We start from the raw sequence: 43,937 nt of genomic DNA, 5'->3' as shown, positions 1-43,937 counted from the left end.
CGTCAAGCTCACCACCCTGACCCAGGAGCAGGCCGACTACATCGGCGTCCCGGTCGAGGGCCCGTACAAGGCGGAGCAGTACCGCTACTGACGCATCGTCAACTCATCCATCGGCTAAGCGAGAAGGAAACCATGAGCCATGACCGCACATCGAGACCCGGACCGCCCCGGCAGGCTGCTGCGCATCGAACGTGAGACGCTGCTCCCACTGCTCCGCAGCCTGCCGGCCACCGAGTTCGAGCGCCGCACGGCCTGCCCGGCCTGGAACATCAGGGAGTTGATCGCACACTGCGGGGCCGCACTGGTCCGCATCATCGAAGGGCGACTGCCGGCCTTCACCCCCGAGCACAACGCGGCCGACGTGCACGAGCGCGCCGACTGGCCGCTGAGCGGCATCCTGGACGAACTCGACTACGGCATGGCCGAGGCCGGCCCCGCCATCGTGGCGGCCGGCGGCGAGTTGGACGTCATCGCACTGGGCGAATGGGTGCACGCCGGCGACGTCCGCGCGGCCCTCGGGATGCCCGGGGCATACCGGAGCGAGGGCCTGGCGGACGCGCTGGCACTGCTGGCCGCGGTGAGCCGGGACCGCGGCACCCCGAGGGTCTGCGCCTTCACCCCGCGCAGCTCCTGGCAGTTCGGCAACCTGGTCGCCGGCCGGGCACCGGCCCGACTGCACAGCGACGAGGACACGCTGATCCGGATGTACACCGGTCGGCCGGTCTCCGAGGAGCACTACGAACTGGTCGGTGCCGGCCGCGAGGAACTGGTCATCTACCACTGACCGGTGGCACGGCAGCTCAGAGCCGGACCACCTGGAAGGCCTCGGCCAGCCGGCCCGGGGCCAGCCGGCCGGCGACCGCGTGCTCGGTCTGCCAACGTCGCAGCAGGGCCTCCAGATCGGCCAGATTGGCAGTCTGCGAGGTGTGCAGCTTCAGCGCGGCGAACTTCTGGTCGAAGACATCGGTGACGTCCACGAAGTGGTTGGGGGAGGGGCCCATGATCAGCCAGATCTCCGGCACCTCCCACGCCGCCAGCCCCTCGTCCCGCAGCAACTCCGGGTGGGCGAACGGATTGCGGGCGTCCGGATAGACCGCCCGCAGGGCCGCCTCACCCGCCGCCCGGTGGTCCGGATGGACATCGGCGATCCGGTCCCAGTTGATCTCCGGACTGGGCAGCACCACCACCTCGGGCCGCACCTCGCGGATCACCCGGGTCAGATCGCGGCGCAGCTCCATGGTGGGCTCCAACCGCCCGTCCGGATAGGCGAGGAACCGCACCTCCCGCACCCCGGCGGCGGCCGCCGCCGCGCGCTGCTCGGCCCGGCGCAGCGGCGCGAGGCTCTGCCGGGGCAGAGCCTCGTCATAGCCGCCGTTGTCGCCGTCGGTCAGCACGCAGTAGGTCACCTCCGTCCCCTGTGCGGTCCACTGCAGCACCGTGCCGGCGGTGCAGAACTCGGTGTCATCGGGATGCGCGGTGACCACCAGCACCCTCTCCGGCGGCGAAACCTGGCGTTCCTGGGGCATGCGTCGCTCCTCTCGGCGGCTGGACGCCGCCAGGTTTACCCGAGGGCCCGGCGGCGGACAACGAGCCCGAAATGGCGCACCTCTGACATGGCGTCAATCCGTCACGGCCCGTCCGAGCAGCCCCATGGCGTCCACACGCCACGGCAGGTGGCCGCCGTGCCAACGGGCCCAGCGGCGGCATTCCGGCTGGCACGATGGAGCCCGCGCCCCGCCGATACCCCGAGCTGCCGACTGCCTCGGGGTGAGGACTCTCCCGGTCCGGCGCGCCCCGGTAACCCGCCCGGCCGTGACGGCAAGGAGGCACGTTCGTGTCAGCACCCGTATGGATCACCGCGACCCCGCCAGTGCCCGACGGCGAACTCCACGTCGGCCACCTGGCCGGGCCCTACGTCGCCGCCGACGTGCTGCGCCGCTACCTGAGCGCCGACGGCCGCCCGGTCCGCCTCACCAGCGGCATCGACCAGCACCACACCGCCGTCGAGCGCTGCGCACTGCTCCAGGGCCGCAAGGCCGACGAGGTCGCGGACGGCTACGCCGAGACCATCGCCGTCGACTGGGAGCGCGCGGGCGTCGAGTTCGACGACCTGCTGATCCCCAGCCGGCAGACCGGCTACCGCGGCCAGGTCCAGGACCTGCTCGCCCGACTGCACGCCGACGGTACCGTGGTCGCCCGCAGCCGGCTGCTGCCCTACTGCGAGCCCTGCGACCGCTGGCTGCACTCCGCCCTCGTCACCGGCGGCTGCCCGTACTGCGGCACCGCCACCACAGGCGGCGGCTGCCCGCAGTGCGCCCGGCCGAACGACTGCGGCGACCTGCTCGACCCGGTCTGCGCGCTGTGCGGCACCGCCACTGTGCTGCGCCAGTGCCGTCGCCTCTACCTGCCGCTGGAGGCGCACCGCGACCGGCTGCTGGAGTTCTGGCGCACCACGGCGATGCCGCCCCGGCTGGCCGTGCTGTGCGAGCAGTTGGCCCGGGACGGGCTGGTCGAGCTGGCGGTCAGCCACCCGGCGGACCGGGGCATCGAGGTGACCGTCGACGGGTTCGAGGACCAGCGGATCGACTCCCGGTTCGAGCTGGCGGCCGGCCACGTCCTGACCGCCCAGCGGCTCGCGCCCGAGACCGCGCCGCTGCAGTTCTTCGGCTTCGACCACGCGCATCACCAGGTGGCGGTGCTGCCCGCGCTGCTGCTGAGCCTCGGGCTGCCGGCGCCGGCCGGCTACCAGGTCAACGAGTTCGCCCGGTTCCAGGGGCGCAAGATGTCCACCTCGGCCCGCCACGCCGTCTGGGCACTGGACGCACTGACCGAGGCCGGCTCCGACGCGCTGCGCCGCCAGGTGCTCGCCGAGCGCCCGGTGGGGCGGGCCACCGACTTCAGCCTGGACGACCTGGACGGCGCCCGGGTGTTCCTGGAGGACACCTGGAACCCCTGGCTCGCCGGGCTGTTCGCCGCGGTGCGCGAGGAGTGCGCCGGACTCGTGCCGGAGGAGCAGCCGGACGGCACGGGCTGGCCGGTGCTGCACGACCGGCTGTGCGCCACCGTGGCCGAACTGCGCACCGCCTACGAGGCCGAGACTTTCGACCCGCGGCGCGCGGTCGCACTGCTGGACGAAGTGGTGCGGATGGCCACCGACTTCCAGCTGGTCAATGCCCATGAGCGGGAGCGCAGCAGCGGCCGCGCTCCCTACCGGGCCGCCCTGGCCGCCCAGTTGGCGGTGGCCCGGGCGCTTGCCGCCTGGGCCTGGCCGGTGATGCCGGAGGGAGCGGCCCGGCTGGCCCGCGCCCTCGGCGGCCGGCCAGGTGCCCCCGTGCGCTCCGACGCCCTCCAGGCACCCCGTCCGGGCACCCGCCTGGCGCCGCCCAGCGGGCCGGTGTTCGGGTTCTGACATCCGCTGGTCGGCACCCTGGCCCGGCGCCTGCTGCGGACGGTCGACGGTGCGACCGTCGGGTTCGCCGACGGCGAGTTGCGCACGCTCACCGACGACCCGGTGCGCGAAGGGGCTGCCCGTAACGGGCGAGCGCCACATGTACAAGATCCACCTCGGCTCGGGCAACATCCTGGTGTCGCCGAACGACCAGTACCTGTGCATCGTCCCGAAGGCCAACCCGGCCGCCCAACAGACCGGGTGCCTCCCCTTCGAAGGAGACCGCATGCTGGCTGTGGTCCTCAGCAAGGCAATGCTGCCGGCCGACGACACGAAGATCACGGACCCGACGATCCTGAGCCAGCTGTAGCGCCCCACGAGCCTGGACGTTCCGGAGGGCCGGCATCCGGGTGCCCGGCGGCACCGACAAACGAGCCCCACACCTGGCTGAACGGCGCCGCCGTCAGTGGGGGTTGGCGTTCAGCAGGTTGGTGCCGAGGGGCGTGAGGGTGTGGACGACGCGTTGTCCGTGGCGGGTTGAGGTGATGAGTCCGGCCGCTCGCAGGGTTGCGGTGTGTTGGGAGGCGGCTGGCGCGCTCACCTCGAGCAGGGCGGCAAGTTCTGTGGTGGTGCGGCCAGTGCCGATCGCCCGCAGTGCCGCGGCCTTGCCTTTGCCGATGAGGGCGACGAGACCGTCGACGGCAGGGGGTGGTGCCAGGACGGTCGGGGTGGCGGTGTAGGCGAACAGGGGCTGCTGCCACGGGCTGGTGAAGGCCGGGGAGAGCAGGCCGCAGAGGAACAGGTTGGGGGCGAGCACGATCTCTGTTCCGTCGGCTTCGTGCTTGGGGCGCGCCGGGATCGGGACCGGGGCCATGATGGTGAGTTCGAAGCGTGTGGGGTCACTGAACGCCGGGTCGAGGTCGGCCAGCATCCAGCTCGTTCCCCGCTCCCCGATGATGCCTTGACGCGCGCTGATGTCGGCGTTGAGCAGTTTGACCATGTCGGGCCAGTCGTCGACCAGGCAGGCGCGGTAGATGGCGTGGATGCCCTGCACGACGCGTTGCAGCTGCCGGTTGCCGCCGTCGAGCAGTCGGGCCACCGGCCTGGGGACGGGGCCCAGTTCGGCGTACCGGCCCAACTCGTCGTGCAGCCGCTCGGTGCTGACCGAGCTGATCACGTCGAGCTCGTCCGCCAGGCTGACGCCCGTCCGGGTCTGCGGCATCGGAGGTGTCAGGAAGTCCGGGAAGTAGAACGGATTGGCCGCTACCAGGTCGAGGAACGGGAGAGCACTGACCGGAACCCGGGAGCGGACCGTGCGCCACCAGCGACGGCGCGGTAGCGGAGTGCTGCTGTGCTGGTTGAGTCCGATCAGCAGATGCTGCATCGGTGAGACCGCGAACTGCACGGCAGCCGGTCCCTGTTCCCCGAGCTCCAAGGTCACTCGCACTGGTTCCCCCCAGGATCCTCGACGCCTTTAAGGCGCCGGCTTAAAGGCTGTCCGCGGGCGGGGCCAGTGAACCATCATCGGCCACGGGCGCTACGAGAAGCCGCAGGGCCCCGGACACGGAGTCGACCCTCAACAGCTCACGAGATGGGCCCTCGGCCGAATGGCATCGGGGATCGATCCACCAGTGCACGCACAGTGCTTCACCCTGCCCGAGAACAGGGATCGGGCAGCGGCCCGTCCCGGCACGCCCGGGGCGGGCCGCCGCCGGTCCGCAGCTCGACGTACCACCCGCCGCAGCGCTGCTGTCCGGCGGTGAGACGCGTCCCTACCCGCGGGTGGCGGCGCCCGACCGCGTGCTGGAGACGATGGTGCCGTTCGTATGGTCCCCTTTGCCCGATGACCTTCCGCCGGCCGCGCGGCGGCTCATTGTCGAACTGCGGGCCCTGAAGGACACCCACAACCTCTCCTTCCAGGACATCGGCCGGCTGACCCACTACAGCCGGGCCTCCTGGGAACGCTGGCTGAACGGGAAGCGGCCCGTCAACCGGTCGGCGCTGGAGAGCCTGCTGGTCGCGCTCGGCAACCAGAACACCTTGCTGCCGCGCCTCCTCGACGAGGCGGAGCGGGCCGCGGCGTCGACCGCCGCGGCGCCGCCAGCAGGGCCGTTGCCGATCGCGCCGGCCACGCCGCCCGCCGCCAGTGGCCTGGCGGTGACCAGGCCGCTGGCCCAACTGCCTGCGGCGGTGGCAGATTTCGTCGGACGGACCGAGCAGATCGACTGGCTGGCCGAGGTACTGCTGAGCAGCTGCGGCGCCCCCGGCCAGGTGCCCATCGCCGTGGTGACCGGAGGCGGCGGATTCGGCAAGACCGCGCTGGCGCTACAGATCGGGCATCTGCTCGCGCAGCACTTTCCCGACGGCCAGTTGCATGCAGACCTACGCGGTAGCGGCCCGGCGCCGCGCGACCCCGCCGACGTGCTGAACGGCTGGCTGCGTGACCTCGGGCAGCCACCCGAGTCGCTGCCCGCCGACCTCGATGCCAAGGCTGCCGGCTTCCGCAGCCTGGTGGCCGACAAGCGCTGCCTGGTGGTGTTGGACGACGCGGTGGACGTGGCCCAGATCCGCCCGCTGCTGCCGGGATCCTGCGGCAGCGCCGTCCTCGTCACCAGCCGCAGCCGGTTGGTGAGCCCGGCCGGTGCCGTGCTGGAGCACCTCGACGTCCTGCCCGCCACGGATGCGCGGTGCCTGTTCAGCCGCATCGTGGGGCCACCCCGGGTGCTGGCGGAGCCGGCGGCGGCCGAGGCCATCCTGGCGGCCTGCGGTGGCCTGCCACGCGCGGTGCGGCTCGCCGCCACCCGGCTGGCCAGCCGGCCCGAGTGGTCGCTCGACCATCTGGCCAAGACATTCGAAGGCGAGTCCGACCGCCTCGACATGCTGCAGGTCGCGGCGGTCGGCTTCACACCCCCCACCGGCATGACAGGGGAGTTCGGCCCCGCGCGGATCCTCAGCGTGCTCAGCCTGTTCCCCACCCCGGAGCTTCCGCTCCCCGCTGCCGCCGCGCTGCTGGGCCTCCCGGCGGGCCGGACCCGGCGACTGCTCGAGGAGGTGGTCGATGCCAGCCTGCTCGGCGCCGTCGCACCGGACCGGTACCGGATGCACGACCTGCTGCGGACCTACGCCCTTGAGCAGGCCGTGCGTGACCTGGCCCCCGCCGACCGGCTGGCCGCAACGCACCGCGTGGTCCGCTGGTACGTGCACACCGCCGAGCGGGCCTCGGCCCTGATCCGGTCGCAGTCCGGCTGCATCGTCCTCGAACCCGACCCCCCGCACGGACTCACGAGCGGCCTGGCCGACTCCGAGCAGGCAGTGGCCTGGTACACCGCCGAGCGGATCAACATCGCGGCGGTGAGTCGCCTCGCGACCTCCCTCGGCTGCCCGGCCGAGGCCCGGCTGCTCGCCACCGCGCTGCTCCCCTGACCGGCACCGGCCTGGCGGCAGCCGGCCTGGATGGGCGTGGGAACGTCACGGGTCGGGGAACGCGAGCGGCCGGCGCCGGTGACGGGGCCGGCCGCTCATCTCTCACGCCGCTTGCGGAGCCGCTCGTTCGCCGTGCGGAGCCATCGTGTTCGGCGTCAGCTGTGCAGCTCCCACAGGTGGTCGTCGTATCCGCCGTTGGCCCACGAGGAGTTGTAGCAGGGGTACACGGTCAGTGGCAGGTTGTTCGCCAGGTCGCTGCCGTTGCTGGCCCACCCGGACACGTCGAGGCAGAGGCCGTCGGAGTAGTTGACCACCTCGTAGTCGCCGTTGCCGCTGACGTCGTTCAGGTAGAACTCCTGGTTGTCCGCTGCGGGGTTGGAGTTGCAGTAGTAGGTGTACACGTGCGTGCCCGCCGGGTCGGAGCCGTAGTTCGGCAGGTCCATGCACAGGCCGCTCTTGTCGTTGACGAACTCGAAGAGCTGGGTGCCGTTCATCACGCGGGTCGGCTGGAAGTCCCACATCTGGTTGTCGCCGGATCCCAGGTTGCAGTTGTACTGCGTCACCGGGGTGTTGGGCGGGTTGGAGCCGTAGTTGGGCAGGTCCGCGCACTTGCCGGTGGCGTCGTTGTAGAAAGCCGCCTGGAGGGTGTAGTTGGAGGTGAACGTGGTGGCCTTGTGCGTGGTGCCGGCCGCGTGCGCGTTCATCGCTCCGGCGAACGGGACGAGGACGGCGAGGCCGCCGACGGCCAGGAGGCGGGTGGCGCGGTGCCGCATCGGCGAGGACAGGCTATTCATCGCTGAGGTGCCCTTCTTTCGATTGGTCTGGTGGGTCGTACTGGTCCGCCTGCGGGTCCGCGGTTCCCGGTGGCGGTGGTCCGTTCCGCTGTGAGGAAATCCTTGGCGGCAGCATGGGTGGCAGCCAAGAGTCCGAGGCATCCGGGCGACAGTCGCCACGGCGACCACTCGGCCGACTGCCCGATGGGATGCGTCTCCACCCGAGTGGCGACACCTCGGAGACCTGGCGGGTCTTCCAACATGCCTGCGTCATCCTTGAGATGGCGGCCAAGCGGTGAGGTGTCGGTGAGTCAGCCCGGTGCGGGGCCGGGCAGTTCGCGCCGCGTCAGCTGAACCCGATTCCTGCCGGGGTCGTCATCCGGCCGAACCGGCAGCGACGACACGGGAGGCAGCGGCAGGTCGAGGGGCGCAAGGTGGCCGATGATCCGGGACGGCATCACGGCCATGGGCCCCTGGTGGCGCTGAAAGGGGTCAACAAGCATTTCGGCGCGCTGCCCGTGCTGCAGGACATCGATTTCGAGCTCGCCCGGGGTGAGGTCGTGGTGCTGATCGGCCCGTCCGGTTCCGGCAGGTTGACGCTCTGCCGGACCATCAACCGGCTGGAGACCGTCGACTCGGGCACCATCACCCGAGGGCCTCGGCGAGGCTCTTGGTGAGGGTATTGACAAGGTTTGAGGCACCGCTCAGGGGACTGCTGTGGCAGAAGTGCGCCATGGCCTGGGTGCGACTTAGGAAGCCCTTTCCGTTGCCCGGGGGACGGACCACTATGGGTTCCGCGCCCACGGCGACCGGCCCGCGCCGACCGCCGGGAGCACCCGAGATCCCCTGAACTCCCGGAGGAAGAAGCCTTGTTCACCCACGCGCGCTCGCTGCGGACCGCCCTTCGCCTCGCCGTCCCGGCTGCTCTGATCGCGGTGCCGGCCGCAGTCGGCTTCGCCGTCGGGAGCCCCGCGCCCGCCGCCGCGCCGCACCCGGCCGTCGCCATCGTCTGGCCCCCGGCCGCGGCCGCAGCCCCGACCACCCAGGCCGGTGCGTCGGTGGCGCAGCCCGCCATCGTCTGGCCGCCCGCCGCTCCGCAGCCCGCGATCGTGTGGCCGCCAACGTCCTGACGGTCCGTCAGGCCGCCTCTGGCCGTTGCCTCATTGACGCAGCCCGCCATCGCATGGCACTAGCCTGACGATCCGTCAGATCGCTCACTCCGCCCCGCGCTTGCGGCAATCCGGGCACTCCCCGTGGTACACCACCTCGGTGTCGTCGACCCGCCAGCCGCGCAGCGCCGCCTTCGGTGCCGCGGGCGCCTCGACCTCGACGTTGGCCACCCGCCCGCAGCGGTGGCAGACCGCATGCTGATGCGGCGCCCCGGCGAGCTCGAAGACCGCCGTCCGGCCGGGGCGTTCGAACTTGCGGACCAGCCCGGTCTCCATGAAGTTGCGGAGCATCTCGTACACGGCCTGGCTGGTCAGCGTGCCCAGCCGGTCCCTGGCCGCCGCCGTGATGGACTCGACGTCCTGGTGCGGCTCGGCGGTCAGCAGCTGGAGCACCTCCAGGCGCGGGCTGGTGACCCGCAGACCGACGTCCCGGAGCAGCTGGATCGCCGCATCACGGTCTGTCGCCAGCGTGTTGAGTGCCATCAGCCCCACCATCAGGTCGACCAAAGATTTGGTTCAATCATACCTCTTGGTCGCCCTCAAGAGCAGGGCGCGACGGGGCGCACCAGCGCACCCGACAGGCGCACGCCCGTGCCTGCCCCTGCCCGCTAGTCCAGCCACCCCAGCTTCGCCGCCCGCACCCCCGCCTCGAAGCGGCTGGAGGCCCCGAGCTCCTGCATGACCTCCGACAGCAGCCGGCTGAGGGTGCGCAGCGAGATCCCCAGCGAGCGGGCGATCCGCTCGTCCTTCATCCCGGCCGCCAGCATCCGGATGGCCGCGTGCTGCTGATCGGTGAGCTTGTCGCTGCCGTGCTGGTACTCCTCGCTGCGGCCCAGCACGGCCGAGGTGTGCCAGCAGTAGTCGTAGAGCGCCAGGTAGGAGCGGACCAGCGCCGGGCCCCGGGCCAGGATCGCGCCGGCCTCCTGGTTGTCCGGGTCGACCGGCAGCAGTGCGGTGCGGCGGTCGCTGAGGATCATGTTCAGCGGCACCACGGCCGCCAGCCGGACCTCCACCCCGAGGTCGATCTGCTTCTGGAAGAACTCCGCCAGGGCGGGCACCGACTGGAACCGGTGCTGGTAGACCGCCCGGACCCGGACGCCCGCCTCGATCAGCCGGCGGTCGCGCTCCAGCCCCGCGGTGAGGAACTCGCCGGCCGGCAGCGCGCCCGGGTGCATCGAGGCGATCTCGGTGCGCGCCGTGTCCGAGAGGTCGTCCAGGGTCTGCTGGATCCGGTGATGACCGGTCAGCACCTCCACCTCGACCTCGGAGGGCACCACTGCGCCGCCGCGCAGGTAGCGCTGGGTGAGGTCCTGGACGGCGGCGTGGGTCCGCTGCGCGCGCCGCTGGCGGAGCTCCACCTCCTGGTTCTCGCGGGCGAGCATCCGCAGCAGCGCGACCTCGGGGTCGACGGTGGTCACCTGTCCGCTGTGGTCCTCGCAGCCGTCGGTGGTGATCAGGCCGAGGGCGTCAAGTTCCGCTCGGCACTCCGTGGCCTGCTGCGCGCTCAGGCCCAGGCCCGTCGCCAACTCGGCGTAGTCGCAGGTGCCACGGGCCCGGAGTTCCTGGTAGATCGAGAGCGCCTGTGTGGAGGACTTGCCGTTGGAAGACCTGCTGTTGTGCGAAGCCACCACGCCGCCCCCTCCCACGTCCAGTGTGTGGGCATATTACCTGACGGCGTGTTATCTGCTCGCAACCCAGCGAAACCCGGGTGAAACAACGGAAAGCGCGGTTGCGGGTCGTTATCGACCGCGCGGCGCGCACAACAGGAAGGTGCTCTCCAGGCCTTCGCAGAGCGGTCGGGTGTCCCGGCGGCGGATCCGCAGACCGGCCGCCCGCAGGTCGTCGACAATCGCCGCGGTTTCCAGGCCGGGCGCCATGATTCGCGGCCGACGTGCGCAGATGTAATCCAGCGCCAGGACGCCGCCGTCCCGCAGATGCGCGGCGACCTGCCGGAACAGGGCCGGCCGGACGGCCCGCGGCAGTTCCAGCACGGTGCCCGCGGCCAGCATCACCAGGCCGTAGCTGCGGCTCAGGCGCAGCTGCGCCAGATCGGCCTCTATGGTCGTGACGCGACCTTGGACAACGTCAAGTCGGCCGGCCCAGTCGCGCAGTCGGACGAGCGACGGGCCGTCGTGGTCCACCGCGTCGACGTCGAAGCCCTGCCGGGCGAGCGGCACGGCGAACCGCCCGTCTCCGGAGCCGAGATCCAGCACCGGCCCCTCGGTGGCGCGAGCCGCTCGCAGGTATTCCAGAATATCGGCGCCGTGCGCGCCGGCCAGCCAGTCGGCCTCGCTGTCCAGGGGCGGGAATACCGAGATTTCCGGCTGTCCGACGAGCAGGTCCATAAAGCTCCTCCGGGAGGGGAATGGCGTGGGAATTCCGGTCGGGGAAGGCCATTTCATTGTGGGGTCGACCGGGGGAGAAGACCAGGAATCCGCGCGGCGCAAGCACGCCGCGGCCGGTCCACGCCAAGGAGGAGGCCAGGGGGGAGGCCAGGGGAGAGGCCAAGGAGGAGCCGCTCGTCGGTCAGATCGCCCGCCGCAGCCGCAGGTCGCCGTCGCTCGGACCGTCGGCGGCGGCCTGGAAGCCCTGGCTGGTGAGGAACGGCAGCGCGGCGGTGTCGGAGCCGTCGCCGTGCAGGTTGACCCACTGCTGGTGGGCGCCGCGGGCCAACTGCTGCCCGGTGACGGCGTCCAGCAGCGAGCGGCCGATGCCCCGGCGGCGGTGCTCCGCGTCGACGCAGAGGTTGTAGACCTCGCCCGACCCGATGGTGGTGATGCCGCCCGCCGCCGCACCGACCACCGTGCCGTCGTGGTCGGCGACCTGCCAGCCCAGCCAGCCGTCCCCGGCGCCGGACGCCGAGATCTCCACGGCGATCCGGTCCACCCGGCAGTAGCAGGCGATCAGCCGCTCGGTGCGCTGGCCGCCGAGGTACTCCGCATAGTCGTCGCGCCAAGTGGTCGCGAGGAGGCGGGAGATGGCCGCGGCCTCCGCCGGACGGGCAGGACGCAGCTCCACCGTCGGGTCCATCGATCGGTCCTCTTTTCGGCGTGTGAGCGGTAGTGCAGGCCAGTAGAGCGGAGCGAATAGGCGAAATCAAGCCCGCTTCCCGGCACCGGAGTTCTGCGAATTTACTTAGGAATCCGGTGAGAACGGCGGCAAATGACGGTGGTACCGGCCGGCCGTGGGCCGAGCGGTACCACCGGGTGCGCGAGTCTCGGGTCAGTCGGCCGTGTTGAGCTGCGGCAGCGGCCGGAACCGGCGCAGCCGCAGGCTGTTGGAGACCACGAAGACCGAGGAGCAGGCCATCGCCGCGCCCGCGATCATGGGGTTCAGCAGTCCGGCCGCGGCCAGTGGCAGCGCCGCCACGTTGTAGGCGAAGGCCCAGAACAGGTTGGACTTGATGGTCGACAGGGTCTTGCGGGACAGCCGGATCGCGTCGGACGCCACCCGCAGGTCGCCGCGGACCAGGGTGAGGTCGGCGGCCTCGATCGCCACATCGGTGCCGGTCCCCATCGCCAGCCCGAGGTCGGCCTGGGCCAGCGCGGCGGCGTCGTTGACGCCGTCCCCGACCATGGCCACCCGCCGACCTTCCGACTGCAGGCGCTTGACCACGTCCGCCTTGTCGGCCGGCAGCACCTCGGCGATCACCTCGTCGATCCCGACCTCGGCCGCCACCGAGCGGGCCACGGTCGCGTTGTCACCGGTCAGCAGCACCGGAGTCAGGCCCAGCCGGCGCAACTGCCGCACCGCGTCCGCCGAAGTGGGCTTGACGGTGTCGGCCACCACCAGCACGCCCCGCGCCTTGCCGTCCCAGCCGACCGCGACGGCCGTCCGGCCGGCCGCCTCGGCCGCGCTCTTGGCCCGCTCCAACTCCACGCCCAGCGGCTGACTCCACTCCTGCAGCAGCTTGGTCCGGCCGACCAGCACCGCGTGTCCGTCCACCACGCCCTGCACGCCGAGGCCCTCGATGTTGGTGAAGTCCGCCACCGCCGGCAGCTCGCCGGCCCGCTGCACCGCGCCCTTGGCGATCGCCCGGGCGATCGGGTGCTCCGAGGCGTCCTCCAACGCACCGGCCAGCCGCAGCAGTTGCTCCTCGTCCTCACCCTCGGCGGTGATCACCTCGACCAGCGCCATCTGGCCGGTGGTGACGGTTCCGGTCTTGTCCAGCACCACGGTGTCGATCCGGTGGGTCGACTCCAGCACCTCAGGACCCTTGATCAGGATGCCCAGTTGGGCGCCGCGCCCGGTGCCGACCAGCAGCGCGGTCGGGGTGGCCAGGCCGAGGGCGCACGGGCAGGCGATGATCAGCACGGCGACCGCGGCGGTGAACGCCTCACCGGCACCGGACCCGGCACCCAGCCAGAACCCGAGGGTGGCCACGGCCAGCGCGATCACGATCGGCACGAAGATCCCGGACACCCGGTCGGCGAGCCGCTGCACCTCCGCCTTGCCGTTCTGCGCGTCCTCCACCAGTCGTGCCATCTGGGCGAGTTGGGTGTCCGAGCCGATCCGCTCGGCCCGCACCAGGAGCCGGCCGCCGGCATTGACGGTGGCACCGGTCACCGGGTCGCCGACCGACACCTCGACCGGCACCGACTCGCCGGTGAGCATGCCGGCGTCGATCGCCGAACTGCCCTCCACGATCACGCCGTCGGTGGCGACCTTCTCACCGGGACGCACCACGAACACGTCGCCGACGCCCAACTGCCCGATCGGGATCCGCTCCTCGCGCCCGTCCCGGACCACCGAGACGTCCTTGGCGCCGAGTTCCAGCAGCGCCCGAAGCGCGGACCCGGCCCGGCGCTTGGCCCGGGCCTCGAAGTACCGCCCGGCCAGGATGAAGGTGGTGACGCCGGCCGCGGCCTCCAGGTAGATGTTCCCGGCGCCGTCGCTGTGCCCGATGGTCAGGTCGAACGGGTGGTGCATGTGCGGCATGCCCGCGCTGCCCAGGAAGAGCGCGTACAGCGACCAGCCGAGCGCCGCCAGGGTGCCGACCGAGATCAGGGTGTCCATGGTGGCCGCGCCGTGCCGCAGGTTGGTCCAGGCGGCCTTGTGGAACGGCCAGGCGCCGTACGCGACCACCGGGGCGGCCAGCGTCAGCGACGCCCACTGCCAGTTGTTGAACTGCAGCGCGGGGACCATCGCCAGCAGGATCACCGGAACCGCCAGCGCGGCCGAGATCAGCAGCCGCAGCCGCAGCGTGGTGACATGGTCGTTCCCGTCCTCGGCGGCCTCGCTCCCGGCGCCGCCCTGCTCGCCCTCGGGCTTGGGCGGCAGCGGCAGGGTGGCGGTGTAGCCGGCCTTCTCCACCTGCGCGACCAGGTCCTCGGGCGTGATGCCGCTCGGGAAGCTGACCTTGGCCTTCTCGGTGGCGTAGTTGACGGTGGCGGTGACGCCCTCCATCTTGTTCAACCGCTTCTCGATCCGGGCCGCGCAGGAGGCGCAGGTCATCCCGCCGATCAGCAGCTCGACGCGGTCCTCCTCACCGGTCGGCAGGACCGGTCCCTGGACGGTGGAACTCATCGTCCCTCCTCGGTGCTCGCAGTGGCGTGGACGGTGAACGCGGCGGTGTGCACGACCCCGGCGCGCTGGAAGTCCAGGAACAGCCGGTAGTCGCCGGCGGTGGGCACGGTGACGTAGAACGCCACGTCGGGCCCGGCAGCGGTGTGCCCGTCGCCCGGCTCGCCGTCCGGGTGGACGTGCAGGTAGCCCAAGTCCCCGGCTCGCATGGCCACCAGGTGCCCGTAGGCGCCCAGGTACGGCTGGAGGTCGGTCACCAGGCCGTGGCTGTCGGCGATCTCGAAGGTCAGCTTGGCACTCTGACCGGCCGTCACCTGGCCGTCCATGGTGACGGTGTAGCCGTCGACGCTGGCGCTGGTGGCCGGTGCGGGCAGCGGCTGCGGCTGGTAGTCGCCGGCCACCGCCAGGTCGGTGCCCAGGGTGACGTTCTCGGTGGCGCCGGCCGGAGTGAAGTCGGCCACCATCCGGTAGCCGCCGGCGGCCGGGAAGGTCACCGGGACGTGCCAGCTGCCGTCGGCCGCCAGTGTCGGGTGCAGATGCTGATATCCCGTCAAGTCATCGCGGAGCAGGATCAGATGGAGCTCCTTGCCGTGCTCCTCCTGGTAGGAGGTGAGCGGCGCGCCGTTCGGGCCCCGGACGGTGAAGCCCAGGTCGGTCTGCTGACCTGGCGTCGGATTGGCGGGCCGGGTCTGCAGCGCATAGCCGTGGTCGAACGCCGCCAGGGCTCCGGCGGCCGGAGCTTCGGCGCTCGGCTGTCCCGATGACATGCCCGGCATCCCTGGCATGCCCGGCATGTCGTTGCTCCCGTGCGCGCTGCCCGCGGTCTTCTTGGCGCCCGTGTCCAGCGGACCGACCGCATGGCCGATGCCGGCGGCCCCACCCAGAACCACGACCAGTCCCAGAGCGAACGCTGCCAAGCGAGTTGGGGTGTTCACCGTCCTGTCTCCTCTCCACATTCAACGATTAGAACCCTACCCCCCTAGGGTATAGTTCGCAATGTCGACGCGGACCGGCGGACGGCATGCCCGGTCATGCCGGTCACCGCAGCAAATCCCCGATGTCCCCGCCCTGTCGGCTTCCCCCGCCGCAGGCACATACCCCTAACGGGTAGGGAGTACGAAAATGACAACCCCGCAGTCCGGGCCCAATCCCCGTCGGTGGCGCGCACTTGGCCTGATCGCCGTCGCGCAGTTCATGGTGATCATGGACACCTCGATCATCGGTGTCGCCCTGCCCAAGATGCAGACCGCACTCGGCTTCAGTCAGGAGAACCTCTCCTGGGTCTTCAACGCCTATGTGGTCGCCTTCGGCGGCCTGCTGCTGCTCGGCGGCCGGCTCTCCGACCTGTTCGGCGCCAAGAAGCTGTTCAGCACCGGCTGGGCGGTCCTGGCGGCCGGCTCGCTGGTGGCCGGCCTGGCCGGCAACGTCACGGTGGAGCTGATCGGCCGCGCCGCCCAGGGCCTCGGCGCGGCGATGATCGCGCCGTCCGCGCTCACCCTGCTGATGATGCTGTTCGGCTCCGAGCCCAAGGAGCTCACCAAGGCCTTCGCCCTCTACGGCGCCGCCGCACCGGCGGGCGGCACCGCGGGCGTCTTCCTCGGCGGCGTCATCACCCAGTACCTCAGCTGGCCCTGGGTGTTCTTCATCAACATCCCGGTCGCCCTGGCCGCCCTGCTCCTCACCCCCTCGCTGATGCCCGCCGTGCCGCGCCGCACCGGCCGGATCGACTTCCTGGGCGCACTCACCGTGACCGCCGGCCTGGCCGTCGCCGTCTACGCCATCGTCCAGGCCCCGCAGGCCGGTTGGGGTTCCGTCTCGACCATCGCCCCGCTGCTGGTCGGCATCCTGCTGATCGTCGCCTTCGTGGCCATGCAACTGCGCCGCAGTGAGCCGCTGATGCGCATGAGCATCTTCCGCACCCCGAACCTCGGCGCCGCCAACGGCGCCCAGTTCCTGCTGGCGGCCGCCTGGATCCCGATGTGGTTCTTCCTCAACCTCTACCTGCAGCAGGTGCTGCACCTCGGCGCCTTCGCCAGCGGCGCGGCACTGCTGCCGATGACCATCAGCATCATGGTCATCATGATCACGCTGGCCCCGCGCCTGATCGCCAAGTTCGGGCCGAAGCCGCTGATCGTCACCGGCCTGGTGCTGCTCGCCATCGGCCTCGGCGGCCTCTCGATGGCCCGGCCCAACGGCAACTTCTGGGTCGACGTGCTGCCCGCCTCGCTGATCGCCGCGATCGGCATGGCGCTGGCCTTCATCCCGTCGCTCGGTACCGCGATCTCCAGCGCCCCGCCGGAGGAGGGCGGCCTCGCCTCGGGCATCGTCAACACCAGCTACCAGGTCGGCTCCGCCATCGGCCTGGCCGCCATGACCGCCCTGGCCGGCGCCGAGACCAGCGGCACCACCGCCAAGGGCCTCACCGACGGCTTCTCCGCCGCCTTCGTCGGCGCCGCCGCGATCGCCGTCCTGGGTGCACTGCTCGCCGTCGCCACCCTCCGCTTCCCGAAGCCCGCCACCGAGGGCGAGCTGACGGATGCTCGGGAGTCGGCCTCGGTCTGACACCTCCTCACCAGGGCGGGCCCACCACGGGCCCGCCCTCGGGTTTCCGGAAGGAGAACCGCCCCGATGCGAACCACCCTGCTGCGCCTGCTCCGCCACCCGGCCACCCGCTGTCTGGTCGCCTGCCTGGCGGCGGCCGTGCTCCGCGCAGCCGCTGCTGCGGATGATCGACCGGCTCCCTCCCGGTGAACTGTGACATGGTACCTTCCGTGCCATGTCCAAGAGTGAAATCGACGCTGTGACCGCCGAGTTCTTCGGCGCCTTCGACAACCGCGGTGGCAAGCCCGCCGACGTCGACCGGATCCGCCGCCTGATGGTCCCGGGCGGCGTGATCGTGGTGACCCGGCCGACCTACACCGTCTACACGGTGGAGGAGTTCATCGAACCGCGCGAGCGCCTGCTGTCCGACGGCCGACTGCTCGAGTTCTCGGAGTGGGAGACCTCCGAGCGGACCGAGATCGTGGGCGACCTCGCCAACCGCTTCGGGGAGTACCGCAAGTCCGGCACCCTCGACGGCGAACCGTATGGGGGCGGCGGAACCAAGACCTTCCAGTTCGTCCGCACCCCTGACGGTTGGCGGATTACCGCGTTCTCCTGGTACGACCAGCCCTGAGGCCGGTCCGGCGGACCGGGGTCACACCGCCCGTTCGGTCATCGCTTGTCCGCCGGCTGCCCGCCCGGCCACCGCTCGCTCGTCGGCGTTCGCCAGCCAGAAGTAGACCGGTGGCAGGGCCAGTTCACTGACCATCAGGGCCACCTGGAACCACTGCGGCCAGCCGTGGACGGCCACCGAGATCAGCCGGGCCAGGCCGCCGAACAGGAGCACCCCGGCCAGCCAGCGGATCGCGCCGGCCGGGATCGGGGTCTGGCGGGCGGCCCAGAGCCAGGCCAGCCCGTAGCCGGCGAAGGCGGCGCCCATGAAGCGGCTCCAGTTGTCGATCGTCGCGTTGGCGCCGCCGTTGCCGGGGATCGCGGCGACCCCCGCGACCACATGGATCAGCCCGATCGCCACGCAGGCGATCCCCATGAGCTGTGCGAGCACCCTGAGAGTTCTGGCCATGATCCCTCCACGCTGATGGTTATTCAACATGTGTCTACTAGTCAGCGTAGAGTGCGCTAGTAGACGCGTGTCAAGTAACCTGGCGCTCATGTCTCCCCGTCAGCGCCTCCACCCGGCCGAACGCCGTGCCCAACTCCTCGCCGTCGGCGCGGAACTCTTCGCCGCCCAGCCGTACGAGGAGGTGCTGATGGAGGACGTCGCGGGCAAGGCCGGCGTCTCCCGGGCGCTGCTCTACCGTCACTTCGCCAGCAAGCAGGCGCTGTTCGCGGCGGTCTACGAACAGGCGACGGCCCGACTTCTCGAACAGACCCGGGTCGACCCCGCCGACACGCTGGTCGAGCAGCTGATCGAGGGGATGGACGCCCACCTCGACTACTTCATCGCCAACCGCCATGCCGTGCTCGCCGCCAACCGGGTGCTGGTCGGCGACCCCGTGGTCCAGACGATCATGAGCAATGAACTCGACGAGCTGCGGTTCCGGTTGCTCAAGGTGCTGCCGCTCACCGATGAGGCGGCCCGGGAGGCGGTGTCCGGCGTCCTGAAGAGCTGGCTGGTGTTCGTCCAGGTGCTCTGTGTCGACTGGCTGGCCCGGGAGACCTGCAGTCGCACCGAGTTGCGTGACGTCTGCATCGGGGCGGTCCTGGGCGCCATCCGCCCGCTGCTCGCCACCGACCCGGCGCCCGACTGGCCGCGCTAGGCGGCGAGTAGTATCGCTGCCGTGCGATCAGCCCGACGCCCGGCGAGGCCGGTTGCGGTCACCCTGGTGGACGCCTGCGTACGCGCTGACGGGCGCGGGGGCAGTCCCACCGCCGTGCTGGGCGAGGACGCCACGCTCAGCGACGAGCAGCGCCGCCGGATCCCGGGGCTGGCGGGCACCTCGCACGCGGTCTTCGTGGCCACGGCTGCCGATGTCACCTCGCTGCGCTTCTTCACCGCCGAGGGGGAGTTGCCCGCCTGCGGCCACGGGACGGTCGCCGCGCTCGCCTGCAACGCGGGCACGACGAGGCGCAACCGCACCCTGCGGACTGCCGGCAGCCACTGGATCCCGGCCTGGACGCGCCCCCGGAACCTCCTGGTGGCAGCGGAGTTCGAGGCCGGCCGGGTCGCGCTGCGCGAGCCCTCCAATGCCGAGCTGGTGCCGGTGCTGGCCGCGTTGGGTCTCCCGCCTAAGGCGAGCGGCGCCTGCGTGGCGACCCTGGGACGGCCGCGCCTGCTGCTCCCGGTCCCCGATAGCGCCCAACTGTCGGTCCTGACACCGGACTTCGCGGCCCTGGAGGCCGTCTGCCGACAACTCGGGCTGCTGGGTTGCTACCTCTACACCGGCGGCGAACAGGGCTTCGCCGCACGGATGTTCGCCCCCGCCATCGGAGTCCCGGAGGACATCGCCAACGCCAACAGCACCGCCTGCCTGGCCGCCTGGCTTCACGCCGGCACACCGGACTGCCGGAGCATCGCCGTCGACATGGGCGACCAGCTCGGCAGCCCGGCCACCATCACGGCCACCGTCATGGACACCTCCGGAGTCGGCGAACCGGTGGTCCACGTCAGCGGGTTGGCCAAAGTGCGGCGGACGGTGCTGCTGGACCTGCCCGCCTGATCGGCTCAGCGCGGGGCCACCCGGCCCAGTGCCTCGACCAGCTCGTAGGGGTCGTGCGAGCAGACCAGTCGCACCTGGTCGGCATGACTGCGGGCCAGGTCGCGCAGCCGCTCCAGGGTGTAGCGGCGAGTCCGGTCGTCCGTTGCGATGGCACGCTGGAACATGCTCAGGACCGGCGGGCCGCCCGCGGAGTCGGGTGCGACATCGGCCCGCGACAGGTAGGCGTCTCCGCAGTGCAGCAGCCAGCCGTCACCGTCCCGGAGCGCGACGCCGGTGTGGCCCCGGGTGTGCCCGGTCAGCGGCACCAGCAGCAACTCCGGCAGCTCGTCCGGCAGTAGCGGGATCGCCTGGAGGTCGAACCAGCTTTCGGTGCTGGTGGCCTGGTGCTCCACCCAGCGCGGATTGTGGTCCCACTGCGCCGTGCGGTAGCGCTGGCGCTCGGCGCGGGTCGCCAGTTCCCGGGCGGCGCGCAGTTCGTCCGCGAGCAGGTGCACCTGGGCCTGCGGGAAGTCCGCCAGGCCGCCGGCGTGGTCGGGATCCAGGTGGGTCAGCACGATGTGGCGGACGTCCCGGGGATCGTGGCCGAGCGTCCGGATCTGGTGCAACGCGGTCCGGGCGAGGGAGAGTTGGGGGCGGGTGTTGAACCGGAACTGCCGGCCGAGCCGCCCCGGGTCGGTGACGTCCCCGGTGCCGAAGCCGGTGTCCACCAGGATCAGCCCCGCCTCGCTCTCCACCAGCAGGCAGTGGCTCACCAGCCGTCCGAACAACGGCCCGCCGCTGCCCAGCAGCAGCCTGCCGCCCATCGGGCACATGGTGGCGCAGTCGAGGTGGTGGATGGTCACGCTGCCTCCAGGGGGACGGGAGCCGACATGCTCGACTCCACCCTCTCCGACCGCGTGCGAACTGGCAACGACCACCCGCTGTCAGGCGCTCCGCAGCCTGCCGCCCTGCTGTCGGCCCGTCGCGCTGTCAGCAGTCCCGCCGTCAGGCGTCGTGCTCCACCGGGGGGATCTCCAACGGCGGGATCGACGCCAGCAGCGGCGCCAGGTCGGGGGCGGTGAACCGGTAGCGCACCACCCGGCCGTCCTTGGCGGCGGTCACCGCGCCCGAGACCCGCAGCAGGCGCAGGATCTGCGACACCGTGCTCTCGCTGATCCCGGTGGCCAGCGCCAGGTCGGTGACGGCGATCGGCCCGGCCCGGTGGACGGCCAGCAGCACGGAGAGCCGGCCCGGGTCGGCGAGCAGCGAGAAGCGGTCGGCCCAGCCGCGGACGGCCTCGGGGTCGCCGATGCCGGCGATCGCCTCGCAGACCGTGTGCTCGTCGATGGGGCGCCGGTGTGCGCGCTCGTCGGGGACCAGGTGCATGACTCCATCATCCCTCACCTGTCGGGCGTGATCTGCAACACCTGCACACCTGTGCGGGCTTGTGGGTGATTGCAGGTCACCTCTACGGTGGTGCACGCCGTGGTGTTCGGGAAGACCGGTGAACTGTGCCTGTCACAGGAGTCCGGAGCGGCCCTCGCCACTGTGATCGGGAAGTCCTCGCACCAGCCTGCCGCTTGTCGGTGGGCGGCCACTGGGCGCTTGCGCGCCTGGGAAGGCCGGGGGTGGGAACGCTTGACCCGTAAGCCAGGAGACCGGCCACGGCACCGCACGAGAACTGTCCACGAGGTGCTGGAGAGGCTGCCCTGACATGACCCTGCCCGAAACCGCTGCCCCGACACCCCCCGCGAGCGGCACCACCGCCGCGCCGCGCTGGGAGCGCAGGGACTGGATCCGCACCGGCGGCCTGATGGGGGTGATCGCCGCCATGCACGTGGTCGCGTTCTTCATCCTGATCACCATGGTCGCCCCGCACCACTACAGCGTCGGCAACCAGGTCTTCGGCCTGGGCCTCGGCGTCACCGCCTACACCCTGGGCATGCGGCACGCCTTCGACGCCGACCACATCGCCGCGATCGACAACACCACCCGCAAGCTGATGGCCGACGGCAAGCGGCCCGTCTCGGTCGGGTTCTGGTTCGCGCTCGGCCACTCCAGCATCGTCGTGGTCCTGGCCGCCCTGATCGCCACCGGCGCCAAGGTGGTCGGCACCCTCACCAACGACGACTCCCACACCCACAAGCTGCTCGGCCTGGTCTCCACCAGCGTCTCCGGCGGCTTCCTCTACCTGATCGCCGCCCTCAACCTGGTGTCGATGGCCGGGATCTACCGGGTCTTCAAGGCCATGCGGGCCGGCCAGTTCGACGAACACGAGTTGGAGAAGCACCTCGACGGGCGCGGCTTCATGAACCGCATCCTCGGCCGGCTCACCAAGTCGATCACCCGACCGGGCCAGATGTACCTGGTGGGCCTGCTCTTCGGCATCGGCTTCGACACCGCCACCGAGGTCACCCTGATGGTGATGGCCGGCTCCGGCGCCGCCGCCGGCCTGCCCTGGTACGCGATCCTCTGCCTGCCGCTGCTGTTCGCCGCCGGCATGAGCCTGTTCGACACCCTCGACGGCACCTTCATGAACTTCGCCTACCACTGGGCGTTCTCCAACCCGACCCGCAAGGTCTTCTACAACCTCACCATCACCGGCCTCTCCATCGCCGTCGCCTTCCTGATCGGCACCATCGAGCTGGTCGGCGTGCTCCACGACCAACTGCACCTCAGCGACCCGGTGACCGGCTGGATCTCCGGCATCGACCTCAACAACGTCGGCTTCGTCATCGTCGGCCTGTTCGTCCTGGTCTGGGCGGCGGCGCTGGGGTACTGGCGCCTGGCCAAGGTCGAGGACCGCTGGGAGACCAAGAACGCCGCGGCCGCGCACGGGAGCTAGCAGCGGCAGTGATCACCATCCCCTATCCTTGGCGCGGTTCCACACGGGATCACCGTGAATGAGGGGGAGTGTTGAACGGGACCATCGCGGTCTACGCGGAACCGCCCGGAATCGGCCGGGCGGGGAAGTTCTGGGTCGTCATCGACGGGGTGCGGGTCGGCCGGGTCCGGCAGGGCGACGCCATGCGGTTCGCCGTGGCGGCCGGCACCCACACGGTGCGGGTCGGTTCCGGTGACCGCACCACTCGCTCCAACGCGGTGGCGGTGGAGGTGGCCGAGGGCGGGGAGTCCCTGGTGACCGCCCGCAGCACCGGCTTGAAATTCGCTCTCCTCGTCCCGTTCCTGGCCGGTGTCGTCGTGCCCCGGGTCTATGTGCTGGGATTCGTCGTGCTGCTCGCCGCCGTGTTCGCCGCCGTCCCCGGCGTGCTGTTCCGGGTGGCCGTCCAGAGCCTGCCCGAGCCGAGCTCCGCGGGCCCGGCCACGCAGCCCGCCGCGGACGGCGAGCCGGCCGCCGCGGGGGCAGCGGTCGGGGAGGCGGCGGTTGGGGGGAGTGGCCTGTGGTGGGAGTCGGACCCGGCCCTCGCCAAGCGGTACCGCAAGGCCGCCGACTCCTGACGGCCGTCACGGCCGTTACTCCGGGGACATGACCTCGTAGAGGTTCCGGGCGTCGTCGGCGAAGTACAGACCGCGGGCGCACAGCGGGTGGTCGATCCGCCCGTTGTCGGGCTCCCTGGGGTCGTTGCCGTACGGCACCCCGGCGGCGCGGAGCCGGGCGAGGATGCCGTCGAAGGTCGCCGTGTCGACGTCGAACGCCAGGTGGTGGCCGGGCGGGTCCTCGACGGACATGAAGTCCAGCGTCAGGCACTCGTTGACCCGCACCGGCGCGAAGTGCCGATCTGCGCCTCGGTAGTCCAGCCCCATGATGCCGGCGAAGAAGCGGGCGGCCGCCTCGTTGTCGACGGCCGGGACGATGGTGTGGTTCAGCGTGATGGGCATGGTTTCCCCCTTCAGTTTTCGACTGGTTGGGACAGGGCGCCGTGCAGGAAGAGGTCGACGAGCTCCTCCACGCTGAGCTCGGTCGACTCATCCCCCGACGCCGGCCTGCGGGCCTGGAAGAAGAGCATGCCGAGGAAGACCGACGCTGCCTGCTCGGCGGACACCCTCAGCAACTCCCGCTCGGGTTCGAAGAGTTCGGCGAGTGCCGCTTGCACCGGTGCGAAGCCGGCCGCACGGTCGGGTGGGCCTCCCGCGCTGCCGGGGCGCCCGGTCCGTTCCCGCCCGCCCGTCGCGTGCAGCGCGCCGACCACCGCGCCGATCCGGTCCAGGTGGGCGTGCAGCGCCGCGGCGGCCTCCGTCAGTCGGGCGGGGAGCGGCTGGTCCGTTGATACCAGGGCGAGTTCGGTCAGGGCAGTGGCCGGACTGAGCGCCTCGGCCAGGCAGGCGTCCAGGAGTTCGTCCTTGTCCGCGAAGACGCGGAAGATGGTGCCCTCTCCGATGCCGGCGGCCTGGGCGATCTGACGGGTCGTCACCGCGCTGCCGTGCTCGATCACCAGGGGGAGTGCGGCGCGAACGATCATCTCGCGGCGGCTGTCGGGATCCATCGACGGGGCTCGGCGGCGACTTGGTGTGGTTGCCATGTGGTCCAGTATCGGAGTGAGTGCTCACTCCGGTCAAGGGGCTCGGCCCTGGATCGGGTGATCCAGGGCCGAGCCCCTTGAGTCGTGCGATCGGCTACTCCAGCGCGGCGAACATGCCGGGCTCGTAGGAGCCGCCCTGGCTGTGCACGATCACGCTCATCCGGTTGGCCGCGTTGATCAGGGCGACCGTGCAGATCAGGGCGCCGACCTGGTCGTCGTCGAAGTGCTTGCGCACCTCGGCCCAGGTCTCGTCGGACACCCCGGCGCTGCCGTCGGCGATCCGGGTGCCCTCCTCGGTGAGCGCCAGGGCGGCGCGTTCGGCCTCGGTGAACACGGTGGTGTGGCGCCAGGCAGCGACCAGGTTGAGTCGCAGCGCCGTCTCACCGTCGGCCGCGCCCTCCTTGCCGTGGATGTCGACGCAGAAACCGCAGCCGTTGATCTGACTAGCCCGCAGCTCCACCAGGTGCTGCACGGTCTTCGGGAGAGTGGACCCCTGGAGGGCCAACGCGGTGGCGTAGAACCGCTTGCCGACCGTCGCGGCGGTCGGGCTGTCGAACAGGTTGAAACGGGCTTCCATGGCTTCGTCCTCAGGTGTGATGGGTGATGGTGGGTGTGGTGCGGGGTGCCGGGCTACAAGCGGCGGTCCGTGCAACGGCGTTGGACGAACACAAGATGCGGACCACCCGTGCGCTGTGACAGCAGGTCGATGTGACGTGCGCCACCGATCGCGGGTGTCACAAAACGGCGGAGGCCGGCGTCTCGTGTGCGACCCAGTCGGAAACGCCCGTGCAGGAGCCGGAATTGAGTGAGCAGGCCATGGAACCCACTGAACTGAACTCCGCCACCGAGACGTTCATCGCCCACCGCAACCTGCTCTTCACCGTCGCCTACGAGCTGCTCGGCTCGGCTGCCGACGCGGAGGACGCCCTGCAGGAGACCTGGCTGCGCTGGGTGGGCGTCGACCTCGCCACCGTGCGGGACCAACGCGCCTACCTGGTCCGGATCGCCACTCGCCAGGCGCTGAGCCGGCTGCGAACCCTGGCCCGCCGCAAGGAGTCCTACGTCGGCCCCTGGCTGCCCGAGCCGCTGCTCACCGCGCCCGATGTCGCCGAGGACGTGGAGTTGGCCGACAGCCTCTCGATGGCGATGCTGCTGGTACTGGAGACCCTCGCGCCCACCGAGCGGGCGGTGTTCGTGCTGCGCGAGGTGTTCGGGCTGGAGTACGACGAGATCGCCGAGGCCGTCGACAAGACACCGGCCGCCGTCCGCCAGATCGCCCACCGAGCCCGCGCCCATGTCGCCGCCCGCCGCCCGCGCGGGGCCGTCTCCGCAGCCGACACCCGTCACGCCCTGGCGGCCTTCCAACAGGCCGTCGAAACCGGCGACTTGCAGCAGCTGCTCGACCTGCTCGCCCCGGACGTCGTGCTACTGACCGACGGCGGCGGAGTCGCACGCGCCGCCCTGGCGCCCATCGTCGGCGCCGACCAGGTGGCCGCCGTGCTGGCCAGGATCGCCACCACAACCGTCCTGCGCCCGGCCCAGGTCAACGGCCACCCGGCCCTGCTCCTGAGCCTCAATGGCGAACTCGACACCGTCACCGCCCTGCGCATCGACGACGGCCTCATCACCGGCCTCTACGCCGTGCGCAACCCCGAGAAGCTGGCGCGGATGGAGCAGCAGACCACGCTGAGCCGGTGACGACGATCGCCGCCTCCTGGACAGGCATGCCGTGAGGTCCCTATCGGGAAAGACAGCAGGCCTGCCAACGGGTTCCCGGCGCCGGTGCGAGGCGATCCGCGCGGTCAGGCGCCGGTCAGTGCTGCCAGCGCGTCGTCCGTGTCCCTGAGGGAGGCCGACAGGCCGCGGGCCTCGTGCTCGGTCATCCGGGGGGTGTCGTGCGGCACGGCGTTGACCCAGCGCTGGGTCAGGCGGGCGATCCGCTCGCCGTAGCGCTGCGCGGTGATCCGGTCGCCGCGCGATCCGGCGTGCTCGGGGCCCAGGTCGGCGTGGCTCTGGCTCATCAGGCCCAGCCAGGAGCCCAGCCGGTTCACGTCGTCGCGGGTGCCACCGCTCCAGTTGTTGCCCGGCATGTCGCCCACGCCGATCCACTGCATGCCCAACTGCGCGGCGAAGACCGCCAACTGCTGCAGGACCGCCAGCTTGTCGCCGCTCTGCGAGGCGGACATGGTGAACCCCGCGGCCAGCTTGTCCTTCCACGCCTGCGTCGTGAACGGCGTGAACGCCGCCTCCATGAACGCCTTGAACACCGCCGACACGCTGCCCATCAGCGTCGGGCAGCCCATGACGATCGCATCGGAGCGATCGAGCAGCGCCAGCACCTCCGCATCGTGCCAGCGGCCCGCGATGACGTCCTCGGGCCGGATCTCGACGAGATGCACCTGGGCGCCCGGCACCAGCCGCGCCCCCTCGGCGAGGTGCTCGGCCAGGACCCGGGTGTGGCCGTGCACCGAGTGGTAGACCACCGTCACCGTGACCATCGGCGCATCGTGCTCACGGTCAACGCCATTGACTGCCATGTACTTTCACTACTTCCGGTCGTGGGCCCCTGCATGTTCCGGTTGTGGGGCCCTGCTCGCCCAGCCATCACACCCCGCGCACGGCACGGCATCAACGCCGAACTTCGCCACCCAGCGATCGGTCGCACCGATCGATCGCGTTAGCCTGCTCCCGTGGACAGGGTGGACAGGATGGAACTGGAAGCATTCGTCGCGGTCGCGGAAGAGCTCCACTTCGGCCGCGCCGCCGCGCGCCTGCACCGCGGGCAGCCCACCGTCAGCGACGCCGTCAGGCGGCTGGAGACCACGTTGGGCGGGCGGCTGTTCCACCGCACCAGCCGCCGGGTGTCACTGACCGATCTCGGCGAAGCGCTGCTGCCCGACGCGTACGCCGCCCTGGCCCAGCTGAACCGCTTCCAGCAGCGCGGGCGCTCGCTGGCCGCCGGCGACCGGGCCCACACCACCCTCGTCGTCGGCCACGCCGAATACACCGGCCACCAGTTGCTGCTGCGCTGCCTGCCGCAACTGCGGGACCGTTTCCCCGATGTGACGATCGTGCCGGAGGCGATGGCAACCACGGCGCAGGTCACCGCCCTGCGGGCGCAGGCGATCGGGCTGGGCATCGGCTGGGCGACCGGCGACGTCACCGGGGTACGGGCGAGGGTGCTCTCCACCGAGAGGTTCATGGCGCTCGTACCCGCGGCCCACCCCCTCGCCGGGCATGCCGAGCTGAGCGCGTCCGAACTGTCCACCACCGGCCTGCTCACCTGGCCCCACCAGATCAACAGCGGTCTGTGCGACCGCCTGCTGTCCGCCTTCCAGATCGGCGGAGCCGACCTGCGCATCATCAGAACCGCCGACAGCGTGCACGCCATCGCCGCTCATGTCGCCGCGGGAACGGGCATCGGCATCACCGTCGAATCCGCACTCGACCACCAGCCACCCGGCCTGCGCATCATTCCCCTCACCGGCCCTTCGACCACCGCCGACCAGGTCGTCCTCACCCCTGCCGAGCCGTCGCAGCCGGCCATGGCACTGCGCGATCTGCTGCTGCTCGCCTCGGCAGAGTCGTCTTCCACTGATCACTGAGCGGTGTGCATCGTGGAACCGGCCGAGCCGACGGCCCTCTTGGAGCGGTTCCCCGCCGCCGGGGCCTGGCCGGCGCCTGGCCGGGGCCGCGGTACCCATGTGGTTGACCGGCCGTCACCCGCGCGATGGACAAACCGCATAACTCGGGTGCGCGCGGTCAAGGGATCGTCAGCAAGCGAAAGACCGGTCCCACGATCCCGAGGAGCACCCACCAAATGCAGCGCACCACCGCGAAGCTCACCACCATGACGATTGCCACCGCCGCGCTGGTGCTGGCCGGCACCACGGCGTTCGCGGGTTCTGCCGCGGCGGACGGCAGCCGGAATCGCCTGTCCGGCCCGCCGGTCACCGTCCTGCAGTGCGAGGAGGGCGGCGGCTTCGTCGCTACCGACATCCGCACCCGCCGTGACTACTGCGAGGGCGGCGAGTACAACGGGCGTTATGTCACCTGGGACTACTGAGAAACTGGGACTACTGAGAAAGCAGAGGCGCGTTAGGATCGCCAGCGTCAGGGGGCGCCCACCGTCAGGGGGCGACCCAGCCGGGCAGTGAGGGGGACGACATGCGTATGGCCGACGGTCCGACCGTGGAGTGCGAGATCCAGGTGAACGCACCCGTGGCGCGGGTCTGGGAGCTGGTGACCGACATCAACCTCCCGGCCAGGCTCAGCCCCGAACTGCAGCGTGTCGCCTGGCTCGACGGTGCGGATCGGCCCGCGCCGGGCGCGCGCTTCGAAGGGCACAACCGGCACGAGAAGCTCGGCGAGTGGCGCACGGTGTCCCAGGTGGTCGAGCTGGAGCCCGAGCGCGTCTTCGCCTGGGCCGTCATGGACGCCGACGGCCGGTACGGCGAGCCGACCCTCGACCCCACCAGCTGCATGGCCTCCTGGCGCTTCGAACTGCACCCCCTGGAAGGCGGCACCCTGCTGCGTCAGACGGCGGTCCTCGGCCCGGGCCGCAACGGCGTCAGCCTGGCGATGGACCGCTGGCCGGACCGCGAGGAGGAGTTCGTCGCCTTCCGCCGGCGCGAGCTCCGCGCCGGCATGGAGACCACCCTCGGCGGCATCAAGGCCCTTGCGGAGGAGAGCAACTGAGCTAGCTGACAGCTCTTCTGACGGTCCGCCGGAACTGTTCCGGCGGACCGTTGTCGTTCTCGTGGCCGGGACTTACGCTTCCCCTGCTCCGCTGGCCCAGTGGCGGCCGTGGCGGGCCAGGTCGCGCAGGTGGGCGGCGACGTCTTCGGCGGGCATCGGGCGCGGGTCCTGCTCCAGCCACCAGCGGAGCACCGCGAACTGCTCGCCGACCCAGGCGCGGGCCAGCAGCTCGGGGTCGATCCGGGGGCGGATCCCGCTCTGCTCGGCTCGCTCGCGGAAGACCTCGGCGACCCGGCGGACCGACTCGTCGGTGAAGACGCCGAGCGGCTTGCCGTCGCCCTCGCCGCGCAGGATGACGCGGTAGAGGTCGCGCTCCTGCTCGGCGTGGCGGAACAGCTCCAGCAGGGGCTTGCCGGTGAGGCCGGCGCCGGATTCGGCCGCGAGTGGGGTGAGGCGCTCGCCGAGTTCCTGCAGCAGGTCGGTGGTGACCCTGGTGAACAGGTCTTCCTTGTCGCGGCAGTGGCTGTAGAAGGTGGCGCGGGCGATGTCGGCTCGCTCGGTGATGTCCTCCACGGTCAGTGGCGCGTAGCCGCGTTCCAGTACGAGTGACACCAGCGCGTCCCGCATCGCGCGCCGGGTGCGCCTGGTCCGCCGGTCCTCTGCCATCAAGCCTCCCTCGCCAACCGTCGACAGGTGATCCAGTCTACGGACTCTTGACAGCTCGCATGTTACTGAACAGTCTGTCTGGAAACAGCATTCTGAACAGGTTGTCTGGAAACGTACTAGAGATCTGGAAAACTATGCGAGGAGCAGCATGAACCTGGGTGTGTATCTGACCCGCAGCGCCCGCTACTGGCCCGATCTGCCCGCGGTGGTCTGCGGCGATCGGCACTGGACCTTCGCCGAGTTGGAGGCGGACGCCAACCGGCTGGCGGCCGCTCTGCTGGCACGGGGGCTGCGGCCGGGCGACTCCGTGGGCAGCCTGGCCTGGAACCGCGGCGAGCTGATCGTGGTGGAGTTCGCGCTGTACAAGGCGGGCCTGCTGCGTGCGCCGATCAACGCCCGGCTCGGCCGGGCCGAGATCGCGCACATCCTCGGCTACGCCCCGGTGCGGGCGCTGCTGTTCGACGCGGCACACCGGGAGGACGCGCTGGCCGCCCGGACCGTCGCCGAAGTCGACTGCCTGGCCGTGGAGTTCGAGAACGGGTACGCCGAACTGCTGGCCGAGGGCAGTCCGGAGCCGGTGTGCGTGGAGGTGGCCGAGCAGGCTCCGGCGGTGCTCAACTTCACCTCGGGCTCCACCGGTTCGCTCAAGGCGGCCGTGCAGACCCATGGCAACCGGCTGGCCAACCTGCGCAAGCAGCTGATGAGCGAGTCCCGGCCCCGTGCGGGCGGTCGCTACCTGGCCTGCGGTCCGATCACCCACGCCGCCGGGATGCCGCTGCTCGCCTGCGTCTTCGCGGGGACCACCATCCATGTGCTGCCCGGCTGGGATCCGGAGGCCTTCCTGGCGACCGTCGAGCGCGAGCGGATCGACGCCACCTTCCTGGTGCCCGCGATGCTCAACTCGGTGCTGGGCCACCCCCGTCGGGCCGACCACGACCTGTCCAGCCTGGTCGATCTGCGGGTCGGCGGTGCCCCGATCTCCCCGCAGCGGCTGCGCGAGGCGGTCGCCGCCTTCGGCCCGGTGGTGGGCCAGGGCTACGGGCTCGCCGAGACCACCTCGGTAGTGGCCGGCCTCACCGCCGCCGAGGTGGCCCGCGCCGTGGCCGAGGATCCGGAACTGCTGCAGTCCTGCGGGCGGGCCGGCTACGACACCGAGATCCGAGTGGTCGACGAGCAGGGCCGGGACACCGCGCCGCGCGAGATCGGCGAGATCATCGTGCGGGGCCCCGACTGCGTCCAGGAGTACTGGCGCGAACCGGAGTTGACCGCGCAGACCTTCGAAGACGGCTGGGTGCGCACCGGCGACCTGGCCTGGATGCGGGAGGACGGCTACCTCTTCATCGTCGACCGCAGGAAGGACATGATCATCTCGGGCGGCTTCAACATCTACAGCAGTGAGGTGGAGGCCGTACTCGACGAGCACCCGGCCGTGGACGAGGCCTGCGTGGTCGGCGTGCCCGACGACCGGTGGGGCGAAGCGGTGAAGGCCGTCGTGGTGCTCCGCCCGGGAGCCGAGGCCGGCGAGGAGGAGCTGATCGCCTTCTGCGCCGAGCGCCTGGACCGCTACAAGAAGCCCCGCTCCGTCGACTTCGTCCCCGAGCTGCCCCACAACCGCAACGGCAAGCTGGACCGCCGCGCCGTCCGGGAACCGCACTGGGCCGGCGCTGCTCGGCGCGTCAACTGAGCCGACCCACCTCGGCCGGCCTACCTGAGTCGGCCTACCTGAGTCGGCCTACCTGAGTCGGCCTACCTGAGTCGGCCTACCTGAGTCGGCCTACCTGAGTCGGCCTACCTGAGCCGGCCCACCTGAGCCGGCCCACCTGAGCCGGCCACCTCAGCCGGCCACCTCAGCCATTGAGCAGCGTCAACTGAAAGGCCACACCATGCTCTTCTCGCTTCGCCCCGACTATGCCGACGACCCGCCGCTCGCGGAACTGGTCGGCCGACTGCGCGACTACCTCGACGGCGAACTGGCCGCCTATGAGCGCGACCACGCCGTCACTCCCGAAACCCCGATCACCCGGGCGCTGTTGGAGCCGGTCTGGCAGCGCAGCCGCGAACTCGGCTTCTACGGCATCCAGCTGTCGCCCGAGCTCGGCGGCCAGGGCCTGTCGTACCGTCAACTCGCGGCTCTCAAGGAGGAGGTGGCGGCGAGCGGCCGGGTGCTGGGACACAGCGTGCTCGGCGAGATGGGCGGACCGCTGCGGGTCGGAGACATCATCGCCGCCGCCACACCGGACCAACTGGACCGCTACTTCCTGCCGGTGGTGCGCGGCGAGCGGGCCTGCTGCTTCTCGCTGACCGAGACCGACGCGGGCTCGGACGTGCGGGCCATGCGCACCACCGCCGTCCGTGACGGCGACGGCTACCGGCTGACCGGCCGCAAGGTGTTCTCCAGCGCGGGCCCGGTGGCGGACTTCGCGATCGTGATCGCGCTGATGGCCGGTACCGAGAAGACCCACTCGGCGTTCCTGGTGGATCTGGACAGCCCCGGCTGCCAGGTGCTGCCGGGCGCCACTCCGATGTCCGGTGAGCACATCGAGAGCGACATCGTGCTCACCGACTGCCCGGTCCCGGCCGCCAACCTGCTCGGCCGGGAGGGCGACGGGCTGCTGCTGGGGCTCGGCCGGGTCAACGTCAACCGGCTGCTGCACTGCCCGAGCGTGCTCGGCATGGCCCGCCGCGCCATCCAGCTCACCCTGGAACGGGTCCGCACCCGTACCGTCGCCGGGGCGCCGCTCGCCGAACTCCAGTCTGTTCAGCACAAGTTGGCCGACATGGCCACCTCCTACTACGCCGCCCGTGCCATGACCCACGCCGCGCTCAGCGCGCTGGACGGCGGCACGGTGCCGCGCCTTGAGGCCTTCATGTGCAAGCTGCAGGTGGCCGAGAGCGCGTTCCGGATCCTCGACGAGGCGGTGCAGTTGCACGGCAAGGAGGGCCTCACCCAGGGGGAGGAGGTGGAGTTCCTGTTCCGCAAGGTGCGGATGTTCCGGATCCTGACCGGCACCTCGGAGATCCAGCGCAACGGGATCGCCAGACTGCTGCTCCGCGAGCCTGGGTTCGGGAGCAGCAGTAGCTGACGATTCGTCAGTCGACAGGCGTGGGGCGGCGGACGAGCAGGGCCGCCGCCCCCAGCCCGAGCAGCGCCACCGCGGTGCCGGTCGTCCACACGGCCTGGTAGCCGCGGTGGCCGCCGCCGTGGGCCGCCAGGGCCGCGGCGAAGACGGCCGAACCCACGGCGGCGCCCAGCCCGACCAGCAGCTCGAACAGGCCCTCGGCAGCCGCGGTCTCCTCGGCCCGCACGCTGTCGACCACCAGGATCCGCCCGGCGCCCGCGATCAGGCCCATCCCCGACCCCGAACAGCCGAGCAGCACCGCGAAGTCCACGGCGCTGCCGTGCCGCAGCAGCAGCCCGGCGCTGCCGGCGGCCAGCAGCGCGGCACCCAGCAGCGTGACCCGCCCGTAGCCGATGGCCCGGCCGAGCCGGCTGCTGAGCACGCTGAACACGGCCATCCCGCAGAACGCGGGCAGCAGCACCGGGCCGGCCGAAGCGGCCGGAAGCCCCAGGCCCTCCGGGCGGGTCAGGTAGCTGGAGAACGGCACCTGGCCGCCGATCACCACGAAGTGCACGCAGCAGGCGACCGCGAACACCGGCAGCAGGCGGGGCCGGAACAGCCGGCCCACCTCGATCAGCGGTGCCGCGCTGCGCCGCGCCGCCACCACCCACGCCGCCAGCAGGCCGGCGCCGATCAGCGCACACGCCAGGGTCGGTGGCGCGGCCCAGCCCCAGGCGCCGCCCTCGTGCACGGCGAGCAGGGTCGCGACCAGTCCGCCGGCCAGCAGGGCGGCGCCGCGCCAGTCGAGCCCGGCCGTGCGGGCGGACTCGGCCGGGGCGGCGCCGGGCCCCAGGGAGCGCAGCAGGCCGAGCCCGACCAGCGTGCCGGCGGCCGGGATCCACAACGCCGCTGTGACGGAGCCGACTTGGAGCAGCAGCGTGGCGGTGGTGCTCCCGGCGAGCACGCCCAGCAGCAGACCGCCCGAGAGATAGGCGATGGCGCGCCGGGTCTCCTCGACCGTGTGGCGCGTCCGGACCAGGCCGAACATCAGCGGCAGCAGCCCGGCGAGGACCCCTTGGAGCACCCGTCCCGCCAGCAGCAGCCGGTAGCCGGGTGCGGCCGCGATCAGCGCCGCACTGGCCGCGACCACCGCCACCGTCCACCGGAGCACCCGCAGATGCCCGTGGCGGTCGCCCAGCGCGGTGAGCAGTGGCGTGGCCACCGCGCCACCAAGCGCCGGGCCGGTCACCGTCCAGGCGAGGGCGGCGACGCCCACGTGGAAGCGGTGGCCCACGGTGTCGAACAGCGGCGTGAAGTAGCTCTGCTGGAAGCCGCTGAACAGCTCTACGACCAGCAGTGCGCCGAGGGTGCGGCGAAGTGGGGCGGCGGCGGCCGTCGCCGTCATCCGGCGGTGCCCGTTGCGCCCGAGGCCACAGTGTCGGCCTGGGCGGTGCCCGTCGCGGCCGAGCCCGTGGTGCCGGCCTGAGCGGTGCCCGTCGTGCCCGAGCCGGCCGTGCTCGCCACCGCCAGCCGCCGCAGCGCCGTCGGGCAGCACGGCGTCGTCGAAGACCGCTTGCGGGGAGTGGTTGTAGGCGGCCGTGGCGTGGTCGCGGTCGGGCGGGCAGGCACCCAGCATCAGGTACGCGCCGGGGACCCGGTCCAGCACGAAGGCCATGTCCTCCGCGCCCGGAGTCGGTGCCGGTGCGTTGAAGTAGCGTTGCGGGCCGAACAGTTGGGACACGGTGTCGGAGGCGAGCGCGAGCTCGTCGGCGGCGTTGCGCATTGCGGGGTAGCCGTCCCGGTAGTGCACCTCGGCCCGCAGGCTGTGCGCGGCGGCGATGCCGGTGAGCAGGGTGCGCGTGCCCTCGCGCAGCGCCTCGCGGGCCTCGGGGGAGTAGCTGCGCACGGTGGCCTCGAAGCCGGCCTGGCCGGGGATCACGTTGGCCTTGGTGCCGCCGTGGATCGACCCGACCGTCAGCACCACCGGGTCATGGACGTCGAACCGGCGGGTGACGAAGGTCTGCAGCGCGGTGACCAGTTCGCAGAGCACCGGGATCGGGTCGGCCGCCTGGTGCGGTGCCGAACCGTGGCCGCCGCGTCCGTGCACCGTCACGGTCAGCGTGTCGGAGTTGGCGGTGGCGATCCCGGGTCGGCTGGCGAACAAGCCGCGCGGCAGCCGGTTGGCCGCCACATGCAGGGCGTACGCGGCCACCGGCAGCTCCCCGGAGGCATCCAACAGGCCCTCTGCCAGCATCAGTTCGGCGCCGCCGCCGTCGGTGCCCTCCTCGTCCGGCTGGAACATGAACACCACCGAGCCGGCCAGCTCGGCCCGGCGCGCGGCGAGCAGCCGGGCCGCGCCGACCAGCATCGCGGTGTGCAGGTCGTGGCCGCAGGCGTGCATGGCGCCGGCGATCCGGGAGGCGTAGGGCAGTTCGGTGTCCTCGGTCACCGGCAGCGCGTCCATGTCGGCGCGCAGCAGCACCGTCGGCCCCGGCAGCGCACCGCGCAGCACGGCGGTGACGGAGGTGAGCGCGTGCCCGGTGGTGATCTCCAGCCCGAGGCCGTCCAGGGCGGCCAGCACCCGCTGCTGGGTGCGGGGCAGGGCGCGGCCGAGCTCCGGCTCGGCGTGGATCTCCCGCCGCAGGGCGGTGAGCTCGTCGGCCAGCGCCTCGGCGGCGCCGGGCAGGGCGGCGCCGGTTGGGGCTGCGTCGGTTGGAGGCATGGGGGACTCCTTCTGGCTGGGTGGGCCGGGGTGTCCTTAGGATGAATGTGCCGTCGCATCCGGGTGGTGAAGCGCAGGAAATCGTCATCCGGAGCCCCTCTCGGGCAGAGAACGGCCAGAAAGGGCCTGACATGCAGGATCTCGTCGACGAGCTCGACCTGGAGCTGGTCCATGCGCTGCAGCTCAACCCGCGCGCCTCCTGGACGGTGCTGGCCCGGGCGCTGGGCATCGACCCGGTGACAGTGGCCCGGCGCTGGGAGCGGCTGCGCGGCGCCGGGCTTGCCTGGACCTTCTGCGTGCCTGGACCGGTGACCAGGGGCGGCCTGCTGCGGATGCTCTATGTGGAGCTGGAGTGCGAGCCCGGCGGACTCGATGCGGCGATCGAGCACCTGGCCGCCCAGCCGCAAGTGATCTACCTGCACCACACCACCGGCAGCCGCTCACTGCTGGCCGCCGTCGCCGTCGCCGACCTGCCTGCCGCCTCCGCCTACACCCGCCAACTGCTCGACCACACACCGGGAGTGCGGGCCCAGCACGCCGAACTGCTGCTCACCACCTATGGCGAGGCGAGCCGCTGGCGCCTCGGCACCCTGGAGCCGGCCCAGCAGCAGACCCTGCGCACCGAACCCGCCGTGCCGGACGAGCCGTTGCTGCAGTTGGACGCCACCGACCAGCGGCTGATCCGGGCGCTGATCGACGACGCCCGGCTGCCCTGCACCGAACTGGCCGACCGGATCGGGGTGAGCGAGCCCACCGCCCGGCGCCGGCTGAACCGGCTGATCGGCGCCGGGCGGGTGCGGCTGCGCTGCGAGATCGCCCAACCGGTCTCGGGCTGGCCGGTCACGGCCGTGCTGTGGTGCCGCCTGCCGCCGGCCCAACTGGACGCCGCGGCCCGCTCGGTGGCAGGCCTGCCGGAGATCCGGCTCAGCATCGGACTGACCGGTCCGGACAACCTGATGCTGATCGCGTGGCTGCGGGACCCGGCTCAACTGCCGGAACTGGAAGCCGCCCTGGCCACTCGGTTTCCCCAACTCTCCCTCAGTCGCCACGCACTCGTGCTGCGCACCGTCAAGCATCTCGGCCGGATGCTGAACGGGCAGGGGCTGGCAGCCAGTTCGGTGCCGGTCGACATCTGGCAGCCGGAGCCCGGTGGTTCCTAGCGAAAGCCGGTCTTAGCGACAGCCGGCCTTAGCGACAGCCGGCCTTCGCGAAAGCCGGTCTTAGCGAAAGCCGGCCTTCGCGAAAGCCGGTCTTAGCGAAAGCCGGCCTTACAGGGCGTCGGCTCGGGGTGGCGTGTACCGCTGCCGCAGTGCCGCCTTGTCGACCTTGCTCATCGCGGTCAGTGGGAAGGCCTCGACCGCATGGATGCGGGCGGGCACCATGCTCTCCTGGCCCAACACCGCGAACACGTGGGCGCGCAGCGCCTGTTCGTCGACCACCGCGCCCGGGGCGGGAACCACCACCGCGTGCAGCCACTCACCGTGGGTCTCGGCCGGAATCCCGATGACCGCGGCCGCGCGTACCGTGGGGTGGCCAAGCAGGACCTCCTCGACCTCCCGTGACCACACCCGAAGTCCGGTGCCGGCGTGCAGGATCACTTCCTTCAGGCGTTCGACGACGTGCAGCCGGCCGTCAGGGTCCAGGCGGCCGAGGTCGCCGGTGTGCAGCCAGCCGTCCCGCACCGCCGCCGGGACCGCCGGGTCGACATAGCCCTCCATGACGCCGCTGCCGCGCACCAGCACCTCACCCAGCTCGCCCGGCGCCGCCGCGCTGCCGTCCTCCCGGCGGACGGCCAGCCGCACCCCCGGCACCGGGTACCCGGCGGACGCCAACCGGTCGGCATCGGTGGGATCGTGGTCGGCCGGCTGCAGCAGGCTCACCGGCCCGGCCTCGGTCATGCCGTACAACTGCTGCAGAATGGGCCCGAACCGCTGCAGAGCCAGGCGCACCCGCCGCGGACTCGGCCGCGACGCGCCGTACTGGATGCGCCGCAGCGACGACAGGTCCGTCTCGGCCAGCCTTGGATGGTCGAGGAGTTGATCGAGCATCACATTAGTCAGCAGGATCGTCCCGATGTGCTCCGCGGCGATCGCCGCCAGCGCCGCCCCGGCGTCGTACCGCTCGTGCAGCACCAGGGTGCCGCCAGACATCAGGGTCGGGAGGCAGAAGTGACCGCTGATGAAGGTGAGCGGCGTGACCACCAGCCGCCGCTCGCCCGGTGCGGCCAGCCCGGTGTCGCCCAGCAGGGAGGAGAGCACCGTGTAGAGGCCGTGGCCGTGCACCACCGGCTTGGGATACCCGGTCGTGCCGGAGGTCAGGAACACTGTCTTGACTGCGTCGGCGTCGGTCTCGGCCCAGGTCGTCGCGGGCGGCGGCTGGGCCGCCTGGGTTGTCAGCTCCGCCAGCAGGTCGACGCCGGTGCGGCAGGGGCCGAGGGACAGCAGATGGCGGGGCGCGGCAACCGCGTTGAGCCGCTCGGCGAGGTCGGTGTGACCCTGCGGGTCGAAGACCAGGGCGGCCGGGCGGATGCCGCGCAGGCTCTGCTCCATGGCCTGGGAACTGATCGCGGGCGGCACCACCACCAGCCGGCAGCCCAGCAGGTGCACGGCGAACTGGAGCGCGAGGTATTCCGGCCGGTTGCCGGACAGCACCGCCACGTCCTCACCGGGCGCCACCAGCCCACCCAGCGCGGCGGCCAGCCCGCGCACCGTGCTCGCCAGCTCCGCGTACGACCACCGTAGGCCCCGGCCGACCAGAGCCTCCCGAGCCGGCCAGCGGCCGACCGCGTCGTCCAGCAGCGCGGCGGCGTAGTGGCGGGGACGGGGTGCGTGCTCTGCGGGTGTCACTCCCATAAGGGAGTTGTTACTTGGTGCGGCGCCGCAGAGCAACCCCGGGCGCGGGACGTCAGGTGGTGATGGCGTTGGTGCGGATGGCGGTGATGTGTGTGTGGGGGGTGAGTGCGCTGGGTTTGGTGCGCCTGGCGTGGTGGCGGTTGGGGGTTGGTTGGGGCGGTGGTCCAGGAAGCCGGTGATGGTGTTCAGCTGGTGACGCCCTCGGCGTGGTCGGTGGAGATGGGGGGGTGAGTGGGCTGGGGGTGGTGGCTGGGGGGGGCGGGTGGGTTGGTGGGTCCAGCAAGGGGGCGGTGGTGATCAGGCCGTGACGGCCTTGGCGCGGTCGGCGGCGATGTGGAGGGCGAGTGCGCCGAGGACGGTGCCCATGGCGTAGCGCTGGATGCGGAGCCAAGCGGGGCGGCGGTCCAGGAAGGCGGCGATGCCTCCGGCGCCGAGGGCGATCAGGCCGTTGACGGTGACGGCCACCGCGATCTGGGTGAGGCCGAGCACGAAGCTCTGCGCCGCGACATGGCCGCGTGACGGAGTGATGAACTGGGGGAGCAGCGAGATGTACATGATGGCCATCTTGGGGTTCAGTAGGCAGGTCAGGAAGCCCATCGCGAACAGCTTGCGCGGCGGGTCCGGCGGCAGTTGCTTGGGCGCGAACACCGCGGCGCCGCCCGGCCGGACGGCCTGCCAGGCGAGCCAGAGCAGGTAGGCCGCGCCGGCGAGCTTGATCACGGTGTAGAGCAGTGGCACCACCGCGAAGACCGTGGCGACTCCGGCGGTCACGGCGGTGAGGTAGGCCAGGAAGGCGGTCGCGACGCCGGCCAGCGAGAGCAGTCCGGCCCGGCGGCCCTGGGCGATCGAGCGGGACACCAGGTAGATCATGTTGGGCCCCGGGGTGAGGACCATGCCCAGCGCCATCGCGGCGACTCCGAGCATGGCGTGCGGGTCCACAGCTGAGGTGAGCGCGTCCATGCGGCGAGGCTATGGCGCCTCGGTGGCTCGGTGCAATACTGACTTTGTACTCGGTGCAATCAGCCCAGGGGGATCCATGGACGACTACCGTGCCATCGCCGACGAGATCGCGGCCCAGATCGCCGGCGGCCGGCTGCGGCCCGGCGAACAGCTGCCCACCCAGCGCGCCTTCGCCCGCGCCCGACGGATCGCCAACTCGACCGCTGGCCGGGTCTACCGCGAGCTGGTGCGGCGCCACTTGGTGGTCGGCGAGGTCGGCCGCGGCACCTTCGTGCGTGCCGCGCCCGCCGGGGGCGGCAGCGTGCCCGCGCTGGCCGAGCCGGCCGCGGCCACGGTCGACCTGGAGCTCAACTACCCCGTGGTGCCTGAGCAGTCGGGGCTGCTCGCCGCCGGCCTGGCGCCGCTGCTGCGGGCGGACGCGCTGGAGGCCGCGCTCCGCCCGATCGGCGTGACCGGCACCCCCGCCGCCCGCCGGGCCTTCGCCCGGCTGGTCGCCTGGCCGGGGGCAGTCGGCGCGCCCGGGGTGGCCACTACGCCCGACGCAGCCACTGCGCGGACCCGATCCGGTGCGCCCACCCAGCCCGGAGCACCCACCCAACCCCCCGGCCCAGCAAGGTCCGCCGCCCACGCCCACCCCCCGCTGGCAGAACGCCCCGACGCACCCGCCTGGCACCCGTCCGACGACGCGGTGCTCTTCGCCGGCAGCGGCCGCCAGGTGATCGCCGCAGCCCTCGCCGCCCTGGTGCCCCCCGGGCAGCGGCTCGGTGTGGAGGCGCTCACCTACCCCGTGGTCAAGGCGGTCGCCCAGCGGCTCGGCATCACGCTGGTCCCGCTGCCCGTGGACCACCTCGGGCTGCGCCCCGAGGCCTTGACCACCGTCCACCGCGCCACCCCGCTGCGCGCGCTCTACCTCCAGCCGCGCCTGCAGAACCCGCTCGGCGGCACCCTCCCGGCCGAGCGCCGCCTGGCGCTGGCTGCCGAACTGCGCCGCCTGGAGCTGCCGGTGGTGGAGGACACGATCTGGGCCTTCCTGCATCCCGAGCAGCCGCCGTTCGCCGCGCTCGCACCGGAGCGCACCATCCTGGCCGACAGCCTGGCCAAGCGGCTGGCCCCCGGCCTGAGTGCCGGATTCGCGGTGGTACCCGACGAGTTGCGCGAACCGGTCAGCGCCGCGTTGCGCTCCGGCGGGTGGGGGCCCAGCGGCTTCGCCCTGGAGGCGGCGGTGCGCTGGATCGGGGACGGCACGGTGGCGGCGGTGGCTGCGGCGAAGCGCGCGGATGCGGTAGAGCGTCAACTGCTCGCCGGGCGGCTGCTGTCCGGCTTCCGGCTGCGGGCCGACCCGTGCTCGTACTACCTGTGGTGGGAGCTGCCGGCCCAGTGGCGCGCGGAGGCCTTCGTCGCGGCCGCCGCGCGCCAGGGCATCGCCGTGACACCCGCCGCGGCCTTCACCGTCGACCCGCGCAGCACGCCGGCCGCCGTGCGGGTCGGGCTCGCCTCGCCGCAGTTGCCGGTGCTGGCAGGGGCGTTGGAGACGCTGGCACGGATCGCGCGCGGCGGACCGGAGCAGTAGCCTCCCGGGACCCTCGGCGGGGAGGGAAGCCCCGGATCCCTCAGCGGGCACGAAACCCTGGGAGCTCCGGGGGTCCTGGAAGCCCCGACGGCCCCGGAAGTCCCGGATCCTCCGGAAGCCCTGGAAGCCTCGGATGACCCACAAGCCCACAAGCCCACAAGCCCCGGAACCCCCGCGAGCCCCTGGAGCAACAGAAGCCTCATAGATCGTCAGATTATCGTGTATTGGGAACATTACCGTCGGTTATCATTCCGTGAGTCCGCTGCACAACGGCCCTGCGCATGCGCTTGCATGGGTCCCGGCATCAGCAGTGGACCTCACCGGGGAGGGGTATGAACGAGGGCAACGGCACCGCGTCGGACGGCGCCCGCCTGCGCTTGACCTTCGAGGCGTTCGTTGACCTCAATGACCGGGTGTGGACGGGCTATGCCCGCACCCAGGTCGGCGACCACGGTGGCGCCGCCCGGCTGGTGGTCCAGGACATGGCCGAACACCTGCGGCAGAACTGGCAGTTGGCGCTGCGCCAGGAGGTGCCGGCGGCCTACGCCTGGCGGCTGCTCAAGGAGCACGTCGCAGCCTGGCTGGCCGCCCAGAGCCGTCCCGTGGTGGTCCAGACCGTCGCCCTGGACGCCGTTCTCGACCGGTTCTGCCGGCGCGCCCGGCTGGGGTCGGCCGACCTGCCCGACGAGCGGATCGCCTTGCTGGCGGCGATTCTCGAGCTGTCCGAGCGGCAACTCGATACCATGATCCTGACGTACTGCCTGGATCAGGACGACACCGCGACCGCCGGCTACCTCGGTACGCCGGCGGCCACCTTGCGTTCGCACCGTCGGCACGCCCGCCGCCGACTGGCCCGGGCGGTCGGCCGGCCCGAGCTCGCCGAGCTGGAGGACGAATGAGAGAGCAACGGGGAGCGGTGCACCCATGAGCGGCCGGCTGATGGCGCGGGTCACCGCCGCTCCTGCCCCGTACCCCTCCGAGCACGAGCAGGCCGGGCATGAGCTCGACCTCGCCATCGCCCTGGTGCTCAATGCGCCGCAGGCCGGCCGCTCGCTGGAGCGGTTGGTGAACAGCGACCGGATCCACCCCGAGGGCGCGCTGGTCTTCGCCTGCCTGCTCGCCGTCACCGGACGCCTCGACCCCGCCCAGTTCTGGTGGCAGTTCGCCGCCGGATCCGGCAGCCACACGGCCGCCAACCTGCTCCATCTGCACCACCTGCGCCTCGGCGAGCCGCGTGACGCCGCCTACTGGCGCGCTCAGGCCGAGCAGCTCGCCCAGGCCCCGCGCCGGACGGTGCACAGCCGCCTCGCCGGCCCCGCTCTGCTGCCGGACGAGGTGCGGCACGACCTTCTGGCCCGCTGTCACGAAGGCCTGGACGCCCGGCTGCCGACCGCCCTGGAAGCCGTGATCAACCGCCTGTGCGTCGCCGCCGACGACGAGGACTACGGTGAGATCCCGCAGCCCTCCACGGCGCTCAGCACCGACCTCGCGGCCGGCTGACGGCACATCCCCCAAACCGGTTGCCCGCTGCGAAGATAGCGACGCTATCCTATGACTGGCCGTAGCCCCCGTACTACAAGCTGACAAGAGGTCAGCAGGGGGCGGGGAACCGGGCGAGGCTGACGGCGCGTCACCCAGTGCGCCCATGGAAGCCGACCACTGCTAGGCGAGGGGGCCTCGTGTCGAACATCATCATGCTGCAGCTGACCAGGGAAGAAGCGGCTGTCGGCGCATACCGGACAATCAACACGGCGACCGGGCCGACCATGATCCATGTTCCGCCGGTGCAGGACGGCATGGTGATACGCGTGGCCACCGCCAACGGTGAGGAGGTGTACGCCCGGATCCAGATCGTCGGCGGCCAGCCGGGGGCGGCGCCGGCCAAGAGCAAGGCGCCGGTGATCGTCCTGGTGTCCGTCGCCGCGGTGGTGGCGGTCGGCGTGACCCTGGGCCTCACCCTCGGCCAGCACAACAGCCCGGTCTCCGACCCGACGGCCAACCCGGTCGTCACCCAGACCACCGACAGCGCCACCACTCCGGCGCCCTACGACTCCGCGACCGACAACCCCGCCCCGACCGACACCTACCAGCCGCCGGTCACCGACCCCACCTCGCCCTCCGAGAGCCCGTTCACCGACGGCTCCTGCCTCAACGGCACCCTGCCGGACTCCACCACGGCCCAGGCGGTGAGCGACGTCAACGTGGTCGACTGCGGTGCCTCGGACGCCCACTACAAGATCATCCAGACCTTCCCGTTCACCGACGACCTGCACCAGTGCGACAGCAACCCCCAGACCCAGTACGAGTTCTCCGAGACCAGGACCTGGGGCGGGGCCACGCTGATGTCCACCGTCTACTGCGTGGTGGGCCTGGGCTCCTACGCCCGCAGCTGACCGACCGCCGCATCAGCTGCCTTTGCATCGAGGGAGCTGCGCGCGACACACACCGGCCGACCGCCGTTGTCAGTGATCGCGAGTAGCTTCAGTGCATCCCGCCGGTCCGGCGCGGTAATCCCCCTCGGTGCAAAGGAGATGGTGTGTTGTCAGCCTGGGAGGAGTCGAGCACGGCGCGCGTGATCCCGCCCGCGCGCCCGCGCAAGCTCGCCAAGGTCCCGTTCGTCGAGCTGGCCGACGGGCGGCTGCAGGGCGTGGTGTCCAGCGGCTCGGACATCGAGCGGGTCTATGTCTCGTCGATCGCCGCCGGCAGCTACGCCTTCGCCTGCAGCACCAACAACAACCGCCCCTGCGGCGGCGCTCGCGGCTTCTTCTGCAACCACCTGCTGAGCCTGGTCGGCGAGGCCGTGCTGCAGTACGGCGCCGAGCGGGTGGCCCGCTACCTGCGAGTCGAGGTCGAGGTGGCCGACGGCGTGGCGGCGACCGCGGCCGACCTGGCCGGCGCGATGCGGGCCACCCGCCCCGAGCTCGTCGACCGCTCGGCCGCCGCACCGGTGTTCAGCCGTTTCCTGCGCCACTTGGCCTACTTGGAGCTGGCGCCCGGCACCACGCCGCTGCCCGAGCTGCAGTGGTTCCCGCCGAGCCGGGCGGCGGTGGCGTGATGCGAGTCGATCTGCTGACCGAGCCGGTCGACGGACTGGCCGAACTCCTCGCCGCCGTGGCCGCGTTCGACCAGGTGCTGGTCACCGGACTGCTGCGCCCGCACCCCGCGCAGGCCGCCGGGCTGGCCGAGTTGGCCGACGCGGTGGCCGGCTCGCCGCTGGCCGGCCGGGTCGCCGAGGCCGCCGAGAAGGCGGCGGCCGGTGCCGCGGGGGAGGAGCACTTCGTCGCCCTGGCCGCCGCCCGCACCGCGCTGCTCGGCGCCGCCCACGACGCGTTGGCCGCCCGGGCCGCCGAGGCCGTCGGCCGGACCGTCGGCCCCGCGCCGGACTTCAGCCCCGGCGAGCCGCAGGCGGCCAACCTGTCGGCCGCCGCCCGCTCCTGGCTCTGCGAGCTGGGCCG

Annotated in this window: 46 protein-coding genes, 1 pseudogene and 1 riboswitch (1 of these 48 only partly in view); of the genes and pseudogenes, 27 read left to right on the top strand and 20 right to left on the bottom strand. The window is 71.7% G+C overall.

Features of this window, described 5'->3' with window-relative positions:
- Both P3T35_RS22255 and P3T35_RS22250 read left to right on the top strand, forming a co-directional pair.
- Positions 1 to 91: adenosylhomocysteinase (locus P3T35_RS22255; protein ID WP_280707407.1), on the top strand; the 91-nt coding region annotated here is incomplete at its 5' end.
- A 48-nt stretch (positions 92 to 139) separates the two neighbouring features.
- Positions 140 to 784: a maleylpyruvate isomerase family mycothiol-dependent enzyme gene (locus P3T35_RS22250; protein WP_101383955.1), complete on the top strand. Its 645-nt coding sequence runs from the start codon at positions 140 to 142 to the stop codon at positions 782 to 784.
- Between the two features lie 16 nt (positions 785 to 800).
- Here P3T35_RS22250 and P3T35_RS22245 read toward each other — a convergent pair whose 3' ends face one another.
- Entirely contained in the window at positions 801 to 1,526 is a 726-nt protein-coding gene (locus tag P3T35_RS22245) for a PIG-L deacetylase family protein (protein WP_101383956.1), read from the bottom strand.
- A 308-nt stretch (positions 1,527 to 1,834) separates the two neighbouring features.
- On the opposite strand from P3T35_RS22245, the gene P3T35_RS22240 reads away from it, so the two are divergent.
- Together P3T35_RS22240 and P3T35_RS22235 are read left to right on the top strand one after the other, a co-directional pair.
- Positions 1,835 to 3,409 (top strand): class I tRNA ligase family protein, encoded by a 1,575-nt coding sequence (locus P3T35_RS22240; RefSeq protein WP_101383957.1) that lies wholly within the window; start codon positions 1,835 to 1,837, stop codon positions 3,407 to 3,409.
- A gap of 139 nt (positions 3,410 to 3,548) precedes the next feature.
- Positions 3,549 to 3,758 (top strand): hypothetical protein, encoded by a 210-nt coding sequence (locus P3T35_RS22235; RefSeq protein WP_348533429.1) that lies wholly within the window; start codon positions 3,549 to 3,551, stop codon positions 3,756 to 3,758.
- Positions 3,759 to 3,851: 93 nt separating this feature from the next.
- Here the strand turns inward: P3T35_RS22235 and P3T35_RS22230 are convergent, their stop codons facing one another.
- Complete coding sequence (locus P3T35_RS22230; RefSeq protein ID WP_101383958.1) at positions 3,852 to 4,829, bottom strand: helix-turn-helix domain-containing protein; 978 nt, start codon at positions 4,827 to 4,829, stop codon at positions 3,852 to 3,854.
- A 395-nt stretch (positions 4,830 to 5,224) separates the two neighbouring features.
- On the opposite strand from P3T35_RS22230, the gene P3T35_RS22225 reads away from it, so the two are divergent.
- Entirely contained in the window at positions 5,225 to 6,811 is a 1,587-nt protein-coding gene (locus tag P3T35_RS22225; protein WP_180356757.1) for a helix-turn-helix domain-containing protein, read from the top strand.
- A 155-nt stretch (positions 6,812 to 6,966) separates the two neighbouring features.
- Here P3T35_RS22225 and P3T35_RS22220 read toward each other — a convergent pair whose 3' ends face one another.
- Positions 6,967 to 7,605 (bottom strand): RICIN domain-containing protein, encoded by a 639-nt coding sequence (locus P3T35_RS22220; RefSeq protein ID WP_180356758.1) that lies wholly within the window; start codon positions 7,603 to 7,605, stop codon positions 6,967 to 6,969.
- Positions 7,606 to 8,018: 413 nt separating this feature from the next.
- Between P3T35_RS22220 and P3T35_RS22215 the strand changes: the two are divergent.
- Together P3T35_RS22215 and P3T35_RS22210 are read left to right on the top strand one after the other, a co-directional pair.
- A pseudogene (locus P3T35_RS22215) lies at positions 8,019 to 8,234 on the top strand (ATP-binding cassette domain-containing protein); the annotation flags it as partial.
- 219 nt (positions 8,235 to 8,453) lie between these two features.
- On the top strand, positions 8,454 to 8,714 hold the full coding sequence (locus P3T35_RS22210; RefSeq protein WP_180356759.1) for a hypothetical protein: 261 nt from the start codon (positions 8,454 to 8,456) through the stop codon (positions 8,712 to 8,714).
- An 84-nt stretch (positions 8,715 to 8,798) separates the two neighbouring features.
- Here P3T35_RS22210 and P3T35_RS22205 read toward each other — a convergent pair whose 3' ends face one another.
- The 6 genes from P3T35_RS22205 to P3T35_RS22180 all read right to left on the bottom strand — a co-directional run bounded on the left by P3T35_RS22205 (position 8,799) and on the right by P3T35_RS22180 (position 15,211).
- The gene (locus P3T35_RS22205) at positions 8,799 to 9,236 is read right to left on the bottom strand and encodes a Fur family transcriptional regulator (RefSeq protein ID WP_280707393.1); all 438 of its coding nucleotides are present in this window, start codon (positions 9,234 to 9,236) and stop codon (positions 8,799 to 8,801) included.
- A 125-nt stretch (positions 9,237 to 9,361) separates the two neighbouring features.
- Positions 9,362 to 10,381: a helix-turn-helix transcriptional regulator gene (locus tag P3T35_RS22200; protein WP_101385500.1), complete on the bottom strand. Its 1,020-nt coding sequence runs from the start codon at positions 10,379 to 10,381 to the stop codon at positions 9,362 to 9,364.
- Positions 10,382 to 10,492: 111 nt separating this feature from the next.
- Positions 10,493 to 11,098 (bottom strand): class I SAM-dependent methyltransferase, encoded by a 606-nt coding sequence (locus tag P3T35_RS22195; RefSeq protein WP_180356760.1) that lies wholly within the window; start codon positions 11,096 to 11,098, stop codon positions 10,493 to 10,495.
- A 181-nt stretch (positions 11,099 to 11,279) separates the two neighbouring features.
- Positions 11,280 to 11,783 (bottom strand): GNAT family N-acetyltransferase, encoded by a 504-nt coding sequence (locus P3T35_RS22190; protein WP_101383962.1) that lies wholly within the window; start codon positions 11,781 to 11,783, stop codon positions 11,280 to 11,282.
- 192 nt (positions 11,784 to 11,975) lie between these two features.
- The gene (locus tag P3T35_RS22185; RefSeq protein WP_101383963.1) at positions 11,976 to 14,279 is read right to left on the bottom strand and encodes a heavy metal translocating P-type ATPase; all 2,304 of its coding nucleotides are present in this window, start codon (positions 14,277 to 14,279) and stop codon (positions 11,976 to 11,978) included.
- Entirely contained in the window at positions 14,276 to 15,211 is a 936-nt protein-coding gene (locus P3T35_RS22180; protein WP_280707390.1) for a hypothetical protein, read from the bottom strand. The genes P3T35_RS22185 and P3T35_RS22180 overlap by 4 nt, the downstream gene beginning before the upstream one ends.
- A 187-nt stretch (positions 15,212 to 15,398) precedes the next feature.
- Between P3T35_RS22180 and P3T35_RS22175 the strand changes: the two genes are divergently transcribed.
- From P3T35_RS22175 to P3T35_RS22165, 3 genes are all read left to right on the top strand, one after another.
- Entirely contained in the window at positions 15,399 to 16,838 is a 1,440-nt protein-coding gene (locus P3T35_RS22175) for an MFS transporter (RefSeq protein ID WP_101383965.1), read from the top strand.
- A gap of 66 nt (positions 16,839 to 16,904) precedes the next feature.
- Positions 16,905 to 17,027, top strand: coding sequence for a hypothetical protein (locus P3T35_RS22170; RefSeq protein ID WP_280707388.1), 123 nt, complete (start codon positions 16,905 to 16,907; stop codon positions 17,025 to 17,027).
- Positions 17,028 to 17,052: 25 nt separating this feature from the next.
- Positions 17,053 to 17,451, top strand: a complete 399-nt coding sequence (locus P3T35_RS22165) for a nuclear transport factor 2 family protein (protein ID WP_101383966.1) — start codon at positions 17,053 to 17,055, stop codon at positions 17,449 to 17,451.
- 21 nt (positions 17,452 to 17,472) lie between these two features.
- Here P3T35_RS22165 and P3T35_RS22160 read toward each other — a convergent pair whose 3' ends face one another.
- The gene (locus P3T35_RS22160) at positions 17,473 to 17,898 is read right to left on the bottom strand and encodes a DUF4345 domain-containing protein (protein WP_101383967.1); all 426 of its coding nucleotides are present in this window, start codon (positions 17,896 to 17,898) and stop codon (positions 17,473 to 17,475) included.
- 88 nt (positions 17,899 to 17,986) lie between these two features.
- On the opposite strand from P3T35_RS22160, the gene P3T35_RS22155 reads away from it, so the two are divergent.
- Positions 17,987 to 18,595: a TetR/AcrR family transcriptional regulator gene (locus P3T35_RS22155; protein ID WP_101383968.1), complete on the top strand. Its 609-nt coding sequence runs from the start codon at positions 17,987 to 17,989 to the stop codon at positions 18,593 to 18,595.
- A 21-nt stretch (positions 18,596 to 18,616) separates the two neighbouring features.
- Positions 18,617 to 19,495: a PhzF family phenazine biosynthesis isomerase gene (locus P3T35_RS22150; RefSeq protein WP_101383969.1), complete on the top strand. Its 879-nt coding sequence runs from the start codon at positions 18,617 to 18,619 to the stop codon at positions 19,493 to 19,495.
- A 5-nt stretch (positions 19,496 to 19,500) separates the two neighbouring features.
- On the opposite strand, the gene P3T35_RS22145 is transcribed toward P3T35_RS22150, so the two are convergent.
- Both P3T35_RS22145 and P3T35_RS22140 read right to left on the bottom strand, forming a co-directional pair.
- The gene (locus P3T35_RS22145) at positions 19,501 to 20,337 is read right to left on the bottom strand and encodes an MBL fold metallo-hydrolase (protein ID WP_180356761.1); all 837 of its coding nucleotides are present in this window, start codon (positions 20,335 to 20,337) and stop codon (positions 19,501 to 19,503) included.
- 142 nt (positions 20,338 to 20,479) lie between these two features.
- Positions 20,480 to 20,860, bottom strand: coding sequence for a metalloregulator ArsR/SmtB family transcription factor (locus P3T35_RS22140; protein WP_101383970.1), 381 nt, complete (start codon positions 20,858 to 20,860; stop codon positions 20,480 to 20,482).
- Between the two features lie 71 nt (positions 20,861 to 20,931).
- Positions 20,932 to 21,156: riboswitch (cobalamin riboswitch) on the top strand.
- Positions 21,157 to 21,188: 32 nt separating this feature from the next.
- On the opposite strand from P3T35_RS22140, the gene P3T35_RS22135 reads away from it, so the two are divergent.
- Positions 21,189 to 22,319, top strand: a complete 1,131-nt coding sequence (locus P3T35_RS22135) for a HoxN/HupN/NixA family nickel/cobalt transporter (protein WP_101383971.1) — start codon at positions 21,189 to 21,191, stop codon at positions 22,317 to 22,319.
- A gap of 68 nt (positions 22,320 to 22,387) precedes the next feature.
- On the top strand, positions 22,388 to 22,933 hold the full coding sequence (locus P3T35_RS22130; protein WP_101383972.1) for a hypothetical protein: 546 nt from the start codon (positions 22,388 to 22,390) through the stop codon (positions 22,931 to 22,933).
- 15 nt (positions 22,934 to 22,948) lie between these two features.
- Here P3T35_RS22130 and P3T35_RS22125 read toward each other — a convergent pair whose 3' ends face one another.
- The 3 genes from P3T35_RS22125 to P3T35_RS22115 form a co-directional block, all read right to left on the bottom strand.
- Positions 22,949 to 23,314, bottom strand: a complete 366-nt coding sequence (locus P3T35_RS22125; RefSeq protein WP_101383973.1) for a VOC family protein — start codon at positions 23,312 to 23,314, stop codon at positions 22,949 to 22,951.
- 11 nt (positions 23,315 to 23,325) lie between these two features.
- Positions 23,326 to 23,955 (bottom strand): TetR/AcrR family transcriptional regulator, encoded by a 630-nt coding sequence (locus tag P3T35_RS22120; protein ID WP_280707381.1) that lies wholly within the window; start codon positions 23,953 to 23,955, stop codon positions 23,326 to 23,328.
- Positions 23,956 to 24,049: 94 nt separating this feature from the next.
- Positions 24,050 to 24,532, bottom strand: coding sequence for a carboxymuconolactone decarboxylase family protein (locus P3T35_RS22115; protein WP_101383975.1), 483 nt, complete (start codon positions 24,530 to 24,532; stop codon positions 24,050 to 24,052).
- Positions 24,533 to 24,771: 239 nt separating this feature from the next.
- Here P3T35_RS22115 and P3T35_RS22110 point away from each other — a divergent pair, with 239 nt between their 5' ends.
- Positions 24,772 to 25,653: an RNA polymerase sigma-70 factor gene (locus P3T35_RS22110; protein ID WP_101383976.1), complete on the top strand. Its 882-nt coding sequence runs from the start codon at positions 24,772 to 24,774 to the stop codon at positions 25,651 to 25,653.
- Positions 25,654 to 25,757: 104 nt separating this feature from the next.
- Here P3T35_RS22110 and P3T35_RS22105 read toward each other — a convergent pair whose 3' ends face one another.
- Positions 25,758 to 26,453 carry a flavodoxin family protein gene (locus P3T35_RS22105; RefSeq protein ID WP_101383977.1) on the bottom strand — a complete coding sequence of 232 codons (696 nt, stop codon included), beginning with the start codon at positions 26,451 to 26,453 and terminating at the stop codon, positions 25,758 to 25,760.
- A gap of 210 nt (positions 26,454 to 26,663) precedes the next feature.
- Here P3T35_RS22105 and P3T35_RS22100 point away from each other — a divergent pair, with 210 nt between their 5' ends.
- The 3 genes from P3T35_RS22100 (at position 26,664) to P3T35_RS22090 (ending at position 28,653) form a co-directional block, all read left to right on the top strand.
- Positions 26,664 to 27,560, top strand: coding sequence for a LysR family transcriptional regulator (locus tag P3T35_RS22100; protein WP_101383978.1), 897 nt, complete (start codon positions 26,664 to 26,666; stop codon positions 27,558 to 27,560).
- A gap of 215 nt (positions 27,561 to 27,775) precedes the next feature.
- The gene (locus P3T35_RS22095; protein WP_101383979.1) at positions 27,776 to 28,021 is read left to right on the top strand and encodes a hypothetical protein; all 246 of its coding nucleotides are present in this window, start codon (positions 27,776 to 27,778) and stop codon (positions 28,019 to 28,021) included.
- A gap of 101 nt (positions 28,022 to 28,122) precedes the next feature.
- The gene (locus P3T35_RS22090; protein WP_101383980.1) at positions 28,123 to 28,653 is read left to right on the top strand and encodes an SRPBCC family protein; all 531 of its coding nucleotides are present in this window, start codon (positions 28,123 to 28,125) and stop codon (positions 28,651 to 28,653) included.
- A 72-nt stretch (positions 28,654 to 28,725) separates the two neighbouring features.
- On the opposite strand, the gene P3T35_RS22085 is transcribed toward P3T35_RS22090, so the two are convergent.
- Positions 28,726 to 29,319, bottom strand: a complete 594-nt coding sequence (locus tag P3T35_RS22085; RefSeq protein WP_180356762.1) for a TetR/AcrR family transcriptional regulator — start codon at positions 29,317 to 29,319, stop codon at positions 28,726 to 28,728.
- 148 nt (positions 29,320 to 29,467) lie between these two features.
- Here P3T35_RS22085 and P3T35_RS22080 point away from each other — a divergent pair, with 148 nt between their 5' ends.
- Entirely contained in the window at positions 29,468 to 31,003 is a 1,536-nt protein-coding gene (locus tag P3T35_RS22080) for an AMP-binding protein (protein WP_101383982.1), read from the top strand.
- 199 nt (positions 31,004 to 31,202) lie between these two features.
- On the top strand, positions 31,203 to 32,402 hold the full coding sequence (locus tag P3T35_RS22075) for an acyl-CoA dehydrogenase family protein (protein WP_101383983.1): 1,200 nt from the start codon (positions 31,203 to 31,205) through the stop codon (positions 32,400 to 32,402).
- A 7-nt stretch (positions 32,403 to 32,409) separates the two neighbouring features.
- On the opposite strand, the gene P3T35_RS40435 is transcribed toward P3T35_RS22075, so the two are convergent.
- On the bottom strand, positions 32,410 to 35,100 hold the full coding sequence (locus P3T35_RS40435) for an amidohydrolase (RefSeq protein ID WP_348533428.1): 2,691 nt from the start codon (positions 35,098 to 35,100) through the stop codon (positions 32,410 to 32,412).
- Between the two features lie 131 nt (positions 35,101 to 35,231).
- Between P3T35_RS40435 and P3T35_RS22060 the strand changes: the two genes are divergently transcribed.
- Positions 35,232 to 36,260: an Lrp/AsnC family transcriptional regulator gene (locus P3T35_RS22060; RefSeq protein WP_180356763.1), complete on the top strand. Its 1,029-nt coding sequence runs from the start codon at positions 35,232 to 35,234 to the stop codon at positions 36,258 to 36,260.
- Positions 36,261 to 36,368: 108 nt separating this feature from the next.
- Here the strand turns inward: P3T35_RS22060 and P3T35_RS22055 are convergent, their stop codons facing one another.
- Both P3T35_RS22055 and P3T35_RS22050 read right to left on the bottom strand, forming a co-directional pair.
- Positions 36,369 to 37,952: an AMP-binding protein gene (locus P3T35_RS22055; RefSeq protein ID WP_101383986.1), complete on the bottom strand. Its 1,584-nt coding sequence runs from the start codon at positions 37,950 to 37,952 to the stop codon at positions 36,369 to 36,371.
- Positions 37,953 to 38,249: 297 nt separating this feature from the next.
- Positions 38,250 to 38,912: a LysE family translocator gene (locus P3T35_RS22050; RefSeq protein ID WP_101383987.1), complete on the bottom strand. Its 663-nt coding sequence runs from the start codon at positions 38,910 to 38,912 to the stop codon at positions 38,250 to 38,252.
- A gap of 76 nt (positions 38,913 to 38,988) precedes the next feature.
- Between P3T35_RS22050 and P3T35_RS22045 the strand changes: the two genes are divergently transcribed.
- From P3T35_RS22045 to P3T35_RS22020, 6 genes are all read left to right on the top strand, one after another.
- Positions 38,989 to 40,482: a PLP-dependent aminotransferase family protein gene (locus P3T35_RS22045; RefSeq protein ID WP_280707372.1), complete on the top strand. Its 1,494-nt coding sequence runs from the start codon at positions 38,989 to 38,991 to the stop codon at positions 40,480 to 40,482.
- A 332-nt stretch (positions 40,483 to 40,814) separates the two neighbouring features.
- Positions 40,815 to 41,381, top strand: a complete 567-nt coding sequence (locus tag P3T35_RS22040) for a hypothetical protein (protein ID WP_101383988.1) — start codon at positions 40,815 to 40,817, stop codon at positions 41,379 to 41,381.
- Between the two features lie 25 nt (positions 41,382 to 41,406).
- Entirely contained in the window at positions 41,407 to 41,982 is a 576-nt protein-coding gene (locus P3T35_RS22035; RefSeq protein ID WP_280707369.1) for a hypothetical protein, read from the top strand.
- Positions 41,983 to 42,161: 179 nt separating this feature from the next.
- The gene (locus P3T35_RS22030) at positions 42,162 to 42,875 is read left to right on the top strand and encodes a hypothetical protein (protein WP_101383989.1); all 714 of its coding nucleotides are present in this window, start codon (positions 42,162 to 42,164) and stop codon (positions 42,873 to 42,875) included.
- Between the two features lie 146 nt (positions 42,876 to 43,021).
- Positions 43,022 to 43,537 carry a hypothetical protein gene (locus tag P3T35_RS22025; protein WP_101385505.1) on the top strand — a complete coding sequence of 172 codons (516 nt, stop codon included), beginning with the start codon at positions 43,022 to 43,024 and terminating at the stop codon, positions 43,535 to 43,537.
- Positions 43,537 to 43,937: the 5' portion of a hypothetical protein gene (locus P3T35_RS22020; protein ID WP_101385504.1), read on the top strand. 1,000 nt of this gene lie beyond the right edge of the window; the window shows 401 of its 1,401 coding nt (coding positions 1-401); its start codon is at positions 43,537 to 43,539; its stop codon lies off the right edge, out of view. Before P3T35_RS22025 ends, P3T35_RS22020 begins: the two co-directional genes overlap by 1 nt.

The sequence above is a fragment of the Kitasatospora sp. GP30 genome, from assembly GCF_029892145.1.
Lineage (GTDB): Bacteria > Actinomycetota > Actinomycetes > Streptomycetales > Streptomycetaceae > Kitasatospora > Kitasatospora acidiphila.
This window is presented reverse-complemented; position numbering and strand designations above follow the sequence as displayed.

Bases quoted from the DNA above. Each gene is read 5' to 3' on its own strand.
- P3T35_RS22250 (WP_101383955.1), top strand. From the start codon at position 140: ATGACCGCACATCGAGACCCGGACCGCCCCGGCAGGCTGCTGCGCATC.
- P3T35_RS22245 (WP_101383956.1), bottom strand. From the start codon at position 1,526: ATGCCCCAGGAACGCCAGGTTTCGCCGCCGGAGAGGGTGCTGGTGGTC.
- P3T35_RS22235 (WP_348533429.1), top strand. From the start codon at position 3,549: ATGTACAAGATCCACCTCGGCTCGGGCAACATCCTGGTGTCGCCGAAC.
- P3T35_RS22220 (WP_180356758.1), bottom strand. From the start codon at position 7,605: ATGAATAGCCTGTCCTCGCCGATGCGGCACCGCGCCACCCGCCTCCTG.
- P3T35_RS22205 (WP_280707393.1), bottom strand. From the start codon at position 9,236: ATGGCACTCAACACGCTGGCGACAGACCGTGATGCGGCGATCCAGCTG.
- P3T35_RS22195 (WP_180356760.1), bottom strand. From the start codon at position 11,098: ATGGACCTGCTCGTCGGACAGCCGGAAATCTCGGTATTCCCGCCCCTG.
- P3T35_RS22190 (WP_101383962.1), bottom strand. From the start codon at position 11,783: ATGGACCCGACGGTGGAGCTGCGTCCTGCCCGTCCGGCGGAGGCCGCG.
- P3T35_RS22185 (WP_101383963.1), bottom strand. From the start codon at position 14,279: ATGAGTTCCACCGTCCAGGGACCGGTCCTGCCGACCGGTGAGGAGGAC.
- P3T35_RS22175 (WP_101383965.1), top strand. From the start codon at position 15,399: ATGACAACCCCGCAGTCCGGGCCCAATCCCCGTCGGTGGCGCGCACTT.
- P3T35_RS22170 (WP_280707388.1), top strand. From the start codon at position 16,905: ATGCGAACCACCCTGCTGCGCCTGCTCCGCCACCCGGCCACCCGCTGT.
- P3T35_RS22165 (WP_101383966.1), top strand. From the start codon at position 17,053: ATGTCCAAGAGTGAAATCGACGCTGTGACCGCCGAGTTCTTCGGCGCC.
- P3T35_RS22160 (WP_101383967.1), bottom strand. From the start codon at position 17,898: ATGGCCAGAACTCTCAGGGTGCTCGCACAGCTCATGGGGATCGCCTGC.
- P3T35_RS22155 (WP_101383968.1), top strand. From the start codon at position 17,987: ATGTCTCCCCGTCAGCGCCTCCACCCGGCCGAACGCCGTGCCCAACTC.
- P3T35_RS22140 (WP_101383970.1), bottom strand. From the start codon at position 20,860: ATGCACCTGGTCCCCGACGAGCGCGCACACCGGCGCCCCATCGACGAG.
- P3T35_RS22135 (WP_101383971.1), top strand. From the start codon at position 21,189: ATGACCCTGCCCGAAACCGCTGCCCCGACACCCCCCGCGAGCGGCACC.
- P3T35_RS22125 (WP_101383973.1), bottom strand. From the start codon at position 23,314: ATGCCCATCACGCTGAACCACACCATCGTCCCGGCCGTCGACAACGAG.
- P3T35_RS22120 (WP_280707381.1), bottom strand. From the start codon at position 23,955: ATGGCAACCACACCAAGTCGCCGCCGAGCCCCGTCGATGGATCCCGAC.
- P3T35_RS22115 (WP_101383975.1), bottom strand. From the start codon at position 24,532: ATGGAAGCCCGTTTCAACCTGTTCGACAGCCCGACCGCCGCGACGGTC.
- P3T35_RS22110 (WP_101383976.1), top strand. From the start codon at position 24,772: ATGGAACCCACTGAACTGAACTCCGCCACCGAGACGTTCATCGCCCAC.
- P3T35_RS22105 (WP_101383977.1), bottom strand. From the start codon at position 26,453: ATGGTCACGGTGACGGTGGTCTACCACTCGGTGCACGGCCACACCCGG.
- P3T35_RS22100 (WP_101383978.1), top strand. From the start codon at position 26,664: ATGGAACTGGAAGCATTCGTCGCGGTCGCGGAAGAGCTCCACTTCGGC.
- P3T35_RS22095 (WP_101383979.1), top strand. From the start codon at position 27,776: ATGCAGCGCACCACCGCGAAGCTCACCACCATGACGATTGCCACCGCC.
- P3T35_RS22090 (WP_101383980.1), top strand. From the start codon at position 28,123: ATGCGTATGGCCGACGGTCCGACCGTGGAGTGCGAGATCCAGGTGAAC.
- P3T35_RS22085 (WP_180356762.1), bottom strand. From the start codon at position 29,319: ATGGCAGAGGACCGGCGGACCAGGCGCACCCGGCGCGCGATGCGGGAC.
- P3T35_RS22080 (WP_101383982.1), top strand. From the start codon at position 29,468: ATGAACCTGGGTGTGTATCTGACCCGCAGCGCCCGCTACTGGCCCGAT.
- P3T35_RS22075 (WP_101383983.1), top strand. From the start codon at position 31,203: ATGCTCTTCTCGCTTCGCCCCGACTATGCCGACGACCCGCCGCTCGCG.
- P3T35_RS40435 (WP_348533428.1), bottom strand. From the start codon at position 35,100: ATGCCTCCAACCGACGCAGCCCCAACCGGCGCCGCCCTGCCCGGCGCC.
- P3T35_RS22060 (WP_180356763.1), top strand. From the start codon at position 35,232: ATGCAGGATCTCGTCGACGAGCTCGACCTGGAGCTGGTCCATGCGCTG.
- P3T35_RS22055 (WP_101383986.1), bottom strand. From the start codon at position 37,952: ATGGGAGTGACACCCGCAGAGCACGCACCCCGTCCCCGCCACTACGCC.
- P3T35_RS22050 (WP_101383987.1), bottom strand. From the start codon at position 38,912: ATGGACGCGCTCACCTCAGCTGTGGACCCGCACGCCATGCTCGGAGTC.
- P3T35_RS22045 (WP_280707372.1), top strand. From the start codon at position 38,989: ATGGACGACTACCGTGCCATCGCCGACGAGATCGCGGCCCAGATCGCC.
- P3T35_RS22040 (WP_101383988.1), top strand. From the start codon at position 40,815: ATGAACGAGGGCAACGGCACCGCGTCGGACGGCGCCCGCCTGCGCTTG.
- P3T35_RS22035 (WP_280707369.1), top strand. From the start codon at position 41,407: ATGAGCGGCCGGCTGATGGCGCGGGTCACCGCCGCTCCTGCCCCGTAC.